The sequence below is a fragment of the Gracilibacillus dipsosauri genome, assembly GCF_003176895.1.
Lineage (GTDB): Bacteria > Bacillota > Bacilli > Bacillales > Amphibacillaceae > Gracilibacillus > Gracilibacillus dipsosauri.
The window spans coordinates 1-57,671 of record NZ_QGTD01000011.1; the positions used below are offsets into that span (position 1 = coordinate 1).

The 57,671-nt window shown below is 37.0% G+C and carries 54 protein-coding genes (1 of these 54 running past the window's edge); 45 read left to right on the plus strand and 9 right to left on the minus strand.

Features of this window, described 5'->3' with window-relative positions:
- The first annotated feature begins 306 nt into the window (after positions 1–306).
- From araD to DLJ74_RS12180, 7 genes are all read left to right on the plus strand, one after another.
- Positions 307–1,002, plus strand: a complete 696-nt coding sequence (araD, locus tag DLJ74_RS12150) for an L-ribulose-5-phosphate 4-epimerase (protein WP_109984671.1) — start codon at positions 307–309, stop codon at positions 1,000–1,002.
- Positions 1,003–1,065: 63 nt separating this feature from the next.
- Complete coding sequence (araA, locus tag DLJ74_RS12155) at positions 1,066–2,550, plus strand: L-arabinose isomerase (RefSeq protein WP_054788455.1); 1,485 nt, start codon at positions 1,066–1,068, stop codon at positions 2,548–2,550.
- A 234-nt stretch (positions 2,551–2,784) separates the two neighbouring features.
- Positions 2,785–3,906 (plus strand): GntR family transcriptional regulator, encoded by a 1,122-nt coding sequence (locus DLJ74_RS12160; protein ID WP_109984672.1) that lies wholly within the window; start codon positions 2,785–2,787, stop codon positions 3,904–3,906.
- Between the two features lie 330 nt (positions 3,907–4,236).
- Positions 4,237–5,364, plus strand: coding sequence for a GntR family transcriptional regulator (locus DLJ74_RS12165; RefSeq protein ID WP_109984673.1), 1,128 nt, complete (start codon positions 4,237–4,239; stop codon positions 5,362–5,364).
- Positions 5,365–5,763: 399 nt separating this feature from the next.
- Complete coding sequence (locus DLJ74_RS12170; RefSeq protein ID WP_109984674.1) at positions 5,764–7,377, plus strand: extracellular solute-binding protein; 1,614 nt, start codon at positions 5,764–5,766, stop codon at positions 7,375–7,377.
- A gap of 221 nt (positions 7,378–7,598) precedes the next feature.
- On the plus strand, positions 7,599–8,456 hold the full coding sequence (locus DLJ74_RS12175) for an ABC transporter permease (protein ID WP_245902338.1): 858 nt from the start codon (positions 7,599–7,601) through the stop codon (positions 8,454–8,456).
- A 29-nt stretch (positions 8,457–8,485) separates the two neighbouring features.
- Complete coding sequence (locus DLJ74_RS12180; protein ID WP_109984676.1) at positions 8,486–9,400, plus strand: carbohydrate ABC transporter permease; 915 nt, start codon at positions 8,486–8,488, stop codon at positions 9,398–9,400.
- Between the two features lie 76 nt (positions 9,401–9,476).
- Here DLJ74_RS12180 and DLJ74_RS12185 read toward each other — a convergent pair whose 3' ends face one another.
- Positions 9,477–10,088 carry a YesL family protein gene (locus tag DLJ74_RS12185; RefSeq protein WP_109984677.1) on the minus strand — a complete coding sequence of 204 codons (612 nt, stop codon included), beginning with the start codon at positions 10,086–10,088 and terminating at the stop codon, positions 9,477–9,479.
- A 582-nt stretch (positions 10,089–10,670) separates the two neighbouring features.
- On the opposite strand from DLJ74_RS12185, the gene DLJ74_RS12190 reads away from it, so the two are divergent.
- The 17 genes from DLJ74_RS12190 to DLJ74_RS12270 all read left to right on the plus strand — a co-directional run bounded on the left by DLJ74_RS12190 (position 10,671) and on the right by DLJ74_RS12270 (position 28,327).
- A complete protein-coding gene (locus tag DLJ74_RS12190; protein WP_054788457.1) occupies positions 10,671–11,927 on the plus strand; it encodes an extracellular solute-binding protein in 1,257 nt (418 codons plus the stop codon).
- Positions 11,928–11,993: 66 nt separating this feature from the next.
- Positions 11,994–12,872 (plus strand): carbohydrate ABC transporter permease, encoded by an 879-nt coding sequence (locus DLJ74_RS12195; RefSeq protein WP_109984678.1) that lies wholly within the window; start codon positions 11,994–11,996, stop codon positions 12,870–12,872.
- Between the two features lie 38 nt (positions 12,873–12,910).
- On the plus strand, positions 12,911–13,756 hold the full coding sequence (locus DLJ74_RS12200) for a carbohydrate ABC transporter permease (protein WP_054788458.1): 846 nt from the start codon (positions 12,911–12,913) through the stop codon (positions 13,754–13,756).
- A 95-nt stretch (positions 13,757–13,851) separates the two neighbouring features.
- A complete protein-coding gene (locus tag DLJ74_RS12205) occupies positions 13,852–14,271 on the plus strand; it encodes a DUF4064 domain-containing protein (protein ID WP_109984679.1) in 420 nt (139 codons plus the stop codon).
- A 276-nt stretch (positions 14,272–14,547) separates the two neighbouring features.
- A complete protein-coding gene (gene arfA / locus DLJ74_RS12210) occupies positions 14,548–16,065 on the plus strand; it encodes an arabinosylfuranosidase ArfA (RefSeq protein ID WP_109984680.1) in 1,518 nt (505 codons plus the stop codon).
- 48 nt (positions 16,066–16,113) lie between these two features.
- A complete protein-coding gene (locus DLJ74_RS12215; RefSeq protein WP_054788459.1) occupies positions 16,114–17,442 on the plus strand; it encodes a glycoside hydrolase family 27 protein in 1,329 nt (442 codons plus the stop codon).
- A 20-nt stretch (positions 17,443–17,462) separates the two neighbouring features.
- The gene (locus DLJ74_RS12220) at positions 17,463–18,944 is read left to right on the plus strand and encodes an alpha-N-arabinofuranosidase (RefSeq protein ID WP_109984681.1); all 1,482 of its coding nucleotides are present in this window, start codon (positions 17,463–17,465) and stop codon (positions 18,942–18,944) included.
- A gap of 86 nt (positions 18,945–19,030) precedes the next feature.
- Positions 19,031–20,236, plus strand: a complete 1,206-nt coding sequence (locus DLJ74_RS12225; protein WP_181397548.1) for a sn-glycerol-1-phosphate dehydrogenase — start codon at positions 19,031–19,033, stop codon at positions 20,234–20,236.
- 278 nt (positions 20,237–20,514) lie between these two features.
- Positions 20,515–21,447, plus strand: a complete 933-nt coding sequence (locus tag DLJ74_RS12230) for a carbohydrate ABC transporter permease (protein WP_109984683.1) — start codon at positions 20,515–20,517, stop codon at positions 21,445–21,447.
- Entirely contained in the window at positions 21,447–22,286 is an 840-nt protein-coding gene (locus DLJ74_RS12235) for a carbohydrate ABC transporter permease (RefSeq protein ID WP_109984684.1), read from the plus strand. The genes DLJ74_RS12230 and DLJ74_RS12235 overlap by 1 nt, the downstream gene beginning before the upstream one ends.
- 30 nt (positions 22,287–22,316) lie before the next feature.
- Positions 22,317–22,940 carry a YesL family protein gene (locus tag DLJ74_RS12240; RefSeq protein ID WP_109984685.1) on the plus strand — a complete coding sequence of 208 codons (624 nt, stop codon included), beginning with the start codon at positions 22,317–22,319 and terminating at the stop codon, positions 22,938–22,940.
- A gap of 273 nt (positions 22,941–23,213) precedes the next feature.
- Complete coding sequence (locus DLJ74_RS12245) at positions 23,214–24,551, plus strand: ABC transporter substrate-binding protein (RefSeq protein ID WP_054788464.1); 1,338 nt, start codon at positions 23,214–23,216, stop codon at positions 24,549–24,551.
- A gap of 144 nt (positions 24,552–24,695) precedes the next feature.
- Complete coding sequence (larC, locus tag DLJ74_RS12250; RefSeq protein ID WP_109984686.1) at positions 24,696–25,562, plus strand: nickel pincer cofactor biosynthesis protein LarC; 867 nt, start codon at positions 24,696–24,698, stop codon at positions 25,560–25,562.
- Positions 25,563–25,620: 58 nt separating this feature from the next.
- On the plus strand, positions 25,621–26,187 hold the full coding sequence (locus DLJ74_RS12255) for a DUF6609 family protein (protein ID WP_109984687.1): 567 nt from the start codon (positions 25,621–25,623) through the stop codon (positions 26,185–26,187).
- Between the two features lie 321 nt (positions 26,188–26,508).
- A complete protein-coding gene (locus DLJ74_RS12260; protein WP_245902330.1) occupies positions 26,509–26,823 on the plus strand; it encodes a PadR family transcriptional regulator in 315 nt (104 codons plus the stop codon).
- Between the two features lie 22 nt (positions 26,824–26,845).
- A complete protein-coding gene (locus DLJ74_RS12265) occupies positions 26,846–27,673 on the plus strand; it encodes an undecaprenyl-diphosphate phosphatase (RefSeq protein WP_054788466.1) in 828 nt (275 codons plus the stop codon).
- A 24-nt stretch (positions 27,674–27,697) separates the two neighbouring features.
- The gene (locus tag DLJ74_RS12270) at positions 27,698–28,327 is read left to right on the plus strand and encodes a hypothetical protein (RefSeq protein ID WP_054788467.1); all 630 of its coding nucleotides are present in this window, start codon (positions 27,698–27,700) and stop codon (positions 28,325–28,327) included.
- Between the two features lie 271 nt (positions 28,328–28,598).
- Here DLJ74_RS12270 and DLJ74_RS12275 read toward each other — a convergent pair whose 3' ends face one another.
- Together DLJ74_RS12275 and DLJ74_RS12280 are read right to left on the minus strand one after the other, a co-directional pair.
- Positions 28,599–30,890: a helix-turn-helix domain-containing protein gene (locus tag DLJ74_RS12275; RefSeq protein WP_109984688.1), complete on the minus strand. Its 2,292-nt coding sequence runs from the start codon at positions 30,888–30,890 to the stop codon at positions 28,599–28,601.
- 36 nt (positions 30,891–30,926) lie between these two features.
- Positions 30,927–31,580: a YesL family protein gene (locus tag DLJ74_RS12280; protein WP_109984689.1), complete on the minus strand. Its 654-nt coding sequence runs from the start codon at positions 31,578–31,580 to the stop codon at positions 30,927–30,929.
- A gap of 384 nt (positions 31,581–31,964) precedes the next feature.
- Here DLJ74_RS12280 and DLJ74_RS12285 point away from each other — a divergent pair, with 384 nt between their 5' ends.
- The 15 genes from DLJ74_RS12285 to DLJ74_RS12355 all read left to right on the plus strand — a co-directional run bounded on the left by DLJ74_RS12285 (position 31,965) and on the right by DLJ74_RS12355 (position 47,375).
- Positions 31,965–33,464 carry an extracellular solute-binding protein gene (locus DLJ74_RS12285; protein WP_109984843.1) on the plus strand — a complete coding sequence of 500 codons (1,500 nt, stop codon included), beginning with the start codon at positions 31,965–31,967 and terminating at the stop codon, positions 33,462–33,464.
- Positions 33,465–33,731: 267 nt separating this feature from the next.
- Positions 33,732–34,691, plus strand: coding sequence for an ABC transporter permease (locus DLJ74_RS12290; RefSeq protein WP_109984690.1), 960 nt, complete (start codon positions 33,732–33,734; stop codon positions 34,689–34,691).
- A 20-nt stretch (positions 34,692–34,711) separates the two neighbouring features.
- Positions 34,712–35,593 (plus strand): carbohydrate ABC transporter permease, encoded by an 882-nt coding sequence (locus DLJ74_RS12295; protein WP_109984691.1) that lies wholly within the window; start codon positions 34,712–34,714, stop codon positions 35,591–35,593.
- Positions 35,594–35,621: 28 nt separating this feature from the next.
- A complete protein-coding gene (locus DLJ74_RS12300) occupies positions 35,622–36,716 on the plus strand; it encodes a hypothetical protein (protein WP_109984692.1) in 1,095 nt (364 codons plus the stop codon).
- A 26-nt stretch (positions 36,717–36,742) separates the two neighbouring features.
- Positions 36,743–37,951 carry an MFS transporter gene (locus tag DLJ74_RS12305; protein WP_109984693.1) on the plus strand — a complete coding sequence of 403 codons (1,209 nt, stop codon included), beginning with the start codon at positions 36,743–36,745 and terminating at the stop codon, positions 37,949–37,951.
- Positions 37,951–38,268, plus strand: coding sequence for a cupin domain-containing protein (locus tag DLJ74_RS12310; RefSeq protein ID WP_109984694.1), 318 nt, complete (start codon positions 37,951–37,953; stop codon positions 38,266–38,268). The genes DLJ74_RS12305 and DLJ74_RS12310 overlap by 1 nt, the downstream gene beginning before the upstream one ends.
- Before the next feature lie 4 nt (positions 38,269–38,272).
- The gene (locus DLJ74_RS12315) at positions 38,273–39,790 is read left to right on the plus strand and encodes a glycoside hydrolase family 28 protein (RefSeq protein ID WP_109984695.1); all 1,518 of its coding nucleotides are present in this window, start codon (positions 38,273–38,275) and stop codon (positions 39,788–39,790) included.
- Positions 39,790–41,355, plus strand: a complete 1,566-nt coding sequence (locus tag DLJ74_RS12320) for a glycoside hydrolase family 43 protein (RefSeq protein ID WP_109984696.1) — start codon at positions 39,790–39,792, stop codon at positions 41,353–41,355. Before DLJ74_RS12315 ends, DLJ74_RS12320 begins: the two co-directional genes overlap by 1 nt.
- A gap of 19 nt (positions 41,356–41,374) precedes the next feature.
- Positions 41,375–42,472, plus strand: coding sequence for a glycoside hydrolase family 88/105 protein (locus tag DLJ74_RS12325; protein ID WP_109984697.1), 1,098 nt, complete (start codon positions 41,375–41,377; stop codon positions 42,470–42,472).
- A complete protein-coding gene (locus tag DLJ74_RS12330) occupies positions 42,469–43,164 on the plus strand; it encodes a rhamnogalacturonan acetylesterase (protein WP_109984698.1) in 696 nt (231 codons plus the stop codon). The genes DLJ74_RS12325 and DLJ74_RS12330 overlap by 4 nt, the downstream gene beginning before the upstream one ends.
- On the plus strand, positions 43,161–43,805 hold the full coding sequence (locus tag DLJ74_RS12335; RefSeq protein ID WP_054788473.1) for a bifunctional 2-keto-4-hydroxyglutarate aldolase/2-keto-3-deoxy-6-phosphogluconate aldolase: 645 nt from the start codon (positions 43,161–43,163) through the stop codon (positions 43,803–43,805). Before DLJ74_RS12330 ends, DLJ74_RS12335 begins: the two co-directional genes overlap by 4 nt.
- Entirely contained in the window at positions 43,802–44,812 is a 1,011-nt protein-coding gene (locus DLJ74_RS12340) for a sugar kinase (protein ID WP_109984699.1), read from the plus strand. The genes DLJ74_RS12335 and DLJ74_RS12340 overlap by 4 nt, the downstream gene beginning before the upstream one ends.
- Positions 44,813–44,832: 20 nt before the next feature.
- A complete protein-coding gene (gene kduI, locus DLJ74_RS12345) occupies positions 44,833–45,663 on the plus strand; it encodes a 5-dehydro-4-deoxy-D-glucuronate isomerase (RefSeq protein WP_054788474.1) in 831 nt (276 codons plus the stop codon).
- A 12-nt stretch (positions 45,664–45,675) separates the two neighbouring features.
- Positions 45,676–46,458, plus strand: a complete 783-nt coding sequence (gene kduD / locus DLJ74_RS12350; RefSeq protein ID WP_109984700.1) for a 2-dehydro-3-deoxy-D-gluconate 5-dehydrogenase KduD — start codon at positions 45,676–45,678, stop codon at positions 46,456–46,458.
- Between the two features lie 65 nt (positions 46,459–46,523).
- Positions 46,524–47,375 carry a sugar phosphate isomerase/epimerase family protein gene (locus DLJ74_RS12355; protein WP_109984701.1) on the plus strand — a complete coding sequence of 284 codons (852 nt, stop codon included), beginning with the start codon at positions 46,524–46,526 and terminating at the stop codon, positions 47,373–47,375.
- Positions 47,376–47,683: 308 nt separating this feature from the next.
- On the opposite strand, the gene DLJ74_RS12360 is transcribed toward DLJ74_RS12355, so the two are convergent.
- Entirely contained in the window at positions 47,684–48,226 is a 543-nt protein-coding gene (locus DLJ74_RS12360; protein ID WP_109984702.1) for a hypothetical protein, read from the minus strand.
- Between the two features lie 82 nt (positions 48,227–48,308).
- Here DLJ74_RS12360 and DLJ74_RS12365 point away from each other — a divergent pair, with 82 nt between their 5' ends.
- Both DLJ74_RS12365 and larC2 read left to right on the plus strand, forming a co-directional pair.
- Entirely contained in the window at positions 48,309–48,929 is a 621-nt protein-coding gene (locus tag DLJ74_RS12365; protein ID WP_109984703.1) for a TetR/AcrR family transcriptional regulator, read from the plus strand.
- Complete coding sequence (larC2, locus tag DLJ74_RS12370; RefSeq protein ID WP_054788477.1) at positions 48,910–49,374, plus strand: nickel pincer cofactor biosynthesis protein LarC2; 465 nt, start codon at positions 48,910–48,912, stop codon at positions 49,372–49,374. The genes DLJ74_RS12365 and larC2 overlap by 20 nt, the downstream gene beginning before the upstream one ends.
- Here larC2 and DLJ74_RS12375 read toward each other — a convergent pair.
- Together DLJ74_RS12375 and DLJ74_RS12380 are read right to left on the minus strand one after the other, a co-directional pair.
- Positions 49,366–49,803 (minus strand): PH domain-containing protein, encoded by a 438-nt coding sequence (locus DLJ74_RS12375; RefSeq protein ID WP_054788478.1) that lies wholly within the window; start codon positions 49,801–49,803, stop codon positions 49,366–49,368. The two genes, larC2 and DLJ74_RS12375, sit on opposite strands and share 9 nt — an antisense overlap.
- Before the next feature lie 50 nt (positions 49,804–49,853).
- Positions 49,854–50,846, minus strand: coding sequence for a LacI family DNA-binding transcriptional regulator (locus tag DLJ74_RS12380; RefSeq protein ID WP_109984704.1), 993 nt, complete (start codon positions 50,844–50,846; stop codon positions 49,854–49,856).
- Between the two features lie 148 nt (positions 50,847–50,994).
- Here DLJ74_RS12380 and DLJ74_RS12385 point away from each other — a divergent pair, with 148 nt between their 5' ends.
- Together DLJ74_RS12385 and uxaC are read left to right on the plus strand one after the other, a co-directional pair.
- Positions 50,995–52,467, plus strand: coding sequence for a tagaturonate epimerase family protein (locus DLJ74_RS12385; RefSeq protein ID WP_109984705.1), 1,473 nt, complete (start codon positions 50,995–50,997; stop codon positions 52,465–52,467).
- A gap of 21 nt (positions 52,468–52,488) precedes the next feature.
- Positions 52,489–53,889 carry a glucuronate isomerase gene (gene uxaC / locus DLJ74_RS12390; protein ID WP_109984706.1) on the plus strand — a complete coding sequence of 467 codons (1,401 nt, stop codon included), beginning with the start codon at positions 52,489–52,491 and terminating at the stop codon, positions 53,887–53,889.
- 79 nt (positions 53,890–53,968) lie between these two features.
- Here the strand turns inward: uxaC and DLJ74_RS12395 are convergent, their stop codons facing one another.
- Together DLJ74_RS12395 and DLJ74_RS12400 are read right to left on the minus strand one after the other, a co-directional pair.
- A complete protein-coding gene (locus DLJ74_RS12395) occupies positions 53,969–54,343 on the minus strand; it encodes a PH domain-containing protein (RefSeq protein WP_054860721.1) in 375 nt (124 codons plus the stop codon).
- A 118-nt stretch (positions 54,344–54,461) separates the two neighbouring features.
- Complete coding sequence (locus DLJ74_RS12400; RefSeq protein WP_109984707.1) at positions 54,462–54,863, minus strand: secondary thiamine-phosphate synthase enzyme YjbQ; 402 nt, start codon at positions 54,861–54,863, stop codon at positions 54,462–54,464.
- A 104-nt stretch (positions 54,864–54,967) separates the two neighbouring features.
- On the opposite strand from DLJ74_RS12400, the gene DLJ74_RS12405 reads away from it, so the two are divergent.
- Entirely contained in the window at positions 54,968–55,345 is a 378-nt protein-coding gene (locus DLJ74_RS12405; protein WP_109984708.1) for a RidA family protein, read from the plus strand.
- A 116-nt stretch (positions 55,346–55,461) separates the two neighbouring features.
- On the plus strand, positions 55,462–56,379 hold the full coding sequence (locus DLJ74_RS12410; RefSeq protein WP_109984709.1) for a DUF1002 domain-containing protein: 918 nt from the start codon (positions 55,462–55,464) through the stop codon (positions 56,377–56,379).
- A 677-nt stretch (positions 56,380–57,056) separates the two neighbouring features.
- On the opposite strand, the gene phnE is transcribed toward DLJ74_RS12410, so the two are convergent.
- A protein-coding gene (gene phnE, locus DLJ74_RS12415; RefSeq protein WP_109984710.1) for a phosphonate ABC transporter, permease protein PhnE crosses the window boundary here: on the minus strand, positions 57,057–57,671 show its 3' portion. Its footprint extends 195 nt past the window's final position; the window shows 615 of its 810 coding nt (coding positions 196–810); its start codon lies off the right edge, out of view — the gene reads right to left on this strand; the stop codon is at positions 57,057–57,059.

Sequence of the window (57,671 nt, forward strand, 5' to 3'; positions counted from 1 at the left end):
AAAAGCCATGCATGGAAACCATACATGGCACAAAATATTTTGTTTATTTACCTGTCTACTTGACAGGGGGCAGTTCAAATAGTGGTGACTGAAACCTTTATTTATTGTTATTGGAAACAAACGGTCTAGTGACAAAAGGTGGCGAAGAATTACAATCACACCAACTAATTTTATAATTTTTTTCTGAAATTCGTATTTCTTTATTGAATGTACGTACGAATTATATTATCATAAAGATAAACCTTTTCACACATACGTACAAGAAAGAGAAAAAAGGAATAGATCAGATAAGGAAGGTGAAGGAATTTGCTAGAAGAGCTGAAACAACAGGTTTTAGAAGCGAATAAGGATTTACCTAAATATGGACTTGTTACCTTTACTTGGGGTAATGTAAGCGGTTTCGACAAGGATTCCGGTCTTATGGTGATCAAGCCTAGTGGAGTTGACTATGATGAATTGAAAGCAAATGACCTTGTCGTATTGGACTTGGATGGGAATATTGTCGAAGGCGAGTTGAATCCTTCTTCTGATACACCTACTCATCGATTGCTGTATCAAAAGTTTTCTGGAATCGGAGGAGTAGTTCATACTCATTCACCTTGGGCGACTAGTTGGTCTCAAGCTGGAAAGGGTATTCCTGCGTTAGGAACAACACAGGCTGATTACTTTTATGGGGAAATTCCATGTACAAGACGAATGACAGAACAGGAAGTCACAGGAGAGTATGAATGGGAGACAGGTAAGGTGATTGCCGAAACCTTTGAGAATATCAATCCATTGCAGGTTCCTGGTGTACTTGTGCACAGCCATGCTCCTTTTAGTTGGGGGAAAGACCCTTATGAGGCCATTCATAATGCAGTTGTTCTCGAGGAAGTAGCCAAAATGGCACTACACACCTATCAGATTAACCCAAATATTAGAGACATGGATTCATTTCTTTTAGATAAACATTATTTAAGAAAGCATGGAGCAAACGCCTACTATGGCCAGGATAAAAAATAACAAACATCAGTGACCATTCAATGAGTTTAGCTAAAGCTATTCAACAATAAGGAGGAATTTATGATGTTAGAAATTAGACCATATACCTTTTGGTTTGTGACAGGAAGTCAGCATTTATATGGAGAAGACGCGATTAAAGAGGTAGAAACAAACTCACGCAAAGTCGTGAAGGGTTTAAATACGGAAGGCAACCTTCCATTTGAAATAGAATTTAAAGAAGTGCTTACAACAGCGAATGATATTCATGCACTAATGCTAAAAGCAAACACTGATGAGAATTGCGCTGGCGTTATTACATGGATGCATACGTTCTCCCCTGCTAAAATGTGGATTGCAGGTTTAAAAACATTGCAAAAACCATTATTACATCTTCATACGCAATTCAATCGTGATATCCCATGGGAAACCATCGATATGGATTTCATGAACTTGAACCAAGCAGCACATGGGGATAGAGAGTATGGATTTATCGGTACGAGAATGGACGTATCACGTAAAGTAGTCGTTGGTCATTGGCAAAGCAAAGAAGTAGCGACAAAAGTTGCAGATTGGATGAAAACCGCAGCTGCGGTTGCAGAAGGTACAAATATACGTGTCGCTCGCTTTGGTGATAATATGCGTAATGTTGCGGTTACGGATGGAGATAAGGTCGAAGCACAAATTAAATTTGGCTGGGTCGTGGATTATTACGGCATTGGTGATCTTGTGGAGGAAATGGAGAAGGTTACAGATCAAGAGCTTGACACACTGTTCCAAGAATACGAAGAGCTCTATGAATTGCCGGAAGAAGCGAAAGAACCAGGCGCCGTTCGTGACTCTATTTTAGAGCAAGGAAAAATTGAGCTAGCATTAAAGTCTTTCTTAGCAAAAGGTAATTACACCGCATTTACAACAAACTTCGAGGATTTACATGGTATGAAGCAGCTACCTGGACTTGCAGCTCAACGTTTAATGGCAGAAGGGTACGGCTTTGCTGGAGAAGGTGACTGGCGTACAGCAGCACTTACTCGTTTCATGAAAATTATTGCAGATAATAAAGGTACTTCTTTTATGGAAGATTACACTTATCACTTAGAGCCTGGCAATGAAATGATTTTAGGTTCTCATATGCTGGAGGTTTGCCCAACCGTTTCTGCTACAAAGCCTCGTATTGTGGTGAACCCACTAGGAATTGGCGGTAAAGAGGATCCTGCTCGTCTCGTATTTGATGGTCGTGGTGGAGATGCAGTGAATGCTTCCTTAGTTGAAATGGGTGGCCGCTACCGTTTAGTGATAAATGAAGTGAAGGCAGAACAACCACAGAAGGAAACACCGAACCTACCAGTTGCCAAGGTATTATGGAAGCCACAGCCGTCCTTAAGTGAAGCAACAGAAGCTTGGATTTATGCTGGTGGCGCACACCATACAGTGCTTTCATTTGAGGTAACGACAGATCAGCTGTACGATTTCGCTAACATGGCGAAGATTGAATGTGTCGTTATAGATAAAGACACGAACTTAAGACAATTCAGAAATGAACTGAAATGGAATGAAGCCATTTATCGTTAAGGTTCGAACAGTTAGAGATCTACATTTAAGTAGATCTCTTCTGTTTATCAACAAGAAATGCTTGACAGCGTATATGGTTAGTTTATGCTTGTATGTAGAGTGCTTTTTTCGAGCTTCTATGAGGAAAACATAATTTCCACTCAAAGCTCAAAACTAAAACCCGATTCTAGAAGGGTTAATTCCATAAAAAAACACGTAAACCGTAATAAAGACAGGTTCAATGAGGTGTAATTGATGCAAACAAAATATAATATTGTCAAGCAAGCTATTAAGTCTCAAATATTAGATGGTACCTATCAGCCACATCAAAAAATAAGCTCTGAAAGCGAATTAATGAAGCAATTCGGTGTAAGTCGTCATACGGTAAGACTAGCGATTGGGGATTTAGTCAACCAGGGATGGCTTTATCGAGAACAAGGTGCTGGAACTTTTTGTGCAGATCGTTCCAGAGAGGATGCCATTGGACGTAATCAACAAAAAAATATAGCTATTATAACTACCCATATTTCTGATTATATCTTTCCGTCTATTATTAGAGGAGCAGAATCCTATTTAAGTCAGCAGGGCTATCAAGTTAGTCTCTTTAGCACAAATAACAATCATGAAAACGAACGGAAGTTTTTGGAAAAAATATTAACCCAACATTTTGATGGGGTCATTATCGAGCCAACAAAGAGTGCTGTGACGAATCCGAATATAAATTATTACTTAAATCTAGAAAGACAAAATATTCCTTATTTAATGATTAATGCTTTTTATGACGAGCTAGAGCCTTTTCATATTGTCATGGATGATGAAAAGGGTGGGTTTTTACAAACAGAACATTTAATCGAATTAGGTCATGAGAATATCATTGGATTTTTCAAAAACGATGATACACAAGGCACAAAGAGAATGAAGGGTTATCTAAAAGCACATCGAAAGTACAATATTGAAATTTTACCAAATAATATTGTCACTTATAGCACGGAGGAAAAGTCGACAAAGCCAATGGAAGTACTGAAAAAGCTTCTGGAGGAAAAGGACGAAAAACGGCCAACTGCTATCGTGTGTTATAATGATGAGTTAGCTATTAAGCTACTAGATGTCATTAGAGAATCAGAGCTTCAAGTGCCAGAGGATATATCTTTAATCGGGTTTGATGACTCGTTTATGGCAGAAGTAACCGAGGTGAAGCTAACAACGATCGCACATCCTCAAAGTGAGATGGGTGAATTGGCTGCGAAGGTTATATTGGATATGGTGAAGCAATCGAAGGGGACAAAGAAGCAATCGACAACAGAAAATGACTTAATTCGTTTCGATCCAAGGCTAGTAATCAGGAATTCGACAGCACCGTTAAAAAAGAAAAAATAATGATAGAAGCATACAATTGGTATGCTTTTTTTATACTTTCTTAACGTATAAAATTTTTGCAGGAAGTAATGTGATGAAGCGAAAATCTTAAAGTCTAACGAAGAAGAAAAGCTGACGCATCGAGTTAAAGACGAGCGAATGCGAGTTTTTCTAATGTGCAAAAACTAGAAAAACAATCAAAAATATTACCAACGTATTGTATTAAAAACAATATTTGTTATACTAGTAGTACGTACAAATTTATCTTTATGCTTATGGAAACGCTATCAGTTATCTGTTACATTCTTAGTTAATTGATTGAATAAAGTAATAAGGTGAGGGGGCTTTTATGTGGAGGCGAAATATAAAAAAATAAAACGATCGATTAAATCAAAAATTTTGGAAGGGCTGATTATGCCTCATGAGAAGATCAGTTCAGAAAGTGAATTGATGCGTCAATTTAATGTGAGCAGACATACAGTGAGACTTGCATTAGGAGAGTTAGTAAGTGAGGGATGGCTATACAGGGAACAGGGTGCTGGTACGTTTTGTACGGATCGGACGAATCGGGATCAGTATCAATCACAGGAAAATCCAACGAAAAATATTGCGATAGTTACAACCTATATATCAGAATATATCTTTCCCTCCATCATAAGAGGTGCAGAGGCACATTTAAGTAAAGAAGGCTATCATGTTAGTATTTTTAATACAAATAATAAATATGACCAAGAGAAGCAAATTTTAAGTAAGATCTTAGCAGGGAACTATGATGGGATTATTATCGAGCCAACTAATAGTGCTTCTTCTAATCCAAATTTACGCTATTATTTGAATTTAGAAAGAGAGAATATACCATATGTTATGATTAATGCCAGCTATGAAGAACTAGAACCAGTAAGCTTTATGATGGATGATGTGAAAGGTGGCTATCTTCAAACAAAGCATTTAATCGAATTAGGTCATCAACATATTGCTTGTATTTACAAAACAGACGATGCGCAAGGACAAAAGCGTCTCAAGGGATATATCAAGGCACATCGGGATTTAGATATTTTATTAAACCCGAAAAATATAATAACTTATCAAACAGAAAATGAATTAAGTACCCCTATAGCAGGGTTGAAAAAACTGCTAAATAATAAACTTGATCGTCCAACTGCTGTCGTGTGCTATAATGACCAATTAGTGCTACGGTTGATGGATTATTTAAGAGAGGAAGGGCTAAAAATACCAGAGGACTTATCCTTTGTAGGCTATGATGACTCCTTACTCTCCGCGATATCTGAGGTTAAACTCACCTCTGTCATCCATCCTAAAAGTAGACTAGGTCTGGATGCTGCCAAAGCGATTATTAGTATGATAAAGAAGAATGATGGGATTCGTTCTAATAGGGGCATATCCAAATTGTACGAACCAGAGCTACAGATACGTCAATCGACGATCAGACTTAATAAAAATCTAGCAAAGGTAGAATAGTTCTTGAGTTACTATTGTCTTTTCCAAAAAAAGAAGGACTTATATTTATTAGCTATTTCAAATAGAACATGCACTCAAGCGATGAGTGCATGTTTTTATGTTGAAAACTATTAGTTACTTCTCATCAACAAAATGTAAACGCAAACAAAAAACAAAAAATAGGATATGAAATCTAAAAATAATTTATTCACACCAAAATCATATTATGGGAAAATGATTAATAAGTTAGGATGAGCGGATTCTTAACTTGTTCGTTCATATAGAGGTGAGTACACCCTACTTATTAGTAAGTGCTTCTTCAAAGAGAAAAGGGAAGGGGAGATTTGCCGAGGTCTAGTTATTTATAGATTTATTGAAAGCGCTATCTTTATTTTTATTCAGTAATGAGGGGGTAAAAGAATGAAAAAATTAATTAATGTATTTTTACTGAGTGCACTCATGATATTACTTCTTGCTGCGTGTAGTAATGACGAAGCATCCAAGGAAAAACAAGAGACAGAGGATGGGAAAGTAGTCTTATCTGGTCTTATTACAAAACATCCTTTGACTAAAGATTTGGCAGATATGGAGTGGTTACAGGAAGTAGAGGATAGAGCGGGAGTGGAAATCAAATGGGAGGAGGTCACTGCTGACTGGGATCAAAAGAAGGGGGCAATGTTAGCGGGTGGTGACATTCCAGATATACTAATAGGGCCGAATGTTATAACAGATGCCGATTTTGCTAAATTTACAGGTTTATTTGAGGATTTGGCTCCTTTAATCGAAGATCATGGCCCGAATATACAAGCAATGTTTGAACAGCAACCAGATACAAAGGTACTAGCAACACAGGATGATGGGGCGATTTTTGGTTTGCCAAAATATCAACGATTCTGGCCACAAACTGCGACTATGCAATTTATAAATAAACAATGGCTTGATAATTTAGGTTTAGAAGTCCCGACAAATTGGGATGAGCTATTCGAAGTCTTAATGGCATTCAAGGAAGAGGATGCAAATGGAAATGGTGATCCAAACGATGAAATACCAATGGACTTTTCTCCAGTAGGAACAGGTGGATTCGGATTCTTCCAACCAAGTGTATTATTGGGGAGCACTGGAATAACGATCACTGGAGGTGGTGGGCAAGGTTATTTTCTTGAGGATGGAGAAGTGAAAAACTTCTTTGTGGATGAACGCTATAAAGAGGTTGTCGCCTTTTTGAATAAATTATATTCCAATGGTTTAATCAATCAAGAAGTCTTCACACAAGATTATACGAAATATCAATCAGTTGCTCGAGGTAGTGGAAAAGATGCAACAGTCGGCTATACGTATGGCTGGGAAAGCATGGACAGATTCGGTCTGAATGTGTCCGATCAATATGTAAGCTTTGCTCCAATGAAAAAGTCCGCAGATTACAATGGTGAGATTTCTTGGTCATATGATTATAATAGCTTGAATTATGGTGTGAACATGGTAGCACTATCTTCAGGGGCAAGTGATAAAGAAGCTGCTATGAAATTTATTAATGAGCTATACAATCCGGAGGTAAGCTTACAAGTATTATTTGGTTCACTTGGACCTAATATTGAAAAGGCGGATGATGGCTCTTATAAGATTCTTCCACCAAAGGATGAGGAGATGGATCCAGGAACATGGAAATGGACATCTACCTGGGCAGATAATGGCCCGATGTTTATATCCGATGAGTTACAAGTGGAATTAGGAACAGATATGCAGGCAGTCGGTGCACAACAAGAGCCGTTTGATAAAGCTTTTGAGACATTGGATAAAGAAAATGATGTATTCCCTGGTATGTTCTTGAAATATTCAGATGCCGATAATAATCAGATGAGTCTCATCAACACAGACTTTATGAATCTAGCAATGGCAAAGTTCTCAGAATGGGTAACAGAAGGCGGAATTGAAGAACAATGGGGTGGCTATGTAAAGGAAGTAGAAGCTATTGGTCTGCAAACAAACCTAGATATTATTCAAGGCTATTATGATGATTATAAAAGTAACCACTAGATAATCATGCATCCAAATTAAGAGTCTGGGACATAACAAAATAGGAAGATGGAGATACTCATACTTTCCTACCCTATTGTCCCGGCTCTTTGCACTACGAGGGGGGAGAATAGATGGCTGTTTCAGAAATGAATAGTTCTTTATCAGAACAAAAATCCAAATCTACTTATAAAAAGCCGAATATTTTTAATACATTTAAGCGGGATCATCAGCTTTGGATTATGATACTACCTGCGATAATTTGTGTGATTATTTTTAACTATATTCCCATGTATGGCATTCAGTTAGCCTTTCGAGAGTATGATTTCACCGCTGGCCTAACTGGTGGGGAATGGGTAGGATTGCAGTACTTTGAACAATTTATTAAAAGTCATATGTTTACAGATCTCATTAGAAATACTTTAGTGATCAGTATTACTACGATTGTTGTAGGGTTTCCTGCTCCTATTATTCTTGCGTTATTAGTAAACCAAATTCGTTGGAAAAGAGGTAAACGAATATTACAAACAACCGTTTATCTTCCACATTTCATATCGATTGTTGTTTTAGTTGGTTTACTGAATGTCTTGCTTTCTCCTAATACTGGATTAATTGGTCTGCTCATCGCAAAAATGGGCTTTGAAGGTACTAATCTGCTAGCATCCACAACAGCATTTGTACCTGTATATGTTCTTTCAGATATTTGGCAGCATGTTGGTTGGAACAGTATTATCTATCTTGCGGCATTATCGAGTGTGGATCCACAGCTGTACGATGCTGCTAAGATTGATGGGGCTAATCGGTGGCAGATCATTCGAAATGTGGAAATACCTGCGATTATTCCAACCATCATCATTTTATTAATTTTAAATATGGGAACCGTTATTAGTACAGGCTTTGAAAAAATATTCCTTATGCAAAATTCATTAAATTTACCAATTTCTGAAGTGATTGAAACATATGTGTACAAAATCGGGATTATTTCTAATCAGTTTAGTTATGCAGCAGCCATTGGATTGTTTAATACATTAATAAACTTTACCCTATTAGTTATTGTCAACTCCATTGCAAAACGCGTAGCTAAAATTAGCCTTTGGTAACGGAAAACATATTAGGAGGAGGAAATGCCATGACATCGATTACGATGAATCGTATTAAAAATAAAAAAGCCTCAGATCTCATCTTTGATGCATTTGTTTTCGGGTTATGTATCATCATATTTTTTGTTATTGCTTATCCTTTATATTTTATTGTGATCGCATCAGTAAGTGACCCGACCTTAGTATCAACTGGAAAAGTATTTCTCTTCCCGCAAGGATTTAGCTTTTTTGGATATGAAGAGATATTTAAGGATGCAAGGATATGGATTGGTTACCGAAATACATTGTTTTATGCTGTTGTAGGTACCTTTATTAATCTATTATTTACACTTCCTGCAGCCTATGTCTTATCTCGTCAAGAATTTCGCGCTAGAAGATTTCTTATGTTTTTCTTTGTCTTTACGATGTTTTTCAATGGTGGGTTAATCCCAACATATTTACTCATGAAGGATTTAAGTTTAATAGATACACCCTGGGTCTTCATATTTAATCCACTTACGGTTAATGTTTTTAATCTCATCATTACACGTACCTTTTTTGAAAGTAACATTCCGAATGAGATGTACGAAGCTGCAACGATTGATGGCTGCTCCCATTTCAAGTTTTTTAGCAAAATTGTATTACCACTATCTAAGGCCGTTATCTCGGTTATCGGTTTATATTACTTAGTATGGCACTGGAACGACTTCTTTACTGGCTTAATTTATATTCGTAACTATGATTTACAGCCACTACAGATTGTTTTGCGAGATATATTATTATCAAATCAAGTGTTTGCGGAAGGTGCAGGAAGTGGTGGTACAGGTGGAGGATATGCACAGAGGTATGCCGATCAAATTAAATATGGAGTGATCATTGTCTCCTCCTTACCAATTCTTATCCTCTATCCATTCATTCAAAAATACTTTGAAAAAGGTGTTTTAATAGGCTCTGTAAAAGGATAGAAGCAATTAAGAAGGACCTGACTAACGATAGTCAGGTCCTTTTTAAATGGGATAAGGACATATATGGATCGATTCCTTATGCTTCTTTTTGTGTGGTGAAAAATGTAAGAGAATATTTCATGATTGGGTATGCAATACTGCTTACACCTAGAAAAGGTAATAAAACCGGAAATCGATAGAATATATAGAAAATTACAAGTATACAGACAACAAGTGCAATGGTTTGTAATGGTTTACCAATTAATAAAATGAAAGCATATTTTACATAGGTAATAGGCTTTAACTGAAAATGAACATACACGGGTAAAAAATACATAGCCACAAGTAGAAATAGAATCAGTAATCCATAGGTTAAGATCATGAGTACGGAATTAAGTAATGATGTTTCTAGTTGCCCAATTATCCGTATATTGAGAAACAGAATGCTACCTATTAATGTCATCCCATAACCATACAGATTTGCTTTGACCAATTCTTTCTTGAAGTAATAGAAAAAGGTCTGGAATAATTTTATATCACCGGAAGCTTGAAAGTCCTTTCGAAATGTTGCATAAATCGCAACAGTTGCTGGAAATACCCCTAAAAAGATAAACCCCGATAAAGAAAGAAGTATCCAACATATATTGAGGATAAATAATTTATACATCCACTCACCGAAAGAAAAATACCACGTGCTTAAATGAGACATTATTTCACCAACCTTTCATTAGGATCAAACCTTGTTACACAAAAAGGTAACCGTTTGCAATGGATTTCTTAACTAATATATTACACAAAAGTAAAAGACACGTAAATAACTTTTCCAATAATAGAAAAAAAGGATATACAATCAAAAGGAAAGATAGATAACTATTTTTATATAGTTTACTAGCTGTTGTTCGTCGTTTAATAAATACGAGATATAATTAAGTCTGTCAATCAAGATTATACGCATCGAATGATTAACATATTTGTTAATCATATCTAAAAGTTGTTGCAAAAATTAATAAAAATATATTGAAATCGAAATAGAAGTTGTATATAATTAGTGTACGTTATCTCATACGTACAAATTTTACGTTTTATAAAAGTTGTTCGTATTAAGTGTGTTTTATGATATACCAATTATAAATATAATTAGCAAGAAGGAGATGATTTACAAAGAACTGTAAGCGTTTTTTATTTGTCGTTTAAACAGGATAAAAGTCAGTAGTGAAAATACTGAAAACGGTAGAGGCCAATTAGTGATTTACTTTGAAACTAAAAATAAAATTATTTGGGGGTTTAATTAATGAAAAAGTTCCTATCAGCAATGTTACTTTTGTTAGTGTTTACATTAGTAGGATGTAGTAGTGATAAAAATACCATCCAATTTTGGACACCATTAACTGGTGAAGATGGTGCTTATATGGATGAATTAGTAGATAAGTATAATGAAACAGATCCAGAGTTTAAAGTAGAGCATGTCGTTACTTCGGATATGTACACGAAAATGTACACTGTATTGAATTCTGGAAACGGTATCCCTGACTTGTCCATTATTCACGCAGATAGAGTACCTAGCTTTGTCAAGCAGGACTTATTGGAACCGATGACAAAGGTCATGGAAGCGCAACCAGAAATTAAGGCAGAGAATTTCTTAGAAGAAGCTTGGAACGCAGGGAATGTGGAAGGTACTCAATATACGGTTCCATTAGATATCCATTCTAATGCGATGTATTTTAATAAGGATTTAATGAAGAAATATGGTGTGGAAAATTGGTTAGATGATAATGTTGTCACATTTGATGAAATGCTTTCCTTACAAGGTAAGCTAGAGGAAGGCGACTATGTTCTAAATGATGCTTTAATTAGCTGGGTAATCCTAGCTCAGATCCAAAACTTGGGTGGCTCCATTGAAGAAGGTGGAAAACCAGCTGTCAATACTCCAGAAATGAAACAAGCAATTGAAGCGGTGAAGCAACTATCAGATGCAGGCTTAATGACACCTTACGGGGAAGATGGTTATTTAATGTTCCAATCTGGTAATGTACTATTCTCTACAGATGGTACTTGGAGCTCAACTGGACATGCGCAAGTAGAAGGATTAAATTTTGGTGTAACCAATATTTATGCTTTCGAACCAAGCACTTTCCATAACCGTGCATCTTCTCATTTATTCTCTATGCTAACAAATGAAGAGAGAACAGATGAAAAAGAACAAGGTATCGCTGATTTCTTGGAATTTATTCGTCAAAATTCTATTAAATGGGCAGAGGCTGGCCAAATCGTAGCAAGTAAAGAAGTAGTAGAGAGTCCAGAATATGATGAATATATGCAGTCATTCTTCACATCTACTCCGGAAGAAGAGGAATCACTATATATTTATACGTATGAGCACTATCCATACATTCAAGAAGCGTTAGATACCTATGTGGCAGATATGATCCATGGTGAAATAGATGTAGATACAGGATTAGCGGAGATGCAAAAATTCGTGGAAGATAAGGTTTCAGAAGGTTCATTAGATATTGAAAATGCTGAGACCGAGGAAGCAACGGAAGAGTAATGATTTGTAAGAAGCAATGTGCCATGTCTCATTGGCACATTGCTTTTGAACAAGGAGGTAGTACGGTTGAACAATAAAAGAAACTTCGCACCGATATTTTTTGTGGGCCCACATATTATCTTATTTATTGTGTTCATATTGATCCCTTCTATTTATGGTATATATGCGTCATTTACCAATTGGAATTTAATCAGTGATCCTGTATGGGTAGGTTTAGATAATTATAAAACCATTTTAACAGACGCAGATTCTACCTTTTATGCTCAATTTTTTAATGGCTTAGTAAATACATTGCTTTTTGTCGTGTTTACCGTTCCGTTGATGATCATTATCCCGTTGATGATCGCCGTTGCCTTAGAACATAAAGAAGTAAAATTCACGAGTTTATTTCAAACACTACTTTATGTGCCTGGTTTAATATCCATTTCTGCAGCAGCCTTAATCTGGTCACTTATTTTCAATAAGCAGCTAGGTGTTGTGAACAATTTATTTGGTTCAGAGCATGTGTGGGCAGCCACTCAGCCTTATGCTTGGCTAACGATCATTGTCATCACTGTATGGGCAGGTATTGGTGGTAATATGATTATTTATCGTGCAGGTATTAATGGTGTATCAAAGGACTTATATGAATCAGCGGAAATAGATGGGGCAGGTCCAGTAAGGAAATTCTTTAGTATCACACTTCCGTCTATTAAGTTTCCATTAATTTATACAATGGTCATGACAACAGCAGGGGCGTTTAACGTTTTTGCACAGCCTTTAATGATGACAAGTGGTGGACCGAAGCAAGGAACGACAGTACTCATGATGTATATACGCGATTTAGCTTTTAGTCATGGTGAATCCATTGCCGGGATCGCATCAGCGATGGCGGTATTACTAGGTTTAGTCATTCTCGTGATATCTGCTATCCAATATTACGTAATGAGTCGCAATGCTGCCTAATAGCATCATATTGAAATGACAAGAGTAGAGGTGAAAAAATGCTTAAAAAAATTAAACTATCAAAATATTTATCATACCTGTTTTTAATCGTTGTCAGTGCAATATGGGTGATTCCTGTTCTCTTCGGTATTGTTACATCTTTTCGTTCTCAAACAGAGGTTGTAAATGAAGGATTTAGGTTATTACCTGTCAATTGGATTGTAGAGAATTATGTTGCTATTTTAGAAAACACCTCTTCTGCACCAATTTTACAATGGTTGTGGAATTCGGTTTTTATTGCAACATTACACACACTCTTAGTTGTTGTAGTGATTTCTATAACAGGTTATGGTTATTCGCGGATGAAATTTAAAGGAAGGGATTTCTTATTCTTCACATTACTAGGTATCTCTTTCTTCCCAAATGTAGTAAACTTAATTCCATCGTATAAAATTATTGATATTCTAGGATGGGTGAACACACCTTGGGCGATGATCGTTCCTGGTCTTGCTGGGATGGGGAATATCTTCCTTGTAAGGCAATTTATGAAGGGAATACCGATGGAGCTAGATGAGTCGGCTCGAGTAGATGGTGCAAGTGATTTCACGATTTACTCAAAAATTATTCTTCCACTAATTAGACCGGTATTAATTGTTTGTGCATTGTTCTCGTTTACGGGATCATGGAATGATTTTCTCTGGCCAGTTATTGTTTATACAGATGTAGATAAGATGCCAGTCACAGCAGGGCTATTGCTATTACAAGACATTTATGGAAACTACCGAATGATAGGTCAGTTAATGGGATCAGCTATTCTGGCGATTATTCCAACATTACTCCTATTCTTCTTTGCACAAAAATACTTTGTTTCTGCGATTAATTTAAACTCAGGAATTAAAGGATAATCGTTATTGTCATGATGTTTGTGAAATCAACTATATAAGAGACTAGATAAAGACGGACGAATCAAAGCTTTTCTAGCGGAAGTGGGGGAGCGTAAATGAAAAGAGGCTTTGAAAGAAAACTTATTATGATAGGTGCCTTATGGAATTTAGTAACTTCGCTTTTAACAATTTTCAGTTATAATTCCTGGTTTACGTCACAAGGTGAAAAACAGCTACAAAACCTAGATACCAATACCATGATGGCGGGATCGCAAATGGTGAACAATGTTTCCAAGATTATATTTATATTTGGTCTATTTGTCTTAATTGGAGCAATCGTAAACTTTCTAGTTGCTACGAAAATAAAAGATAATGAAATCCAATATAAACTGATAATTTGGATTGGAGTTTGGGCGATTTTACAAATATTGTCTATGGATGTCATAGGATTTGTTCTATACATGCTAGCATTTGTCTTGTATATGGCAAAAAATAAAGCGATCAAGCTATCAGCACAGAAGCTTCAAAACGCATAAATAATTCAGGTAGAGATAATGAGTATCTCTACTCTTTTTTTGTTATTCATGATAAGAAATAACTGGAGAAGAAGAATAGAAAAAATGTTTTTCAATTGGGTTATTTCTCTTGACATATTTCAGTTTTTTTCTTAGTCTTAATATACGTACCATTTTATTATTTTTTAGAATTTAAAGCAAACCCATACGTTCAAGTTAATCCAATGGAAGCAATGATTAATTTTTTTGTAGTTTTGTGAAAGCGTTATAAATCATTATGGTGAGAGGATGGATAATATGGCAACAGAATCAGTAAAAGCAAAAATGGTTGTAGACAAAGAGTTTCAAATCTCTGAAATTGACCCTCGTGTTTATGGATCATTTATTGAGCATCTAGGGCGAGCGGTGTACGGCGGCATTTATGAGCCAGAGCACCCTACTGCTAATCAGCATGGATTTAGACAGGATGTTTTAGATTTAGTCAAAGAACTTCAGGTCCCTATCGTTCGTTATCCAGGAGGAAACATGGTCTCTGCTTATAATTGGGAGGATGGTGTAGGACCGAAAGGAGATCGCCCTAAACGTCTAGAGCTTGCTTGGCGAGTAATAGAAACCAATCAGGTTGGAACAAATGAATTCGTTGACTGGGCAAAGGCAGCGAATACAGATGTGATGATGGCCGTTAACCTCGGAACTAGGGGTGTAGATGCCGCGAGAAACCTATTAGAATATTGTAATCATCCCGGAGGTACTTACTGGAGTGATTTAAGAAAATCGCACGGTTATGAAAACCCTCACAATATTAAAGTGTGGTGCCTAGGTAACGAAATGGATGGCCCATGGCAGGTTGGACAAAAAACCGCACAAGAATACGGAAGGCTTGCTTATGAGACCGCTAAAGCCATGAGACTGGTGGATCCATCTATTGAGCTTGTAACATGTGGAAGCTCAAATTCTAACATGCCTACATTCCCTTCATGGGAAGCAGAAACACTGGAACATACGTATGACGTAGCCGACTATATTTCACTTCACCAATATTATGGTAATAGAAGTGGCGATACAGCTAACTTTTTAGCGAAATCGATGGATATGGAAAACTTTATTCAAACGGTTATTTCAACCTGTGATTACATTAAAGCAAAGAAACGTAGCAAGAAAAAAATGTATTTAAGCTTTGATGAATGGAATGTTTGGTTCCACTCTAATCAACAAGACAAGGAAATAGAGCCATGGACAGTTGCCCCTCCTCAATTAGAGGATGTGTATACATTTGAGGATGCTCTATTAGTAGGTAGTATGCTAAATACTATGCTTCGCCACTCTGATCGTGTGAAAATTGCTTGTATGGCGCAGCTTGTTAATGTGATTGCACCAATCATGACAGAAAATGGTGGTGCAGCATGGAAGCAAACAATCTTTTATCCATATTTTTATACTTCTGTCTTTGGACGCGGAGTCGCTTTGAATCCTGTTGTTAGTTCACCGAAATATGATAGTAAGGACTTCACAGATGTTCCATATTTAGATCCATCTGTTGTATATAATGAAGAAAAAGAAGAGTTGGTAATTTTTGCTACAAACCGTCACCTAGAAAAAGACTTAGAAGTAGACATTGATGTTCGTTCATTTGAAGGCTATAGCGTAATCGAGCATGTAGTATTGGAAAATGAAAACGCAAAAGCAATTAATACAGCAACAGAAGAAAATGTAAAACCACATACAAATGGTGAATCCTATTTGGATGATGGGAAATTAGTAGGTATTTTCCCTAAATTCTCATGGAATATGGTGCGTTTACAAAAGAAAAATTAGTTCGTTCGTTTGTCAATCAGTATGGATACTAGGGAGGATGTAATTTTAATGAAACATCATCATGAAGCCCTAACACCTCCAATGGGCTGGAATAGCTGGGATTGTTATGGTGCTACAGTAACCGAAGAGGAAGTAAAAGGAAACGCTGATTATATGGCCGAACATCTAAAGGATTATGGATGGGAATATATAGTCGTAGATATTCAATGGTCAGAGCCTGGGGCTGTTTCTTCTGCCTATCGGCCATTTGTTCCATTAGAGATGGATGCGTATTCTCGTCTCATCCCTGCTGTCAATCGATTTCCTTCAGCCAGAAATGGCAAAGGCTTTCAGTCTCTTGCCAGTTATGTGCACCAGCTTGGATTGAAATTTGGTATCCATATTATGAGAGGGATTCCAAGACAAGCCGTTCATCAGAATACTAAAATATTGGGGACAGATGTTAGAGCCCGAGATATTGCGAAGCCGAATTCTATCTGTCCTTGGAATACGGATATGTATGGTGTAGACCATACAAAAGATGGGGCCAGGCAGTATTATGATTCTCTCTTTCAGCTTTATGCGGAATGGGGAGTCGATTTTGTCAAGGTAGATGACATTGCAGATTCCAAGCTTTATGGCATTCATGTAGAAGAAATTAAGATGATTCGTAGAGCGATTGATAACTGTGGTAGACCGATGGTGTTAAGCTTATCACCAGGTCCAGCTCCTTTGGAATATGCTAGTCTGCTAGAAGAAAATGCCAATATGTGGCGGATGACTGATGACTTTTGGGATTTATGGCCATTGCTTTATGACATGTTCGATCGCTGTTATAAATGGAGTAAAAACGTCGGACCAGGCTATTGGCCTGATGCCGACATGCTTCCTTTAGGACATATTGGTATACGTTCTGTTGATGGTGGTGCAAGTGATCGTTATACCAGATTTACGAAAGACGAGCAATTGACCATGATGACATTGTGGTCGATCTTCAAATCACCACTAATGTTTGGTGGTGAATTAAGGGACAATGATGATTGGACCTTATCGTTAATTACTAACGAGGAAGTGTTAGATGTACATCGAAATGGTGTAGGTGCTCGTCAAGTTTATCGAGATCTTGATAAAGTCGTATGGACATCCTATGGGGATGATCATACCATCTATGTTGCTTTGTTTAATCTTAATGATCAGAGGGAGCGAGTAACCGTAACCTTTGAGCAGTTAGGTATAGGTGGCGATAAAGTAGAAATGCGTGACCTTTGGGAGAAAGCAGATTTAGGTTTGGCTACAGACATAATAGACTTTGAACTTCCGCCACACGGTACAAAGTTTATTCAATTAACTAATGTATCTGTACAATATTGCCAGCGTGTAACAAAATTGAACTTATAATAAATAATGAGGTGAATATTATGGGGAATAAAGCAGTCATTAATGCAGATGTAGGTCAAGGTACGATTAATAAAAATATCTATGGTCATTTTGCAGAACATTTAGGTCGTTGTATCTATGAAGGAATTTGGGTAGGAGAAGATTCTTCCATACCAAATACAAATGGCATTCGAAAGGATGTGGTAGAGGCATTAAAGAATATTAAAATTCCTGTACTACGTTGGCCAGGAGGATGCTTTGCAGATGAATATCATTGGAAGGATGGAATTGGTCCACGCGAAAATCGTAAACGTATGGTGAACACACACTGGGGCGGAGTAATTGAGAATAACCACTTTGGTACTCATGAGTTTATGATGTTGTGTGACATGCTGGAGACAGAGCCATACATTTGTGGAAATGTAGGGAGTGGAACAGTTCAAGAAATGTCCGAATGGGTGGAATACATGACATTTGACGGCGAGTCCCCAATGGCCAATCTTCGTAAAGAAAACGGAAAAGACGAGCCGTGGCCACTTAAATATTTTGGTGTTGGAAATGAAAACTGGGGTTGTGGAGGTAATATGCGTCCACAATACTATGCAGATCTTTACCGTCGTTTTCAAACCTATGTAAGAAATTATGGGGACAATAAGATTTATCGTATTGCAGGTGGTCCGAACGTCGATGACTACAATTGGACAGAGGTACTCATGCGTGAAGCGGCAAATATGATGGATGGACTTAGCCTACACTACTATACGATGCCAGGTGAATTTTGGACGGGTAAAGGTTCTGCAACCAACTTCCCTGAAGCGGAGTGGGACATTACATTACAAAGAGCGTACCATATAAAAGAATTGATTGAAAAACATAGTACCATTATGGATAAATATGATCCAGAGAAACGAGTTGGGTTAATTATTGATGAATGGGGAGCTTGGTATGATGTAGAAGAAGGTACGAATCCAGGATTCCTTTATCAACAAAATACGATCCGTGACGCCCTTGTTGCAGGGATTTCATTAAATATATTTAATGATCACAATGATCGTGTCCAAATGACTAATATTGCCCAAACGATTAACGTATTGCAAGCAATGATTTTAACAGATAAGGAAAAAATGATTCTTACACCTACTTATCATGTGTTTGAAATGTATAAAGTTCACCAGGATGCAGAGAAATTGGCTTTAGCTATCCAAACAGATGTGAAAAAAGTCGATGACAAAGACTTGCCGCAAATTACTGCATCTGCTTCCAGAGCTAAAGATGGAACAATTAATATTACGTTATGTAATGTAGACAAAGATAAGGAGACAGATCTTGAAATAGATTTAAGGGGTGTAGATGTTCAAAATGTCTCCGGACGTGTGTTAACAGCAAATGAATTAGATGCCCATAACACCTTCGACAATCCGGATAACGTAAAACCGGTTGAATTTACAGATTTTCAAGTGAACGGCACTGTCTTAACGGTAAAACTACCTTCCAAATCTGTTACCGCAATATCTGTTAAGTAAGGAAAGAAAGAGGAAAAGGTCGATAAGTAAAACTTGTCGGCTTTTTTTAATCGAAAGATATAAAAATGTACAGGGATGTGAGCCAATTGCATTTTCAAGATGAGTTAAATAAGTTAATAAAAGAGCTGGAATGTAATGACATAAATCTTCCGGCTATTTATATAGAAAAAGAAGTGATAAAGCGAATTCCAGAATTTGCAAACAAACATCAATTTAGACATATTGTTATTGTGACAGACGATAACACGAAAAAGGTGGTAGGAGATGAATTAACACTTTTTTTGGAAAAGGAAGGTCTCATTACTCAACTAGTTATTCTAACGCCAACAGAACATAATCAAGTGATCGCAAATGAAGAGACGCTTGTAGAGCTAATGCTAGCCACTTCTCCAGAAACCACATTACTAATCGCCGCAGGATCTGGCACTATTCACGATATTGTTCGTTTTGTTGGCCATAAAATGGATATTCCGTTTATTTCTGTACCAACAGCTGCTTCTGTTGATGGATTCACTTCCAAAGGAGCACCATTAATCTTAAGAGGAAAAAAACAAACCATTCAAACGGCCTCTCCCATTGCGGTTTTTGCGGATATAAATATATTAGTACGGGCCCCTAGGGAGCTGACTGCTGCAGGGTTTGGCGATATTTTAGGTAAGTATACCTCCCTAGTCGATTGGGAAATCTCTCGTCTAATCGCAAATGAACCATATCAAGCACGGGCGGCAGCAATGACGCGATATGCTCTAGATACTTGTATCAATAATATAGAAAAAATAGCTCAACGTGACGAGGAAGGTATAAAAATAATAATACAAGCATTGATTGAATCAGGACTGGTGATGCTTGTATTAGATTACTCGAGACCAGCATCAGGTGGAGAGCATCATCTGTCTCATTTTTTAGAAATGGATATGCTACAAAAAAATCAAAAACAACATTTGCATGGAGCAAAGGTTGGAGTAACAACAGCTATTATTGCTGAGCTATACAAGAAGTTTGTAACAGAATCCTCCTTAGAAGATATAAAAAATGGAACAGTGAAAAAGCATTGGAGGACTATAAAAGAATTGATCCTATCGATACCTGAAGCCGAGCAATTAAGAAGCTATTTAAGAAAAGTCGGTGGACCTGATTCAATACAAGCATTAAAAATAGAGGATAAGGTTGTCCGTGCTAGCTTAAATCAAGCGCATAACTTGAGAGATCGATGTACTGGCCTGCTTTTAATCAATCAAATCAAAAAAACAGAATTGCCTTATCCATTTAATTCAAGTCCTTTGCCAATGTGAAATAAAAACAAATAAGAAGTATCCTTTCCTATTTGAAAAGGATACTTCTTAAAGAAAAGGTTATTCATTAAAGATTTCTAAAAAACCATTGAAAAAAGTTATCCAGTTATATATAATAGAAACAACTCATACTTATACGTACCATTTAAAAGAGTTATGAGTGATTATGGAGATTTGTATCAAAAATGATATAGAAATTATTTATTCGCTAAATGGAAGCGCATACAAATCTTAGGTGATTTTGGTTGAAGCAGTTATATAGAATTGGAGGGGTAAATATGGCAATTAGTCAAACGTCCAACACGGTCGAAAGGAAACAGAGTTCATTTATGAAGTTTCTCAATTCCAAGAAGGTAGTACCATATATTTTTGTGTCACCATTTCTAATTTCGTTTTTAATTTTAACTGTCTATCCAGCAATTCAAGGTATTATTATGAGCTTCCAAAGCGTTTTGCCTGGTCAAGTGAACTTTATCGGCTTAGCTAATTATGAAAGGGTATTCAACCCTACATTTTATAGGGCTCTAACCAATACAACCATCTATGTTGTTTTAACCGTCACTATTTTAACCATACTTCCCATTATTTTAGCAATTATTTTGGATTCAAAATTTATTAAGTTAAAGACATTATTTCGAGCATCCTTGTTTATGCCAGCCTTGGCATCTACCATTGTTGCTGGTATGATCTTTCGCTTAATGTTCGGGGAAACAGATTCCGGTGCGGCGAATCAAATTCTAAATTGGCTAGGCTTTGACTCCGTAGATTGGATGTTTAATGCATGGTCAGGAATGATGCTAATGGTGATGTTATGTGTGTGGAAGTGGCTAGGGGTTAATATTTTATACTTCTTGGCAGCCTTACAAAATGTCCCGGAGGAATTATATGAAGCGTCAGAAATTGATGGTGCGACGATTATGCAAAAATTCTGGTATGTCACCTTACCATTTTTGAAACCGGTTACTATTTTTGTTGTCACCATTTCTATTATCAATGGTTTTAGAATGTTTGAAGAAAGTTATGTATTCTGGCCAGCAGGATCGCCTGGAAATATTGGTTTAACCGTTGTTAGCTATATTTATCAACAAGGTATTCAACAAAATGATATGGGATTTGGTGCTGCGATAGGGGTTATTTTAATGATCATTATCTTTATCGTTAGTTTTATTCAATTAATTCTTACTGGCGCATTTAAGCGAGGTGATGAGTAATGAATAATGCAAAAAGCAGAACATTTAAATGGATTGCAAATGTGGGGATGGGAATTATTTGTTTCATCGCTTTGTTCCCAGTATTAATCTTGCTCCTATCGTCTTTTCGGCCATCATCTGAGTTAATGCGTTCAGGTATTAGTCTCACATTTGATTGGAGTAAGCTAAACATTGATAACTATTTATATATTTTTACGCAAGCGGATGGCTACTGGCAATGGTATATAAATAGTTTAATCATTTCAGTTATTACGATTGTTTTATCCTTATTTTTCTCGTCCATGGTTGGTTATGCGCTCGCTGTTTATGATTTTAAAGGGAAAAATTTATTCTTTGGTTTTGTTGTATTCATTTTAATGGTGCCATTTGAAATCTTAATGTTACCGCTATTCCAGATGATGATAACTTCGGGACTTGTGAATACGTATGCAGGTGTTGTTCTACCAATGATTGTAGCACCTATTGCTGTTTTCTTTTTTAGGCAGTATGCATTGGGATTACCGTTGCAATTGATGGATGCTGCAAGAATCGATGGATCCACGGAATACGGAATCTTCTTTAAAATTATGCTACCATTAATGACTCCATCCTTAGGTGCTATGGCTATTTTACAAGGACTAGGTAGTTGGAATAATTTCTTATGGCCATTAATTGTTTTAAGATCTAATGATATGTTTACATTGCCAATAGGATTAGCGACACTGTTAACTCCTTATGGAAATAATTATGATGTGCTAATAGCGGGATCTGTAATGACAGTAATTCCAATTATCATATTATTTATATTCTTCCAGAGATACTTCGTGGCAGGGCTAACAGTTGGTGGAGTAAAGGGTTAATCATTTTAGAGAGTTGGGGAGTGATGAAAGATGTTTGGACAACAAATAGTGAGTTCATTAGATAAATTTCTAAAAGGTATCCTGAACATTGCTTGGTTAAATCTACTATGGATCTTTTCCTCCCTACTTGGCTTATTCATTGCCGGGGTATTCCCGGCAACTGTTGCTAGTTTAGCAGTTGCAAGAAAATGGGTGCGAAAAGAAGAGATGACCTCGGTTTTACAATATTTTAGAAAGGTATATAAAGAAGAATTTGTGAGATCAAATATTATTGGCTGGATATTGATGGCTATTGGACTTATTCTCTTTGTCAATTACCGTGCTATGATAGAATTAGGAAATCAAATACCGATTTTTGTTGTCTTTGCTTATTATTTAGTCCTTTTCTTTTATAGTTTAGTATTAGTATGGATTTTCCCGTTAATTACACACTACCATACAACAATTAAGCAGTATTTTAAAAATGCATTTATTATTGGAATGTCCAAATTACCTTTTTCTCTTGCTATTTTCGCCGTAATATTTCTAATTTGTTATGTATCATTAGAGCTTCCATCCATGTTTGTATTTATTACCTTTGGCCTCACCGCAATTACGATGATGTTCTTCGTGATGCAGGTGTTCAATAAGATTGACGAGCATAGTTATCGTTAGATTATACGGTTGAATAATCAAATTGTTGAAAATAAAACAGACAACTAAATGTATGAATCGAAAAACTTATTGACAATTTATAAGTTGGATGTTAAGATCAAAAGTAATAGAATGGAAGTTACACGAATCTATTTCATGAGTTTGATGTTCAATAAAGTTACGTACAAGTCGAACAAAACTTTGATTAATAAGATTCGTTTTTTTAACAACCATTTTGTAAGCGGTTTCTATTAATGGTAGAACCAAAATATAATATTCATTGGGGGTTGGAAAATGAAAAGCAGAAGAAGTTTGCTCATATTACTTTTTGGATTTGTTGCCATGCTTTTAGTCGCTTGTGGTGGTGGAGATAGCTCAGAGGAAGCTACCGAAACAGTAACAGCTGGTGATGATATCGAAGATGCCACAGAATTAAAGCTTTGGACCTTTGTAGAGTTGCATAACGATTTTTATATGGATGCTGCTGAAAGATGGAATGAGGAAAATCCAGATAGACCAATTAAACTGACAGCTGAGACCTATCCGTACGATAATATGCATAACAATCTCTTGCTTTCATTACAATCAGGAAAAGGAGCACCAGACATAGCAGATATTGAAATTGGTCGTTTTCCTAACTTCCTAGAGGGTGAACCACAATTATTAGCCATGAACGATTATGTAGAACCAGAAATAGATAACTTTGTCAAATCTCGCTTTGAGATCTATGCAAAGGATGGTAACTATTATGGAATGCCAACACACGTAGGGGCATCTGTTATGTACTACAATACTGAGATATTAGAAGCTGCAGGAGTTAACGCAGATGATATCAAAACATGGGATGACTTTGTAGAAGCGGGTAAAAAGGTTGTAGAAAATACAGATGCAATGATGTTTAATACATTCACAGGCGATTATCTTCCATACTTCCAAATGGTATCACAACAAGACTCTGATTTCATTGATGAAAACGGAAACATTACCATTAATAGAGAAGAAAATATACGAGCACTAGAATTATTGAAGCAAATGCAGGATGAAGGAATTGCGGAAGTGGGACCAGGCGGTGAACCACATGCAGAGGAATTTTATGCTTATATGAATGATGGAGGAGCAGCTGCGATTAGTATGCCAATCTGGTATATGGGTCGTTTCACAGATTATATGACAGATTTAGAAGGAAAAATGGTAGTCCGTCCAATGCCGGCATTCGAAGAAGGTGGCAAGCGGTCTGCCGGTATGGGTGGAACGGGTACTGTTGTAACGAATCAAACAGAACATCCAGAGTTAGCGAAGGAATTCCTTGCTTATGCAAAACTTTCCAAAGAGGCGAATATCAAGTTATGGACAGTACTAGGCTTCGATCCTCCACGTCATGATGTGTGGGATGATCCAGCTATCCTAGAAGATAATAAGTTCTTCCAATTCTTTGGTGATGATATCTTTGACACATTGAATGATATAAAAGATGAAATTAATGCATTGAATATTACGGAAGATACACCAACAATTGCAACAGAGCTAAATACAAATACGTTAAATAGTGTATTAAGGGACGGATCGCAAACCGCTGAAGAAGCACTTAATAAGGCACAAGAAGCCGTTGAATCGCAAACAGGCAGTGAATAAGAAAAATGGGGCTATTCCATATTGTATGGGATAGCCCTTGCTATTTAATGTAAACCAAAATTGTTCCACGGAAGGTTAGTAAAACATGATTGAAAAAGCTTACAAACAAGTCTATGATAATATAGTAGAAAGAGGTGATTGGAAATGAGAACATTATATATCGATTGCTTTTCAGGGATAAGTGGTGACATGACAATCGGTGCATTATTGGATACTGGAATTTCGATAAAATTTTTAGAGGAAGAATTATTCAAGCTAGGTATACACCAAGAATATGAGCTGAAGACAGAACGAGTGAATAAAAATGGAATCTCAAGCTTGAAGTTTGATGTGTTATTTGATGATCATCATGAGCATGGGCACCATCATCACCATCACGATCATAATCATGTTCAAGAACACGATCATGATCATGGGCATCATCATAAGCATGGCCATCATCATGAGCACGAGCATAACCACCAACATGACCATCATCACATCCATGATCACCACCATCATCGTACATATAAAGATATCGTCGAATTAATTGCCAATTCTGAGTTAAGTGATTCTGTCAAAGAAATATCCCAAAAGATATTTCGCGTAATTGGCGAGGCAGAAGCGAAGATACATGGGATGGATTTAGAGAAAGTACATTTCCATGAAGTCGGAGCAATTGATTCGATTATTGATATTGTTGGAACAGCAATTCTTATCGATAAGTTAGCGGTGAATCAAATTATTGCATCACCCGTTCCAACCGGCTCAGGAAGAATTAAGATTGATCACGGTATTTATCCAGTCCCGGCACCAGCTACACTTGAGATTTTAAAAAATGTCCCACTTCAAAATATCGATGTAACAGCAGAGTTAACAACTCCTACCGGTGCAGCCATCATAAAGGTGTTAGTTGACGAATTCAGTCAATCGGTACCAAGTATGAAGATCAACCAAACCGGATATGGTGCCGGTACGAAGACCTTTAGAGAACATCCAAATGTTCTTCGAGTAATGCTAGGTGATTTCTAGTTGTTTATATTAAACTGTAAGATATTAAAGTTGACATAACAAAAAGAGGAGGGAGAAAATGGGGGGAGAAGGAAGCGAAAGAGAATATAATACTCAAAGAACGGTAGGGGTATGGTTAGTTTATGTTGGAGTTATTATTATTGTTTCGGCGATAATGGGTGGAGACTTATTTATTCATCCGTTTATTATGGGGTTTGGTTATTTTATTGGTTTTTTCTTAATTCTTGTTCTTCCTTTTCTTAATAACAAGCTATCATATGGTAAGAATTCTAAGTTTCAAGATAGAATGGACAATATTTCGGTTGTTGTAACTATTGTTCTCTGTACGATTTGTGGGTTAATTATTGGCTCTGATGATTTAAGATTGCTTTGGCTATGTATTTTTACCATTATAGGTATTCATTTCTTTGGTTTTTATTTTTCTCAAGGTAAAATAATTCTCTTGTTAGGGGTATTGACGACAGTGAACTCAATAATGGGAATCCTTTTAGTTAGTGTTCCTTTTCTTTTGTTCGCAATGATTGACGGTATTTTAAAAGTAATTTATGGGTTCAAAATGCTCCTTATGAAACGTCAAACGAAAAATTCAAATATGGGTGATGAAGCATTAAACAACTTCAACTAAAGGGAGCGCTAGTTCAATAAGGGAAGAAAATAGGAGTAAAAACGCGCAAATTTGAATTGCACCCCAATTGTTGGACACAATCTAACAATTGGAGGTGCAGTTTTTGTATGCTAATTGTAATGTTACTCGTTTGGAATTGAAATGCTAAATGGACTGTTATTTTGTTTGTTAATTAACATTTTCCTTCCCAAGACCTGTACCCGTTACTTTATGAAGTGGGTTTTTTTTTCTTTACATATTTTTTGTTAAAATACCTTGCATTATTAAGTAATTTATATTAGAATACTTAATGTTATTAAGTAATATAGGGAGGTAAACAGATTGAATAAGGAAATGCTGAAAGGTACAATTGATCTTCTAATACTATCCCTATTATTAAATGAAGATAGCTACGGCTACCAGATATCTAGAAAAATAAAAGAAAGAACGAGCGGCTCATTCGAACTACAGGAAGCCACCTTATACTTATCACTTAAACGCCTAGAGAAAAATGAGGCCATTACTTCTTATTGGGGCAAGGAAAGTCAAGGTGGAAGGAGGAAATATTACAGAATAACCGATATTGGCAAAAAGCAGTACATACAATATAGTGAAGATTGGAAACAGATGGTCCAGATGATGAACGCTTTTATATAAGACAAGAAAAGGAGAAGAGAATATGGATTTTAGTGCAGAGCTTCTAACATTAATTAAGTATTTTATATTAGGTCTTGTCCAAGGGATTACAGAACCAATCCCCATTTCCTCAAGTGGACATTTAATTATTTTTAGAGAACTATTTGGAGTGAAGGCAAACGGATTGTCCTTTGAGATTTTTGTCAATTTTGCTTCTTTACTTGCTGTTTTAGTCATTTATCGAAACGATATTATTCGATTAGTGACAAATGGTACAAGGTATATCGTGAAAAAAGAAAAGGAAGAGTCTGATCGCAAGGACTTTCAATTTATTATCTATCTAATTATTGCTACCATTCCAGTTGGGGTTTTTGGTGTGCTATTTGGTGATGCTATTGGCGATGCATTGAGTAACACTAAGATTGTAGGGTTTACGTTACTTATTACAGCTGTGGCTCTATGGCTTATTCGTAACTTAAGAGGTCGTAAGAATGATGGAGATTTAACAACAAAGGATGCTATTATTGTGGGTCTTGCCCAAATGGTTGCCCTAACGCCTGGAATTAGCCGATCAGGAGCTACCATCGTTGGATCAATGCTAGTTGGAATGAAACAAGAAACAGCACTTCGTTTTGCTTTTCTACTTTATATTCCAGTAAGTTTAGGTACAGGGATATTAGAAATACCGGAAATTCTGAAGGACCCAAATATAAATTCTCTACTAATCCCATATATTATTGCCTTTATTACCACCTTTATTGCAACCTATTTCGCTTTAAAATGGTTTATGGATATTATGGCAAAAGGAAATTTAAAATATTTCTCTTACTATTGTGTAATTGTAGGGATTCTCGTAATTTTGTTCCTATAATTTTCTGAAATGGAGGTATAAGCTATGCGCAATTGGATAATCAAGATTACTAGTTTCAATGATTTGAAAAACAAATGGTTATTATGCCTCTCTGTGATCATTTTTGCTACCACACTTTATATAGATTATAAGGATCATCCTAGCTATACTCCTTTTGCTATACTCCTTTGCTATGGCTTTGCTATTGTTATAGCTGGGATGTGGTCGATAATTAATTACATTAATCATATAAAAATCCACGCTATGTATAGAAAAGATCATGATCTTGCCTCTTTTGTTGAAAGACTAGCAATGGATAAGGATGAAAAGGCAGAATTACTAGCATACATGGAGGATTTTAAAGCAGACTTAATTGAACAGGGGAAATCATCAGAGGAGGCAGCTAAAATTGCCCTTCATCATTTCACCATGCAGGAATTCGAAAAACTAGCCAAGGATTCTACCATTTTTAAGCTTCCTGCCCATTATTATTTGTGGGGTTATACGGCATTATTAGCTGTTGTGTTTATCTTCACACTAATTCTCGTGAATCTCTGGACGAGTCCTGTGATCATGGTGGTCATCGAAGCCACTTCCTTTGCTTATGCATTTGGGTTTGCTACTGTCTTTTTCATGTATAAAGTAATTGATATGATGATATATAAAAAGCTATAAAAAATAGGACGACTCCACTCGTAGATTGAGTGGAGTTTATTTATACGTGGGACGTAAAAACATATAAGATAAAAGAATATATCTTGTTGAAAGGGATTGGAGCAGTTGAGATCACCAAGATAAAAGAATATATCTTCTCAAAAACGATTAGAGGAATCAAGATAACCAAGATAAAGGATATATCTTGGGGAAAACGACTAGACGAGACAAGATTACCAAGATAAAAAATAAGCCCTCCAGAAAACTAGGAGGACTTTACTCAGCCAAAAACCTAAGCTTCTTTGCTTTTATAGCGTAAGCGGTATTTCCCTGGAGTAATACCTTCCATTTTACGGAAGGATCTAATGAAGTTTTGTGAATTATTGTATTGTAATTCCTCGGCAATGTCTTTTACAGATTTATCCGTTGTGGTTAACCAATCCTTCGCTTTATTCAAGCGGTAGCGGAGTAAATACTCACTAAAAGAGAATTTCGTTTCTTTTTGAAAAATACTGCTCAAATAGTTTGGATTATAGTGTAGTTCCGCTGCAATAATATCAAGAGAGATATCTTTATTAAAGTTTTCGTGTATAATGCGAATCATCTTGTCAGAGATTCTTTTGTTTTTACTTTCATCCTTTGCATCTAAATTCGTAATAAGTGGCTGAACGATTCGATGGACAACCCATTCTTTCATTTCTTCTAATGAATGTAGATTTTGATAATGAGTAATCATTTCCGTCGAATCAAAATCCTCTACACTGATTCCGAGCAATTCCTTTAATTCAAATAATTCATAGAAAAATCTTGATAAAATAATTTCTAATTGCTGATGATGAATATCATGCTGATCGATATAGTCAAAAAACTTATCGATCTCCTCTGTTGCCTGACCTTTCTCACTCAATTTTATCGCATCAAAAATCTGGTTTTTGATAGCAACAGGATATGGGGCGATGCTCGAATATCTTCGGTTTAAGTTTTTATAATAAATAATGGAGGATTCACCCATTTTTAAACGATATTTTAATGCTTCCTTACTCTCCTTAAATGCTTTATTAGAATCACAAAGATTAACATAACGTAAACTAATTCCGATACTGACACTTAAATGAAGGAGCTCTTTCACCTTTTGTTGAATTAACTCGACTTGCTGGTTAATGAGGTGAGTATAATCAGAATCCTTCTCACAGTCAGTTATTAAAATGGTTGTTTGAGTATCATTAAGTACAACTGGTGTAAACCGTTGTTCACTAGGAATGATATCCTCCATTAAATTATTAATAGCAAATAATATTAGGTCTTGGTCATTTTTATTAAACTTATTTTGGTCGATGGCATCTACCTTCAATGAAAAGACAGTCAACCAGGACCAGCTTTCTACGTAATGAAAATTCTTTATTTTAGTGTGTAACTCACTTTCACTTACCTTGCCTTGTAATAAACGCATCATAAATAATTGCTTTAATTGGGTAACTTGGTTCTGGACACGTTGTTCTAGCTGATTATTCTGACTTAATAGACTTTCAATATGTGTTTCTATCAATTCAAACTCATTTCGATTACTACTAGCAGCTGTTGTTGGATTGATAGCATTTTTCAATCGTTTAATCGGTTTGTACAAGACCTTACTACCAATAACAGCGAAAATAACCGAGATAATTAATAAAATACTAATAATTAATAAGGTAATCCAACCAATCGAAGATGATTTGACATGCAAATCACTTAGTTTTACAAAGGATAAATAAGTCCAATTATTATAAAGGGATGTTTCGTAGCTTATCTTAAATTCGGTACCATTAAAAGTGTAATTAAATTGGCCCTTCGTTGCTTCTCGGTCAATTTTGTTAAAGAGAGAGGTAGGAATATACCCATCCTCGCCAATATAGCTCGGATTACTTTGGGAGATCGTTTGATTATTTTCATCTAATATTAAAAAAGATTCACTATCATTACTTTCCGCCATAATTTCTGTTAATTCACAGGCAGGAATCAAAACACTGATAATTCCTGTTGGATCACTGGATAAAATCGGTAGCTTTTTAACTAAATTGATGTAATGGGAACAACTATTCTTGGTTGCGTTTGGAAACTGAATATCACTTGATTTTTCTAGGATCCAAGAGGTTTTTTTTGGTGTATTCATATAGCCTTCATGTATTTGCTCATTGGTCTTTGCATCAAGGTTGACAAGACCATTATTATTGATCAGCCAATCTTCCTTAAAACTAACAAAAACAATATCCTCAATCCCTGTTTCGAGTGTTTGTAAATGATTCAAATCTCTTCTTAATTTGTGAAAATCTTCAAAAGCAAGCGCATTCATATTTTCGTTTAAAAATTGCTTTGTCTGTGTAGAACGAACAAAATAAGTAGTAGAAAGATCTACATACCTTAGAGCCTGTTCGATATTTGTCTTAATTTGAAAAATATTTTGCTTTTTTTCATCATTGGAGTAATCAATGATGGCTTTGGAAGATTGCCAATAAGAAAGACTACCAGTAATAATAACAGGGACGGTACTTAATATAATAAGGAAAGCAATTAACTTAAAGTAATGCTTGGTAGATAATTTTTTCATAGGCATAACTTCCTTATCAAAAATTTATTTCTCACGTTAATTTGTCGTAACAGAATGATCGATTTGCTCTTGTTGAACTTGGAGTAATTGCTGAAAACCTAGATGTGCAAAAAACATAATGATGTAGGCACTAAAGCTAAAACTAAAAAATAGTCCAACACCTGGAAATTTAAAGGATAAAAAATACACTCCAGCTAATATCGTTACCATACATATAGAGTAGTGTAATTTAATAGCTCCGATCGTTACAGCATATCGAATATACTGCCAAAAGGATAATTCAAAATGGACATATACCGGCACGACATATAACACTAACATGAGATAAAAGAAAGTAGCCATAACAAAAATACCTAATAAAACGGAGTGAAAGCTAGTATCACTCATTAAGCCAGCATATTTTAGGAAAACAGACAAGAAATATCCTAATCCATAAAGGACAACGCCGAATAAATTCGCTTTCCAAAAATGAGATTTAAAAGCGTCGACAAAGGTTGATAGAATAGGTGTATCTGTTTCTTTTTGAATCCACTTTCTTACAATAGTAAACATGGCGATCGTAGCAGGCATTAATCCAAATAAGATAAGGCCAATTAAAGTGCCGAGTAACCAAATTAAATTTAACCAGGCAAATCTTGTTACCCATGTGCATACCTTATAGAGACTTGCCCAAATACCTGTTAATTCCATCATAAACTCACCTAATTTCACTTTCATTATTACTATATAGAATACATATAAATCAAGAAGAAGTAAACCAGAAAAATGAAACGCTTACATTCGATAATCATTATATGAGATAGTTCTAATCCTTATGACATAACGATTGTAATGATTTTGTAACATAAAATAATCATTATTTCATCACTTCATAATCAATAAGGAAAAATGATTATTTCAGAAAAAAATCTCTAATTAAAAGCTTTTTGTAGTAAACGTTTTCATCGGCTGTGAAAAAGTGATTATATACAAGGTGGTATCTATTGCTTACTATGGTAGATGTACAACGATTCAGTTGTAACAAATTAAATAGATATTTGGAGGGTGGTTAATTTGAGTAACTGGAAAAAGATAATGGGGTTAATGCTACTTGCCGTCTTATTACTCGTGACAGCTGCTTGTAGTGACAGTTCTTCAGAAAGCAGTGGAGATAATGAAGGATCTGAAGAAGGATCAGATGGAACTTTTTCTTTTTCAATGATGGCAAACTTACACACACCAGAGGTTCCTGATGAAAAGGTATTAAATAAGATAGAAGAAGTAACAAACACAGATATTGAGATTCAATGGGTACCAGATAACAACTATGAAGACAGATTAAATACAGCTTTTGCAACAAACTCATTACCAGATGCTGTTTTCTTAAAAAACCAAGCTACCTTTATACAATTCCGTGAAGCAATACAGGATGGTCAGTTTTGGGAAGTTGGACAGTATTTAGACGAGTTCGAGAACTTATCTAAATTGAAACAGAACGTATTAGACAATACGAAGGTTGATGGGAAATTATATACTTTATACCAAGGTCGCCCATTATCACGTCAAGGTATTATCTATCGTACAGACTGGGCAGAGAATTTAGGCTTAGAAGCACCTACGACAACCGATGAGTTTATGGAAATGGTACGAGCTTTCACAGAGGATGACCCAGATGGAAATGGAAAAGATGATACTTTCGGCTTAACAGATCGAAGTGATTTAATCTATGGAGCATTTAAAACGGTTTCCTCTTGGTTTGGAACACCTAACTATTGGGGAGAAAAGGATGGTCAGCTATTACCAGAATTTATGTTTGATGAATACGTACAAACAATGGACTTCTTTAAAGAAATGCATGAGAACGGATACATTAATCAAGACTTTCCTGTAACAAGTAAACCGGATCAACAAGAATTTATTAAAAACGGTACAGCAGGTGTTTATGTAGGTGCGATGAGTGATGTAGGTAGCTTACGCGATGATGCAATTGCGATCAATCCTGACGCACAATTTGATGTACACAATCATGTAGAAGGACCAAATGGTGAGTTTGGCATATGGTCGATTCCGGGCTATGGTAACTTAGTAATGTTCCCTAAGAGCTCTGTTGAATCCGAAGAGGAATTGAAGAAAATCTTAGGCTTCTTTGACCAAATGATGTCTCCAGAAGTAGCTAATTACGCTTACTGGGGCTTTGAAGGAGAGCATTATGAATTAGTAGATGGAGCTGCTAAAGTATTAGATTCCGATATAAATGAACGCGAGGTAAAACCATATCAAGCAATTGAAATTGGAGAGCCTGAAACAAATGGTCGTTACTTAGGCTATTTTGATTATGAACCAAAGGCAAAATCGGAGGAATTATTCCTTGAAAATGAAGAACACCTTATTAATGATCCAACAGTGCCACTTTATTCGGAAACATACGTAAAAGAAGGTGGTACACTGCAACAGATCATTACAGACGCTACGTATAATTACATTCTAGGTCAAATCGACAAAGATGGATTTGATAAAGCCATTGAAGAATGGAAGTCACAAGGTGGAGATAAGATTATAGAAGAATATAATGCATCCTACGAAGAATCAAAATAAAAATTATGCTCAGGGCTCTTAGATCACTTAAGAGCCCTGAAATTTAACTGAACTACTATTGTCTGTTGCTTAGAAGTTCCTATAATGAGGAGATGATCATTATGTTATGTTAGTTACTTTTATGAACAACAATTCTTAAGAATAAGCTTATGGCAGTAGTGAAAGGTAACTCGTAAGATAATGATTATTTACGTTATATGAATTCTCACGTACGATTTGGATAAGCAGATGCATAGGTAGTGATACTCAGAGGAAAGGAAAATGTCTATGGAAACAACAATTTCTCCGAAACAAGAAAAAAGAAATTACAAAAAAATGAGGAAATCAGAGTTATGGAAAAGAATTAAAAAGAATAAATTGATTTATTTAATGATTCTGCCGGGTCTTCTCTATTTTTTCATTTACAAGTATTTACCGATGTATGGGTTAATTATTTCATTTCAAGAGTATAAGCCTTACTTAGGTATTTCGGGAAGTGAATGGGTAGGATTGGAGCATTTTAAACGATTGTTTGCAAGTCCTGATTTTTGGATGATCTTTAAAAATACGTTAATATTGTTCGGTTTGCAAATATTTGTTTATTTCCCGATTCCGATTATTCTATCGTTAATGTTAAATGAAGTGCGACATAGCTTTTTTAAAAAGGGTGTTCAAACACTTGTGTATATTCCGCATTTTATGTCATGGGTAGTTATTGTATCTATTTCATATGTCATGCTAACACTTGATGGTGGTATTGTAAACGCAATCATAGAGTCGCTAGGATTTGAGAAGATTAATTTCTTGCTGAATGAAGATTGGTTCCGACCGATGTACATTTTACAAGTTATTTGGCGAGAGGCCGGCTGGGGTACAATTATCTTCTTAGCAGCCATTACTGCAGTAGATCCTCAATTATATGAAGCAGCAAGAATGGATGGAGCAGGTCGATTTCGCCAAATGTGGCATATAACCCTACCTGCGATTCGAAATGTAATCATCGTTTTATTAATTTTAAAAATTGGGGATGTATTGGAGCTAGGTTTTGAACATGTGTACTTATTATTAAATTCCTCTAACCGTAATGTTGCCGAAATATTTGATACGTATGTTTACGTAGCTGGTTTACAGCAAGGGCAATTCAGCTATAGTACGGCTGTTGGCTTCTTCAAGGGTGCCGTTGGATTGATTATGGTTGTCTTTGCGAACTGGCTAGCGAAGAAATTCAATGAAGAAGGAATCTACTAAGATTAGGCGAGGTGAAGATAATGGCCAAAAAGAAAAGAATAACAATGGGGAGCAGAATGTTTGATTTCTTTAATTACTTTTTGCTTGCATTGATTGCGCTAATTACCGTTTTACCATTTATCCACGTTGTAGGTAGTTCATTTGCTACAAGTGCAGAGGTGGCGAATACGAAATTTTTACTCTTTCCAACTAAATTCACGCTAGATGCATATGAGTACATCTTTTCCACAGATACGATTTTTAAAGGCTTAGGTGTTTCCGTTATTGTGACACTAGGTGGTACGTTATGGAGTATGTTTTTTTCTACCTTAACTGCTTATGGATTAGCAAGAAAAGATTTGGTCGGTCGTCGTGTGATCAATTTCTTGATTGTTTTTACATTACTATTTAATGGAGGAATGATCCCTACCTTCTTAGTTGTTCAACAGACTGGATTACTAAACTCCTTATGGGCCTTAATCATTCCAGTAACTATTAATGCTTTTAATATGATCATCCTCAGAAGCTTTTTCGTTAATATTCCGGAAAGCCTAGAGGAATCAGCTAAGATCGATGGTGCCAATGACTTTAGTATACTCTTTAGAATTGTACTTCCGATTTCATTGCCAGCTATTGCGACGATTTCCTTGTTCTATGCGGTTACTTATTGGAATACGTACATGCATGCCATCCTTTATTTAAGTGATGCAGGCAAATGGCCAATCCAAGTTCTACTGCGACAAATCGTTGTTCTTGCCAGTGGTTTGACATATGATGGGGCAGCCTATACGGATGTTCCACCACCAGAAACAACGATAAAGATGGCAACGATTGTTGTAGCTACAGTACCAATTCTATTAGTCTATCCGTTTTTGCAAAAATACTTTGCGAAAGGTGCTTTACTAGGCTCTGTAAAAGGTTAAGACAATTAATGAGAGGAAGCATAACACAATGGACTGGCGGGAAGAGAAATTACAGCAATTAGATCAATTATACGAGGGAATGTTCGACTGGTTAATGAAACAATATGACCCTGAAACAGGTGGCTTCTATTATGCAAGAAGCTCGGTAGAAAACGAAGACTTCACTCCAGATATAGAATCTAGTGCACAAGCATTGAATATACTAATTCGGCATCATCTATTAGAACAGATGCCGAATCCCATAAAAGGAAAAATGGTACAATTCTTTCAATCGAAGCAAGACGTAAAAACTGGATACTTCTATGATCCACATCCAAGAATGAAAGAGGATGAAGTAATGGTTCACCGAGCGCTGAATTATTCACTAAACTCCTTAAAAAGGTTAGGGGCATCGAATCGATATCCTCTTCCTCTTTCTTTACGAGAAGCTCCTGCTTATACTACTTCTGTAGAAGCATATCGCGAGAAATGGGAGAGTATTGATTTGAGAAATAGTTGGAGAGGCTGCGATTTATTAGCCTCCTCTACCGTTTATATAAGAGAGATGCCAAAGGAAACGCAAAGAAAATTTGTCGATGCCTTTGCAGCCTATTTAGCAGGTCTTCAAGATAGGCAAACGGGTTTGTGGGGAGAAGGATCTGTTTATGAAAGAATATCTGGAACTTTTAAGTTGCACACCTTTTACCGAAGCTATCAGATTCCAATGCCTAATAAGGAAAGAATTTATCAAAGTATTCTTAGATGTCTACGGCAGGAAGAGGCTATCGATATGTGTTATATCCGAAATCCTATTGATCTCTTATCCTATTTAGCCTTAGATATTCCAGAGGAAGAGCTTAAGGAGATTACATCAATTACGATCGAGAATATGTCAAGGCTTAAGAGAGCAGATGGTGCTTTTTCAAGAGAACTTGCCCATTCACCAAAGGCGCCGAATGTGGCTCAAGTGAAAGAGGGAGATTACTATCCTAACATGCCAGAACCTGTCCAGCTCGGAATGGGATTAGTGGAGGGTGATATGAATGCTACTACCCAAGCAACTCTTATACGTATCCAACTTCATAAATTGTTAGGAGTAGATTCAAAAGCCATCATAGCTAACAGTGAATTTTGGAATAATTAAAATAGTGGAAAGAAGTGTTACCGTTCATGCAACAAGACAGAATCGAGAAGGAAAAGCATTTATCTAAGCATGCTATTAATATTCTCATCAACCATGCGATCTTTCAGTTTGGTGGTTCCCTTTCCATTATTTTTGTCAATTTATATTTATGGCGATTGACGAATAGCTTATGGGTGAATGGAATCTATAATTTAGTAGCCATTTTATCACAGGCTGGAACTACTTTTTTTATAGGCAAAATGTCAAAAAGAAAAGGCAGAACAACTATTTATCGCTATGGCATCGTGATGACTGCCTTATTTTATTTATTCATTGTTATTGTCCAAGAGCAAATTGTCACTTATTATTATTGGTTTGCTTTGTTGAGAGGGATCGCACAAGGCTTGTATTGGGTTGCGTACTTTACGATCGTTCATGAGGTATCCTCTGATCATAATCGACATCGATATTTAGGCTGGAATCAAATGGTCATGGGAACAACGAATTTGATAGCGCCAGCATTAGCCGGATTTGTGATTGAATTATTTACAGGCTTGACTGGATATGTGATCATCTTTTCGATTGCATTTTTGATGTTTTTTATTGTGACATTAAGAAGCTTCCAAATGGTAAGAGAATCCATACGCCATCGCAATTATTATATGAAATATTTAGGACTTATCGTAAAACGAGAGCGGAGGTTTATAAGTGCCTTAGCAGGATGGTTGGTCATCGGTTTTCCACAAGGGATATTGATGTACATGACACCAATCTTGATTTATAGCATTTTTGAAGATGAAGCGGTAGTTGGATATTTAAATGCAGGATTTCTAGCAGTGTCTATTTTCGTAAGTTTTATCTTTTCTCGTTTTGCTAATATTCAAGATACGAAGCGTTATCTTTGGATAGCAGCGATAGGCTTTTTATTAGCTGGAAGCTTTTTAACCTGGGAAATCGCGATGTGGAGTGTGATCTTCTTTATGATTACGCAAAATATGGTGAAGCCCATTCAAGCAAATGCTTATGCAGCTTATTATTTTCATTGGATCAATAGAATTCCATTGAAAACAGAGTTTCGAGTGGAGTCGATAGTATTAAGAGAAACTATCATTAATCTAGGTCGTGGATTGGGTATTATCCTATTTATGATCTTTTCCAGTGGCATAGATACAAAGACTGTTGCCTTTGTCATTATTGGCTCAATGGCCATTCAATTATTTTTACCAATGTTAATCACAGATAAGGAGGATGCATAATGAGTGTCATTAATCAATGGGAGCAAGCGGAACCAGGGGTGAAGCGAAAAATTCATCGTCCTGGAAACAAGGTGATGATGATGGAGGTTGTCTTTGAAAAAGGTGCGGAAGGTTCTAGTCATCATCATCCACATGAGCAATTAACCTATTGCCTTGAAGGGAAATTAGCTTTTCAAGTGGATGAAAAGGAAATAGTTATTGAAAAAGGTGAAACCATACATATACCGTCCAATGCGGCCCATGGAGTGAAGGCATTAGAACCTAGTAAGCTATTAGATGTATTTACCCCATTAAGAGAAGATTTACTGAAGGAGTGATGACATGGGTTTTTATGATATTACAGAATTCGGTGCATTGCCTGATGGTAGTGACGTTAGTACGAATGCTATCCATCAAGCAATTCAAGCATGTACAAAAGCGGGTGGAGGAACGGTTTATGTTCCAGCAGGTAAGTTCATAACAGGACCAATCCAATTAGTGAGCAATCTAACCTTATATTTAGATGCAGGTGCAGTCCTGTCCTTTATCGATGATTTCGATCAATTTCCAGTGGTGAAAACGAGATGGTCTGGCTATGTATGTCATGGGTTTATGCCGCTTGTTTTTGCACAAAATGCGGAAAATGTAACGATTAAGGGTGAGGGTGTGTTGGATGGAAATGGGCAAGCCTGGTGGGAGATCAATGGCAAGCTGAGAAAAGGAGAGCATTATGAATCGCTAAAAACAAAGGAAATTGCAAAAGCGAATGCCCTCTTTACAGAGCCAGCAGATACAAATCTTGTAGAATGGCCATCACAATTCTTGCGACCGCCATTGATTCAATTTTATCAGGTGAAAAATGCAAGCATCAGTGGAATTACGGTTACTAACTCTCCTTTTTGGAATACACATCTTGTCTTCTGTCAAAACATATCGGTGCATAATGTTCATTTCTTAAACCCTTCTGATACACCGAATGGAGATGGATTGGATATTGAATCATGTCTTAATGTACGAGTTTCTGACTGTCATTTTGATGTTGGCGATGATTGCGTTGTACTCAAATCAGGTATTAATGAAGATGGTCGCCAATACAATGTACCGACGAAAAATGTAACCGTAACGAATTGTACGATGCACCATGGCCATGGTGGGGTGGTGTTTGGTAGTGAAAATTCAGGTGGTATCGAAAATGTAGCGATATCTAATTGTGTATTTAATGGAACAGATCGTGGAATACGAATGAAAACGAATCGAGAGCGTGGTGGTTTTATTCGTAATGTTTTAGTGAATAACGTCTTGATGGAAGATGTATTGTGTCCTTTCACGATTAACTCCTTCTATCGTCACGGAGTAAATAGAAGTAACCCAGAATTATTGGATGCTAAAGCTATTCCAATCAGTGAAAAAACGCCTATAGTAGAGCAGGTTCGAATTAGCCATGTGACAGCGAAAAATTGTCGAGCAGCAGCGGGATTCCTTTATGGGCTTCCAGAAATGCCGGTAAAGGAAGTGAGCCTAGAGCATGTCACCATTGAGATGACTCAGGATTACCATGTTCCTGGAGGAGAACCAGATATGGTTAGAGAGGTTATCGAAATGGCTGGGGAAGGTATGTTTGCGAAATATATTAACGACCTTCAGCTTCACCATGTTCGAATTCTAACAAGAAAAGGTCCTGGGCTAGTAATAGAGGAATCAAATGATATTATGCTTGAACAGTTTGCTTTAAAAAATAAAGAGATGGGTACTCCAGTGGTTGTATCTAAGAACACAGAGAGTATTCATGTAAACGGAATACAAAGAGATCAGCTAGGCGATGATTATTTGAAAAGAGTGGAAAGTGAGGTTACTCCATAATGAAAACCTACCAAAATCCGATTATTCCCGGTTTTTATCCAGATCCATCCATTTGTCGAGTAGGAGAAGACTATTACCTTGTGACATCAAGCTTTGAATATTTCCCAGGTGTGCCAATATTCCATAGTAAGGATTTAGTCAATTGGCGTCAGATTGGTCATGTATTAGATCGACCGGAACAATTGAATTTAGATCAGACTCCTAATTCTAGAGGGATTTATGCACCGACGATTCGTTATCATGATGGCATTTTTTATATGATTACAACATTTGTCGTTAGTCAAACAGGTGCTAGACGTAATTTTTACGTAACGGCAACAGATCCCGCTGGTCCGTGGTCTAAGCCTAATTGGCTTGAGGATGCACCAGGAATTGATCCCTCCTTATTATTTGATGATGATGGAAAGGTCTACTATACAGGTAATCGCAAGCCACCATCAGGTCCGAAATATAAAAAACACAATGAGATTTGGCTTCAGGAATTAGATCTAGAGAAAAAGCAATTAGTCGGACCTAAATATAGTCTGTGGGATGGTGCGCTAAAGAATGCTCATGCGCAAGAAGCTCCGCACTTATATAAAATAAATGGTTGGTATTATTTAATGATTGCAGAAGGTGGAACAGGACATACACACGCTGTGACCATTGCACGTAGTAAAAATGTAACGGGACCATATGAAATGACGGAGACGAATCCTATTCTTACACATCGACATTTAGGAAAAAATCACCCAATCGTCAATATCGGTCATGCCGACATTGTGGAGACACAGGATGGTGACTGGTGGATGGTTTGTCTAGGATCACGTCCATATGGAGGCTATTATCGAAATTTAGGACGAGAAACCTTTTTAGTACCGTTTATTTGGGAGGACGGCTGGCCCATTGTTAATCCGGGAAAAGGCTTTGTAGAAGAAGAGATGCCTTTTCCGAAGTTATCGGAGCACAAATGGCCTGCTTTACCACAAGCTGATTCATTTGATGCAGATACACTAGATGATCAATGGAATTTCTTAAGGACACCACGTGGAGATTTTTGGTCATTGTCAGAAAGGTCCGGATTTTTAAGATTAAAAGCGAAAAAAGAAACCATTATGGAAGAGGAAAATCCTTCTTTTGTAGGAAGAAGGCAACAGCATATCGACTTTTTCGCACAAACTGTAATGGAATTTAGTCCAACACAGGATAATGAAACAGCTGGTATTGTCTTATTGCAGAATCAGGACTTTCAATTCCGAATGGAGGTAGTGCTTGAAAAAGGCGAGCGTAATATTCAATTAATAAGAAGAGAAGCAGGTGTGGATAAGCAAGTAGCTAAAAAGCCGATTAATAGTAGCAAATTATATTTGAAAGTAGAGGCTAATGGCCAAAGCTATCAGTTCTATTTTGCGGAAAAAGCTCTAGATTGGGTAGCATTGGCATGTGACGTGGATGGCACGATATTAAGTACAGATAAAGCGGGTGGCTTTGTTGGTGCTTATATCGGGATGTATTGTTCAGCAAATGGGGAAGACAGCAGCAATTATGCAGATTTTGATTTGTTTGAATATCACGGAATTTCTTAAATAGAGAGGGGTCAATGAAATGGTAGTAAAACAAAAAACAGCACTAGATTGGGCAAGGCTTGCTTGTGATACTTTAATGAATCAATACGAGCCCGTCAAACTTCCTCCAGCAGATCGCTGGCATTATCATCAAGGTGTCTTTTTGTGTGGAATGTATGACGTATGGAAATTAACGGGTGAACCAAGATATTTTCATTATTTTAAGGAATATGTAGATAAGTTGATCGATGAAGAAGGGAACTTCTATTTCGCTAGAAGTGAGCTTGATGCGATTCAACCAGGTTTATTATTACTACCTCTTTATCAGGAGACAAAGGAGAATCGTTACAAGGTCGCTGCAGCTAAGCTACGCCATTTATTAGATACATTGAACCAAACAAAAGAAGGTGGTTTCTGGCATAAGGACAAATATCCTTATCAAATGTGGCTAGATGGCTTATATATGGCGGGACCTTTTACAATTCAATATGGCCAAATGTTTGATGAACCAGAGCTTATCGATCTAGTAATGGAACAAGAAAGACTAATGCGAAAGAACACCAAAAAGGAAAATGGCTTATATTACCACGGTTATGATGAAAGCAAAAAAACCCCATGGTCCACAGCAAAAGGCCACGCTCCAGAGGTGTGGGGACGAGCGCTTGGCTGGTATAGCATGGTGACAGCAAACTTTATCGAGATGCTTCCAGAAGGTCATCAGAAACGAGCGGAATTAAAGCACGTCGTGAAGGAATTAATCGATGCACTGATCGAATTTCAGGATGAAAAGACCGGATTATGGTATCAAGTGGTGGATAAAGCGGACGAACAGGATAACTATTTAGAAAGCTCCTGCTCCTGTTTGTTTACTTATGCGATTGCAAAAGCAGTCAACAAAGGCTATATTGACCGTAGTTATTGGGCTAATGCGGAAAAGGCATATCAAGGACTTCTGGAGAACAAAGTACAATTGGATGAGCAAGGAAACTTTCTTTTACATGATATTTGCATAGGAACATCGATTGGCACGTATGATTATTATGTACACCGTGATACAAGTACGAATGATCTACATGGAGTAGGTGCATTTATTTTAGCGAGTATTCAATTAGCTATTGGGAATGAGCAAGGCCAATGAAAAAGATACAGCTATTTATAGCCGGAGACTCAACGATGGCGGATTATGAGGATAGTCACTATCCACAGATGGGATGGGGACAAGTATTGCCTTATTTTTTTACCGATGAAATAAAGGTGCAAAATCATGCCGCTTCTGGAAGAAGTACAAAATCATTCCTCTCTGAAAATAGATGGACTGAAATGGAACGACAATTTCAATCAGGGGATTATGTGCTTATTCAATTTGGACATAATGATCAAAAATTAGATAAAGAACGAGCCACAGATCCTTTTACTACTTATCAAGAGAATTTGCGTATTATGATAGCAAGTGCTAGAGACCATGGAGTAACCCCGATTCTACTAACCTCAATCGCTAGAAGACATTTTGATGAAAAAGGCTTCTTAAAAGACACCCATGGTCATTATCCAGATGCAGTTCGCCAGCTCGCACTTTTAGAAAAGGTGGTTTGTATCGATATGCTCCAAAAAACGTCAGAGGCGATAGAAAGGTTAGGGCTCAATGAATCAAAGAAGTGGTTTATGTGGCTTGAAACAAACCAATTTTCTTCATATCCTGATGGGGCGAAGGATGATACTCATTTACGGGAAGAAGGAGCAATGGCTCATGCAGGAATCTTTATACAGGAGTTAATAGAAAGGAGTCATCCTTTAAGTAGATATGTCAAAAAGATAGAGGTGACCGAATGAACAAATTACGTGTATTATCCAATATTGAAGTCCAAAAAGTAGTAGCGGTGATTCGTACAGATACGGAAGAGCAAGCTTTAAAGGTCGTGGATGCCTGTATAGAAGGTGGAATAAAAGCGGTGGAGCTAACTTATTCGATTCCCCATGTAGAGAACGTTATCGAGCAGTTAGTAGAAAAATATCGAGGGGGGAAGGAGATAACGATCGGCGTAGGTACCGTATTAGATGCCTATACAGCAAGACAGGCGATCTTTGCTGGCGCTACCTTTATTGTCAGCCCATCATTTGATGCAGCTACAGCAAAACTTTGTAATTTGTATCAAACCCCATATATGCCGGGTTGCCTAACTGTTACAGAGATTAAGGAAGCAATGGAAAGTGGAGCGGATGTAGTAAAAGTATTCCCTGGCAGTAATGTGAGTCCTGGATTTCTAAAGGCTGTACATGCCCCAATCCCTCAAGCGAACATGATGCCCACAGGGGGAGTGAATCTAGACAATATAAAGGATTGGCTGGAGGCAGGTGCCATTGCTGTGGGGATAGGAGGAAATCTCGTAGCCCCAGCTAAAATGGGTGATTATACAAAAATTACAGAGCTTGCAAGGCAATATGTAGCAAAAGTAAAAGAGGCGAGTGTATGAGGGTAGTTACGTTTGGCGAAATGCTAATGCGTCTCACCACAGATCCTACAGCTAGACTTCAGCAAACGAATCAGTTCAGTTTTTATTATGGGGGAAAAGAGGCTAATGTTGCCGTTTCACTTGCCAATTTTGGAGTGAATACGAGTTATATTAGTCGCGTTCCACTTAATCTTATTGGTGACACTTGTGAAAGATATTTACGTGGTTGTAGTGTGGATACGTCTTTCTTATTAAAGGGTGGTGATCGCTTAGGACTGTATTTTGTCGAATCAGGAATTGGCAACCGTCCTGGTCAGGTCATCTATGATCGGAAGTTTTCTAGTTTTTCGCAAATAAAGAAGGAAAACATAGAATGGGATCGAATATTAGAAGGTGTAGAACTTTTTCATACGACAGGTATTACGTTAGCGCTCTCAGAGGAGCTCCAAGAGATCACGATAGAAGGAATGAAACGAGCGAAGGAACAAGGAATAAAGGTTAGCTTTGACTTCAACTATCGTGCAAAGCTCTGGAGTCAACAAGAAGCAAGTATTGTCATCCAAAAGGCTTTGCCATATGTCGATATAGCCTTTTGTAATCATATGGATGCTATTTATCTATTAAATATCGAACCAGTCGAAGAAGAGCTAACGCATAAAGAGAAACTACAGTATTATTATGATAATATCCGAGAGTTATATCCAAATATCGAGCTATTCGCTTCGACGAAAAGGGATGTAAAATCGTCATCTGTTCATTTTTTACAAGGTTATCTATATAGGGAAGGGATGCTCGAGCAAACAGCTACTTATACCATTGAACCAATTATTGATCGTATTGGTGGGGGGGATGCTTATGCAGCAGGAATTCTATACGGGATTCTCCATAGATGGAACCCGATAGATATGGTACGTTTCGCAACAGGTGCAAGTGTATTGAAGCACACTGTCAAAGGAGATGGCAATGCCTTTTCCGTACCTGAGGTGGAGCAATTTATCCAAAGTATAAATCAAGAGATTAATCGATAATTTTCAAGGAGGAATTATTCATGGAAGTACGTTATGCCAACCATCCAGAGGAGATTAAAAGATATAACACAGACGAGCTGAGAGAAAAATTTCTAGTAGAAAAACTATTCGAAGCAGGGAAGGTTCATTTAACCTATACACATGTTGACCGTATGATCTTTGGTGGTGTGACACCTTCATCTGAAGAATTAACGATTAAATTAGATAAACAACTAGGGGTTAGCTATTTTTTAGAGCGAAGAGAGCTTGGGATCATTAATATTGGTAATGATGGCTATGTCCTACTAGATGGGGAACGTTATGAAATGAAACGACATGACGGTCTATATGTAAGTAGAGGAACAAAAGAAGTATGGTTCGGCTCCAATGATCCGGCAGCACCTGCGAAATTCTATATTAATTCAGCACCAGCACACCATACTTATCCAACCGTGAAGATCGATATTAAAGATATTAAGCCACTGGAATTAGGAGAGCCAGGTACGTTGAATGAACGAAAAATTCACCAATATATTCATCCAAATGTGTGTGAAAGCTGTCAATTACAAATGGGCTTAACGATGCTTATGCCAGGAAGTGTTTGGAACACGATGCCTGCACATACTCATGACCGTCGAAGTGAAGTCTACTTATATTTTGATATGGAGGAAAATACGCGTGCCTTCCACTTTATGGGCGAGCCAGAAGAAACAAGGCATCTTGTTCTGAAAAATGAACAAGCCGTTATCTCACCAAGTTGGTCCATCCATTGTGGTACAGCAACTAGTAACTATACATTCATTTGGGGAATGTGTGGCGAAAACATTACTTATGATGATATGGATCATATAAGTATGGATCAGTTACGATAAGGAGGTAGTGTTATGAGTGCAGGAATCCAAGATTTTTCACTAAATTATTTTTCATTAAAAGGAAAAACAGCGATCATTACTGGTGGTAACACGGGTCTTGGTCAAGCGTATACCGTTGCACTGGCAGCAGCTGGAGCGGATGTGTTCGTTGTGACACATGGAACGAATTGGGATGACACAAAAGCATTATTAGAAGGAAAAGAAGGGAAAGCACAATTCTATCAGGCTGATTTAATGGATCGTGAGCAACTATCCAATGTGGTTCCTGCTTGTCAAAAGGAGTTTGGCACAGTAGATATATTAGTCAACAATGCTGGGACAATTCGCCGTAATCCTTTATTAGAGTATAAGGATGAGGATTGGGATGATGTGATGGCACTAAATTTGGATGCTGTCTATTTTCTAAGCCAAGCGGCAGCAAAGGCTATGGTCGCACAAGGTTCAGGCAAAATCATTAATATCGCCTCCATGCTCACATTCCAAGGAGGAAAATTTATACCGCCATATACAGCAAGCAAGCATGCGGTAGCGGGCTTGACTAAATCGTTTGCCAACGAATTAGCAGAGCATGGGATCCAAGTGAACGCAATCGCACCTGGATATTTTGCAACCAAAAATACAGCGCCCATCCGTGCCGATGAAAAACGAAATGCAGAGATTTTATCAAGAATTCCTGCGGGCTATTGGGCAGAGCCAAGTGATTTAATGGGTACAGTAGTCTACCTCGCAAGCCGAGCATCTGATTATATGAATGGTCATGTATTAGCCGTAGATGGTGGCTGGTTAGCAAGATAATAAAAGAGTGACTAGCTGTTTGGTTAGTCACTCTTTTCATTTTTTGATGATGAGGAGGGTCCATATTGGAACTTAATCTAGGAATACGAGCACACGATATCACCTATCAAGATCCAGAGCAGATCGCAGAAGAGGTATCTTCCAAAGGATTAGGCTCTGTTCAATTAGCATTGGCCAAATCCTTCCCAAATCTCCCGACCCAAACAGGAGCCTTAAGTCCAGGCTTTGGCAAATATATGTACCAAGCTTTTTCCAAAAAGAAGGTAAATATCGCCATACTAGGTTGCTATATTAATATGATTCATCCAAATGTAGAAAAACGTAAGCAGCTTTTGGCAAGATTCAAGGAACATATTCGATTTGCGAAAGACTTTGGATGTAGTATCGTCGGCTCTGAAACAGGCAATATTCGTGAACAAATGGGTTATACAGAGGATAATTTTACAGAAGAAGCATTCCAAAAGGTAGTAAAAAGTATTCGTAAATTGGTAGAAGAAGCTAAAAAGTGGGGCATTATTGTTGGGATAGAAGGGGGCATTAATCACCCGATCCATACGCCTCAGTTGATGAGACGCTTATTGGATGAGGTTCCGTCTAGCCAGCTACAAGTTATCTTTGATCCTGCCAACTTTATGTCAATGGAAAATTATCAGAATCAGGCAAAAGTGTTTCAAGAATCATTTGAGCTCTTTGGTGAAAGAATTGTAGCGATTCACGCAAAGGATTTTATTATTGAAGACAACTGGATTAAAATGGTGCCCGTTGGACAGGGAATGCTGCGCTATGATTATTTATTTTCTTGGATCAAAAAGCATAAGCCCTTTGTGGAAGTCTTGTTGGAAAATACGAAAGAGCCGTATATTGATGAAAGTATAAAGTATCTGCATAAAAAGTTTGCGGAAGTAGATGGGGCATAGACGTTTCACAATATTGCCAAGTGTAGACTGATGAAATTGGGAAATATAACTAACCCAAGCGAGAGCTCAAGTGTAGGTGTCTGAATTAATCTGTATATCGGACATCTCAGTTGAGAGATCAGGCTGAAATGTCTAATAAAACCAGATATCGGACAATTTAAACGAGAGGTCAAGCGGAGTTGTCTGGTAAAACCAGATATCAGACAATCCAAGGGAGAGCTCAAGACAAAACTGTCCAATAAAACTAGATATCGATCAATCTAAGCGAGAGCTCCAGCCAAACTATCCGATAAAACGAAGATCATCACTTAAAATGTGCCTTTTTGTTGACGAGGAAATACCGTATAACTAAAACTAATCAGGAAATCTATTATTAAAATAATAGACCAGAGACGAAAGATATGGAAAAGCTGTTCCGTCTGAGGATTATTATCAATATAATAAATAATTGCGAAAATAATGCCACTACCAATAACCCAGGATAATAAATGGCGGAACCAGCCTTCTCTTTCAATTTTTGCATATTCACTTCCATATTTTCTCTTCTTATCTGGCTTCGGCCCATTGCGAAAATAATAGGCAAAGCGAACATCCGCCCATGCAATCATGCGATGGCCAAAGGCTATACTTACCCCGATATAAATAGCTGCAATCCCGTGAACCGTCGTTGCTACTGCGCCGTTCTTTAAATCTATTACTGTTGCCACGAGTAATAACAAGTCTACAATTGGGGTGCAAATTAATAAAAGGTTTCCTAACTTTCGTTGATTGAACACATATCTAGCGATTAGACCAGCCAATACAAAAATCCAAAAGCCTACCTCACATGCAATAATAATCCACGCAATCAAAATTTTCTTCACTCCTTTTTAGTACAACTGTATTAAATCATATCACATTTCTTAAATAATACAAGTGTGTTAAAATAAAAATATGCCAAAATTCGTGGATCATGAAAAAAGAAAAATAAAAATTGCAGAAGCAACCTGGAAGTTAATCGTCGAGCAAGGAATTGAGCAAGCTACGGTTAGAAAAATAGCACAAGAATCAGGCTTATCGGTTGGGGCCTTACGACATTATTTTACAACACAGTCTGAATTATTAAAATTTTCAATGGAGCTAGTCGTACAGCGGGTAATGGATCGTACGCATTCGACTAATTACAAAGGCTCCCCCTTTGAAATAGCAATGGATGCTATTAGCGAAGTACTACCAATTGACTCTGATCGTAGGGTAGAAATGGAGGTGTGGTTTGTTTTTTCAGCCAAAACCCTTGTCGATCAAAGCCTTCGTTCTGTTGGAGAAAAAACGTATCAAAATATGCATCAAGGATTGTATCGGGTTTTAGAATTCCTATACTCCCAACATTTATTAAAAAAGGACATTGACCTAGAAATGGAGGCAAATCGCTTGCACCCATTAGTAGATGGAATGGCTTCCCACCATCTACTCTATCCGTCTATTTATACGTATGAAAAAATGATAGCAACATTGAGGTACCATTTAAAAACATTATGGAATGGAGATGATCTAAATGAGTCTACATCCTCCTAATCATGAGCACACAGATGAACAGATGCTAAAGGTAGAAGTCAACTTAGATGATACACCTGGCGAATGGCTAGGATATGTGATGGATCAATTATTTGAAATGGGCGCAAATGATGTATATTATACACCCATTTATATGAAAAAAAATCGTCCAGCTGTACAACTCCAAGTCCTTTGTAAAAAGAATATTTTAGAGAATATTAAGCAGATTATACTTACCGAAACGACAACACTTGGTATTCGCTACTATCCTCTTACCGTTTATCGAATGGAAAGGCAAATGCGAACAATCGATACGAAGTGGGGAAAAGTAACGATAAAAGAGGGGATTTGGGAAGGGAAAGTAATCCAAGCATCCCCTGAATATGAAGATTGTCGTAAGCTAGCAGAGCTGCATCAAGTTCCATTAAAGGATATCTATGCAGCAGTTTGGCAACAGCTAAAATAATGAAAGATGGGGGCACCTTTTATGTAGCTCGTGTAAAAATGTTTCCTTCTTGCAAGGTGAAATTTTCACACTACCTAACATTCCTTTTTTATAGTAAATTTCAACGCCATCCTTAGACGACATAATGCGGTAGCCTGTTAACATATCGTTAGTTGAAGTGATTTTAGTAATATCGCCATATGGAATTTTACTTCTGAATGGCCCGCCTTTTACATAAAGATAATCGTTTGTAAGCACATACCTTATGCCGATAAATGGCCAAATGATGATTCCGATTAACAATAGAAGAATGGATAATAAAATTGCTACATCTAATCGTGTAATATGAGGATCTAAAAACAACGGTAATAGAGTAACTGATGTGATAATCATCATAGCGATACCAATCAATAAGGCAAAAGAACGGTCTAGTTTTGAATAAAATACCATGAAATTACCTCCTACGACTGATTACGGAATAGGAGGTAAAATGGTTTCGTTTATTTTTTCTTTGGAGCAGGACCTGAGCTTTCCCTTTCTGTTAGTATGGGGGATAGTTTTTTCACTAAATTCTTCTCTTCCTTTGATTCAATTTGTTCAATAATGGCATGGACGATTTCCTCTGCTAATAAATCTACAGGTACACCGATACACGTCATGGGTACCTCTAATGTTTCCATTTGTGGGATATTGTCATAGCTAATCAAGGAAATATCCTTTGGAATCTCCAGATTTTTCTCCTGAAGGGCTCTTAGAATACCTCCACTAATATCATAGCTTCCACCAATAATTGCTGTTGGTTGCTGTTGTTGATGAAAGATCTCTTTTACAGCACTATATCCATCAAACCAATTTAATCCTCCAGCATCAATAATTTGAGTATGCCTCGTTAAACCATGCTGCTTCATCGCCTTTGTGTATCCTTCAACTTTTTCTAATTGAAGCACATCGTCTGTTTCATGGAGACCAATGTAGGCAATATTCCGATGTCCAAGCTCGTACAAATATTGGACTGCATGCTGCATGGCTTTTTCGTGATTAGCGTCAATAATCGGATAGGAGGAGGTTCTTTTTTCCGACACACCATAGGCTACCATTGGTATATTCTCTTGGGTGATCGGTGAACTGGTCGATTCCTCAAACACAATCATGCCATCTACTTGAAATTTTTTAAAGGTTTCAATGGCTGTTTCTGGTTGATCAACTGATAAAATCATCGAGTATGGAGTTGCTTCAAAGGCTTTGCTTATATTCGTAACTAAAGTGGCTAGTACAATTCGTTCAATAGTTGGCCAAAGTAGTCCAATTACTTCCGTTTTTTTGCGAACGAGCTGCTTAGCTGCTAAGTTTGGTTCATAGCCCATTTCTTCAGCGACTTGAATGATTTTTCTTTTGGTTACTTCCTTTACTAGCGGGCTATTGTTCAATGCTTTTGATACCGTCGAATAGCTAACACCAGCCACTTTAGCAATATCTTTAATGGTTATTGACATAACATCACCTATAACTTTCTTAGAAAATATTTATTTATTGGTTGTGTTCTATTTTTAAATAGTATATCATAAAAATAACAACGTTGTTATTTATTTTTTGAAAATAACTGAAACCGTTAACATGTAATTTAAAAGGAGTGGAGACATAGTGGAACAATTTACAGATGTAGTGCAGGCATTAGCGCAAGGTAAGCAACCAGCCTCTAATAATCATATCTCGGTTTATGAAAGCTCATTTGAACAAAAAGATGGAACAAATGTGATAATGGCAAAAGCAGGAACAGAAAAATATTTAGTTGCTGCAGGGCAAGGAGAACTATTCAATAGCCTGACAGGTGACACCGTGGCAGGTGGAAAAGTATGTGGGTTAACACATGAAAACCGTATAGTCCTAAATAAATTTTTTGCTTACACGGTACCTCAAGCATTTGGTACAGAAATAGCGACAATGGGACTTGGAGATCGATTGGGTGTGGCATCCCCTGGCCATATTGAAACAACACGAAATCGCAAGGTAAAACCAATTTTGGCACAACAAAGTATTCGAGAACTAACCCTATTAAATCGAACAATGACAGATATATTAGATGCAGCAAGCTTTGCTGTGTTCCAGGAAGGCTATAAGGATGGATATGGTGCCGATGCAGATCATATCAAACTAGAAAAGGACATAGAATATGCTCTAGAATTGGGCTTTAGTTTTATTACATTAGATTGCTCAGAGCAGATCCGAAATGACGTTGAGGATGCTCAAAAGGAATTTGCTGGATTACCTGTCGATCGAAAAGAATATTATAACCATTATTTGAACAAAACATTTGAAGTGCAAGGCTTGAATATTACATTTGACGATGAAAGCTTAGCGAAAAACGTTTTAGTATATGGAGAAGCAATAGATTTTATGGAGCATGTCTATAATGAGTATATTTCAAAGGCGGAAAAAGCAATAGATTTTGAGATTTCCATTGATGAAACAGAAACTGTAACAGCACCAGAGGCTCATTTCTTTGTGGCAGAGGAGTTAAGAAGAAGAGGAGTTACAGTACAAAGCTTAGCACCAAGATTTTGCGGTGAATTCCAAAAGGGAATTGATTATATCGGTGATCTGGAGCAATTTGAAAAGGAATTGCATGAACATGCAGAGATTGCTAAATACTTCGGTTATAAGCTAAGCATCCACTCAGGTAGTGATAAGTTCAGTGTATTCCCGATAATTGGTAAGTATACAGAAGGGTTATTGCACATCAAAACAGCAGGAACGAACTGGTTAGAGGCTGTTCGTGTTATTGCTGTAGAGAATCCGGATCTGTATCGTCGTATGCATGTATATGCAGAGGATCATTTTGAAGAAACATTAAAATATTATCATGTAACACCTGATTTAGAGAGTGTTGCTCCATTAAATGAAACGGCTGACGCTGATCTACCAACATATATGGATCATGATGCAGCTCGTCAATTATTCCATGTCACTTATGGAATTTTATTAACAGCAAAAAATGAAGCAGGTGAGGATTTATTCCGCAAAGAATTTTTTGATACCCTATTGAATAATGAAGATACGTATCGTCAAGGCTTAGTGAAGCATATTGGTCGTCACTTAGACTTATTAGGACTTTAATCAAGAGAAAGTAGGGATAAAATGAAAGCATTTATGGACGAGAATTTTGTCTTAACCAATGAAACTGCTAAAAAACTTTATCACAATTATGCGAAGGATCTACCAATTATTGATTACCATTGTCACCTAAGTCCTCAGGAAATCTATGAGAATACGAAATTTGAAAATATTACGAAGGTATGGCTATATGGAGATCACTATAAATGGCGTGCAATGCGTGCAAATGGTGTGGAGGAAAAGTACGTAACTGGTGATGGCAGTGATTATGAGAAATTTCTAGCATGGGCAAAAACTGTCCCAATGCTAATAGGTAATCCACTGTACCATTGGACACATCTCGAGCTAAAAAGATATTTCGGTATAGAAGAGCCTTTAAATGAAGATACTGCACCAGCGATTTGGAATAAAGTAAATGATCTATTAAATAGTGGTGAATGGAATGTTCGTGATTTTATTGTGAAATCAGGTGTGGAGGTGGTCTGTACAACAGATGATCCAACAGATTCCCTTGAATATCATGAAAAAATTAAGGCAGATGCTGAATTTGATGTCAAGGTATTACCAAGCTTCCGCCCAGACAAAGGACTAGAAATTAATCGTGAAACCTTCCTTCCATGGGTACAAAAGCTAGCAGAAGCATCTAGTATTTCCATTGATTCCTATGATGCTTTCTTGAAGGCACTTGCTAATCGTATCCATTTCTTCCATGAAATCGGTGGGCGTGTTTCGGATCATGCATTGGATGTGATGATGTATGAAGAAGCGTCTGAAGAAGAGGTTGCTAGTATTTTTGAAAAGGCATTAGCAGGCAATAAAGTTAGTTTAGAAGAAGAAAAAAAATATAAATCCTATACCCTTACCTTCTTAGGAATGCAATATCACCAAAAGGGCTGGGCGATGCAATACCACATTAATGCCCATCGAAATAACAATACGAGAATGTTTAATGAATTAGGACCAGATACTGGGTATGATTCGATGAATGATGATCTTTTAGCAAAGCCTTTACAGAAACTATTAGATTCATTAGATCAAGCGGATGCTTTACCGAAAACGATTCTTTATTCATTGAACCCGCGTGATAATGTGACGATTGCGACACTTATTGGTAGCTTCCAAGGTGGCGGGATTCCTGGGAAAATGCAATTCGGAACCGCATGGTGGTTTAATGATACGAAGCTTGGCATGATTAACCAAATGGAAACATTAGCAGATATCGGTGTATTCAGTCGCTTTATTGGTATGCTAACAGATTCGCGAAGCTTTTTATCTTATACACGTCATGAATATTTCCGCCGCATCATGTGTAATTTGATTGGTGAATGGGTGGAAAATGGGGAATATCCTAATGATGAAGAAACATTAGCAAAAATCGTCCAAAATATTTCTTATTATAATGCAAAAGAGTATTTTGGTTTTTAATGGAGTGCTTTGCTCTGATGGTTTTTATTCGGCCCTTACATGCATTCGTGGATGAATGCATGTAAGGGCTGTTTTGCCTCTATAAAACATAACTAGCTAATACACTCTGAACCTCATAAATATTCAAGCTTTTATTAAACTGTTTTTGAAATGGAGTAGAGCTTCCAGAAACCCATATTTTTAATTCAGCGTCTAAATCAAAGCTCCCAGCAGTCTCAATACTAAAGTAGGTAATATTTTTATACGGAAGTGAAAGGATTTCTGTTTTCTTTCCAGTGACGCCTTGCTTATCCACTAAAATCAATCGTTTATTGGTGAAAATAAACAGATCACGAATCAATTTGTAGGCTTTTTCCACTTGTTCGCCTTGTGCTAAAGTGGTGGAGAATTCCTTTTCGATATCACTCACTTTCATTTCAGAAGCATTTCCCATTAGTCCATCTAAAAATCCCATCTTTAAAACCTTCCTTCATTGTTTATCCTTTGCCTTATTATATAATCAAGAACGATTTATCATGCACTTTCTTTATTGCGAAAAGTGGAATAATAGCATAGATGTAGTAAATGATATGCTATCCTTCGATCAGCTTCACATGAAATTTCCGATGTCTAGGTCCGTCGAATTCACAAAAATATACGCCTTGCCATGTTCCAAGCACTAGTTCTCCATCTGAGATCACTAATGTTTGATTATGCCCAACTGTACTCACTTTTAAATGGGCAGCCGTATTTCCTTCCATATGCAAATCCTTCTGGTGCTCCCAAGGGTAAACCTCATCTAAACGGCGTAGGAAGTCTGTTTTAACATCAGGATCAGCATTTTCATTTACCGTAATTCCAGCAGTCGTGTGTAACGATGAAACAATGATAATTCCATTTACAACATTATTTTCCTGGATGAATTGCTGAACATGTGACGTAATATCAATCATCTCATCATGTTTGCTCGTTTTTAATGGGAATAGCTTTTCCATTTGTTCTCAACCCTTTCTAAAAATGTCTCTATAAATATTCTACTAAAAATCGTTTCTATGTTAAAATTTCAAGTGAAGGAAATGATAGAAAGGATGCGATTCATTTGGTAAAAGCACTACATACAAATAAAGCCCCACAAGCAATAGGGCCATACTCACAAGCAATAGATATTGGAGATTTAGTTTTCGTATCTGGTCAAATTCCATTAGATCCAGAAACAATGGAAGTAGTGGAAGGAGATATTGCGGCACAAACAGAGCAGGTGATGAAAAATCTTCAAGAAATTCTTTCTGAAGCAGGACTAACGTTTGCGAATGTAGCAAAGTTTACTATTTATATTACAGATATGGATAACTTTGCGACAATTAATGAAACTTATTCAATGTTTTTACAAGAGCCATACCCTGCTCGTGCGACGGTAGAAGTGAGTAAACTACCAAAAGGAGTAGGCGTAGAGATGGATGTTATCGCCAAAAAGTAATGTAGATAGTCTTCTTTCTAGTAGCTTTGTTAGAAAGAAGATTTATCTTTTTTCTTCCCATATTTTCATAAATCCTGCATAATATAAGTGTAAGTCTAAGAAAAAGGAGAAAATCTATGAAAAAGTTAATTTGGATGCTTGTATTAACAGCTTTGATAGGACTAGCTATCGTGCCAGTAGCTTTTGCTAGTGAAGGTAATACCAATACGGATGATGTAGGAATAGATGAGCGTAACGGAAAACCAAAGGTCGTACTCGGTGAGGCTCTGTCTGAGGAACAAAAGGACAAGGTTCGAAGCTTACTAAAAGCAACCGATCCAGACCAAGTGGAGGAATATATCGTTACAGCTGAGGACCTAGTGAATTTTATTGGTGGCGACCCAAGCTCCAACATGTATTCTTCTGCCAAAATTACACGTAAAAATGAGGGTTATGGTGTTGTTGTTAATATTGTAAACCCAGAAAATATTACCCAAGTAACTAATGAGATGTATGCCAATGCTTTACTGACAGCTGGAGTAGAAAACGCGCTAATTGAAGTGGCATCTCCTTTAAAGGTAAGTGGCCATTCTGCTTTAACAGGAATTTACAAAGCCTTTAATGTTGATGGGGAGCAGTTAGATCAAGAACGAATGGAAGTAGCGAACGAGGAATTAGATGTCGCAACAGACCTTACTGAGCAATCTGGCATTGAAAAAGAAAAGGTTAGTCAACTTTTAACAGAGATTAAGCAGGAAATAGCAGACCAAAATCCTGCAACTAAAGAAGATGTCGAAAGAATTGTTAGTGAACAATTAGAGAAATTAAATATAGAGTTGAGTCCAGAAGATAGAGAAATGCTAACAAACCTATTTGAAAAAATGCGTAATATCAATATTGATTTCGGTAAAGTGACCGATCAGTTAGATAGTATTGTCAGTGATTTAAAAGGAAAATTAGATGAAGTGACCGGTGGAGATACAGAAGGATTCTGGCAATCAGTCAAGGATTTTTTCAAAAATATCGTTGATGGAATTAGAGGATTGTTTAATTGATGGATCTGACTTAGCTTGGTGAAAGCACTGCGCATGTTTAGGCAGTGCTTTCTTTGTTCAATTTTTATATTCTTGCGTGCATTGAAGCATTTGATAAACAAGAACGAATACTACCATAATAAAACGTATTATAAACGGAGCCCCTTGCCGAGGTAATGATTAAAGATCGTATAAAACGCATTATAAGCGAAGCCCCTTTGCGAAGTGATGATTAAAGATCGTATAAAACGCATTATAAGCGAAGCGCCTTGCTGAAGTGATGATTATAGCCCGGATAAAACGCATTTCAATCGAAGCCTCTCACCGAAGTGATGATTATAGCCTGTATAAAACGCATTATAAGCGGAGCCTCTCGCCGAAGTGATGATTAAAGATCGTATAAAACGCGTTATAATCTAAGCGCCTTGCTGAAGTGATGATTAAAAGATCGTATAAAACGCATTATAAGCGAAGCTTCTTGTCGAAATGATGGTTAAAGATCGGATAAAACGCATTTCAATCGAAGCCTCTCGCCGAAGTGATGATTATAGCCTGTATAAAAACGCATTATAAGCGGAGCCTCTCGCCGAAGTAATGATTAAAACCCTAATAAAATACATTTTAACAAATACTCCCGCCATAAGGATGTCCACATAGCTTCAAGCAAGAACACAGACGTATTACAATTGAACATCCACCTATACTAATCTTTTCCGGATAAACCCAGAAATCTGGTCAATGATCGTGACAGTGATAATAATAACTAAAAGGATCATTCCGACCTCTTCCCAGTTCCGATTCATATAAGCAAACGTAATGAGTGTTCCGATACCTCCTGCCCCTACAATACCAAGAACAGAGGATGCGCGAACATCGATTTCAAACCGATAAATAGCATAGGATAAAAACTCGGGCAAGACCTGTGGTAAAATCCCATAAAAAAGGATTTGTAATTTATTCGCACCGCTTGCTTCCAATGCTTCCATAATATCCATATCGATCGACTCTATTACTTCCGCATACAATTTTCCTAACATTCCAGTTGAACCAATCGCAATGGCAAGTACTCCGGCAAAAGCATTTGGGCCAACAGCCGCAACAAAAATAATCGCCAAAATAATTTCAGGAAAAGCTCGAACTGCCCCGAGAATCCACATTCCGATATTATTTAAAAATTTATTTCGTACAATATTGGTGGCACATAAAAAGGCAAGTGGAACCGCAAGAACAGCAGCAGCTAATGAGCCAGTATAGGCAATAAAAATTGTCTCGAACATCTTACCGAAAATAGAAGAGGTTTCCTGCCATGCAGG

What these genes read in the sequence shown, in the direction of transcription:
- DLJ74_RS12265 (WP_054788466.1), top strand. Translation starts at nt 26,846, where the DNA reads ATGGATTTTAGTGCAGAGCTTCTAACATTAATTAAGTATTTTATATTA.
- DLJ74_RS12375 (WP_054788478.1), bottom strand. Translation starts at nt 49,803, where the DNA reads ATGGTATTTTATTCAAAACTAGACCGTTCTTTTGCCTTATTGATTGGT.
- DLJ74_RS12320 (WP_109984696.1), top strand. Translation starts at nt 39,790, where the DNA reads ATGAAAACCTACCAAAATCCGATTATTCCCGGTTTTTATCCAGATCCA.
- DLJ74_RS12215 (WP_054788459.1), top strand. Translation starts at nt 16,114, where the DNA reads ATGAAACATCATCATGAAGCCCTAACACCTCCAATGGGCTGGAATAGC.
- DLJ74_RS12235 (WP_109984684.1), top strand. Translation starts at nt 21,447, where the DNA reads ATGAATAATGCAAAAAGCAGAACATTTAAATGGATTGCAAATGTGGGG.
- DLJ74_RS12300 (WP_109984692.1), top strand. Translation starts at nt 35,622, where the DNA reads ATGGACTGGCGGGAAGAGAAATTACAGCAATTAGATCAATTATACGAG.
- DLJ74_RS12310 (WP_109984694.1), top strand. Translation starts at nt 37,951, where the DNA reads ATGAGTGTCATTAATCAATGGGAGCAAGCGGAACCAGGGGTGAAGCGA.
- DLJ74_RS12380 (WP_109984704.1), bottom strand. Translation starts at nt 50,846, where the DNA reads ATGTCAATAACCATTAAAGATATTGCTAAAGTGGCTGGTGTTAGCTAT.
- DLJ74_RS12200 (WP_054788458.1), top strand. Translation starts at nt 12,911, where the DNA reads ATGCTTAAAAAAATTAAACTATCAAAATATTTATCATACCTGTTTTTA.
- kduI (WP_054788474.1), top strand. Translation starts at nt 44,833, where the DNA reads ATGGAAGTACGTTATGCCAACCATCCAGAGGAGATTAAAAGATATAAC.
- DLJ74_RS12205 (WP_109984679.1), top strand. Translation starts at nt 13,852, where the DNA reads ATGAAAAGAGGCTTTGAAAGAAAACTTATTATGATAGGTGCCTTATGG.
- DLJ74_RS12275 (WP_109984688.1), bottom strand. Translation starts at nt 30,890, where the DNA reads ATGAAAAAATTATCTACCAAGCATTACTTTAAGTTAATTGCTTTCCTT.
- arfA (WP_109984680.1), top strand. Translation starts at nt 14,548, where the DNA reads ATGGCAACAGAATCAGTAAAAGCAAAAATGGTTGTAGACAAAGAGTTT.
- DLJ74_RS12175 (WP_245902338.1), top strand. Translation starts at nt 7,599, where the DNA reads ATGATACTACCTGCGATAATTTGTGTGATTATTTTTAACTATATTCCC.
- DLJ74_RS12315 (WP_109984695.1), top strand. Translation starts at nt 38,273, where the DNA reads ATGGGTTTTTATGATATTACAGAATTCGGTGCATTGCCTGATGGTAGT.
- DLJ74_RS12340 (WP_109984699.1), top strand. Translation starts at nt 43,802, where the DNA reads ATGAGGGTAGTTACGTTTGGCGAAATGCTAATGCGTCTCACCACAGAT.
- DLJ74_RS12190 (WP_054788457.1), top strand. Translation starts at nt 10,671, where the DNA reads ATGAAAAAGTTCCTATCAGCAATGTTACTTTTGTTAGTGTTTACATTA.
- uxaC (WP_109984706.1), top strand. Translation starts at nt 52,489, where the DNA reads ATGAAAGCATTTATGGACGAGAATTTTGTCTTAACCAATGAAACTGCT.
- DLJ74_RS12230 (WP_109984683.1), top strand. Translation starts at nt 20,515, where the DNA reads ATGGCAATTAGTCAAACGTCCAACACGGTCGAAAGGAAACAGAGTTCA.
- DLJ74_RS12330 (WP_109984698.1), top strand. Translation starts at nt 42,469, where the DNA reads ATGAAAAAGATACAGCTATTTATAGCCGGAGACTCAACGATGGCGGAT.
- DLJ74_RS12305 (WP_109984693.1), top strand. Translation starts at nt 36,743, where the DNA reads ATGCAACAAGACAGAATCGAGAAGGAAAAGCATTTATCTAAGCATGCT.
- DLJ74_RS12240 (WP_109984685.1), top strand. Translation starts at nt 22,317, where the DNA reads ATGTTTGGACAACAAATAGTGAGTTCATTAGATAAATTTCTAAAAGGT.
- DLJ74_RS12410 (WP_109984709.1), top strand. Translation starts at nt 55,462, where the DNA reads ATGAAAAAGTTAATTTGGATGCTTGTATTAACAGCTTTGATAGGACTA.
- DLJ74_RS12395 (WP_054860721.1), bottom strand. Translation starts at nt 54,343, where the DNA reads ATGGGATTTTTAGATGGACTAATGGGAAATGCTTCTGAAATGAAAGTG.
- DLJ74_RS12290 (WP_109984690.1), top strand. Translation starts at nt 33,732, where the DNA reads ATGGAAACAACAATTTCTCCGAAACAAGAAAAAAGAAATTACAAAAAA.
- larC (WP_109984686.1), top strand. Translation starts at nt 24,696, where the DNA reads ATGAGAACATTATATATCGATTGCTTTTCAGGGATAAGTGGTGACATG.
- larC2 (WP_054788477.1), top strand. Translation starts at nt 48,910, where the DNA reads ATGAGTCTACATCCTCCTAATCATGAGCACACAGATGAACAGATGCTA.
- DLJ74_RS12255 (WP_109984687.1), top strand. Translation starts at nt 25,621, where the DNA reads ATGGGGGGAGAAGGAAGCGAAAGAGAATATAATACTCAAAGAACGGTA.
- DLJ74_RS12285 (WP_109984843.1), top strand. Translation starts at nt 31,965, where the DNA reads ATGGGGTTAATGCTACTTGCCGTCTTATTACTCGTGACAGCTGCTTGT.
- DLJ74_RS12365 (WP_109984703.1), top strand. Translation starts at nt 48,309, where the DNA reads ATGCCAAAATTCGTGGATCATGAAAAAAGAAAAATAAAAATTGCAGAA.
- kduD (WP_109984700.1), top strand. Translation starts at nt 45,676, where the DNA reads ATGAGTGCAGGAATCCAAGATTTTTCACTAAATTATTTTTCATTAAAA.
- DLJ74_RS12160 (WP_109984672.1), top strand. Translation starts at nt 2,785, where the DNA reads ATGCAAACAAAATATAATATTGTCAAGCAAGCTATTAAGTCTCAAATA.
- DLJ74_RS12185 (WP_109984677.1), bottom strand. Translation starts at nt 10,088, where the DNA reads ATGTCTCATTTAAGCACGTGGTATTTTTCTTTCGGTGAGTGGATGTAT.
- araA (WP_054788455.1), top strand. Translation starts at nt 1,066, where the DNA reads ATGTTAGAAATTAGACCATATACCTTTTGGTTTGTGACAGGAAGTCAG.
- DLJ74_RS12220 (WP_109984681.1), top strand. Translation starts at nt 17,463, where the DNA reads ATGGGGAATAAAGCAGTCATTAATGCAGATGTAGGTCAAGGTACGATT.
- DLJ74_RS12180 (WP_109984676.1), top strand. Translation starts at nt 8,486, where the DNA reads ATGACATCGATTACGATGAATCGTATTAAAAATAAAAAAGCCTCAGAT.
- DLJ74_RS12245 (WP_054788464.1), top strand. Translation starts at nt 23,214, where the DNA reads ATGAAAAGCAGAAGAAGTTTGCTCATATTACTTTTTGGATTTGTTGCC.
- DLJ74_RS12170 (WP_109984674.1), top strand. Translation starts at nt 5,764, where the DNA reads ATGAAAAAATTAATTAATGTATTTTTACTGAGTGCACTCATGATATTA.
- DLJ74_RS12280 (WP_109984689.1), bottom strand. Translation starts at nt 31,580, where the DNA reads ATGGAATTAACAGGTATTTGGGCAAGTCTCTATAAGGTATGCACATGG.
- DLJ74_RS12270 (WP_054788467.1), top strand. Translation starts at nt 27,698, where the DNA reads ATGCGCAATTGGATAATCAAGATTACTAGTTTCAATGATTTGAAAAAC.
- DLJ74_RS12335 (WP_054788473.1), top strand. Translation starts at nt 43,161, where the DNA reads ATGAACAAATTACGTGTATTATCCAATATTGAAGTCCAAAAAGTAGTA.
- DLJ74_RS12295 (WP_109984691.1), top strand. Translation starts at nt 34,712, where the DNA reads ATGGCCAAAAAGAAAAGAATAACAATGGGGAGCAGAATGTTTGATTTC.
- DLJ74_RS12325 (WP_109984697.1), top strand. Translation starts at nt 41,375, where the DNA reads ATGGTAGTAAAACAAAAAACAGCACTAGATTGGGCAAGGCTTGCTTGT.
- DLJ74_RS12400 (WP_109984707.1), bottom strand. Translation starts at nt 54,863, where the DNA reads ATGGAAAAGCTATTCCCATTAAAAACGAGCAAACATGATGAGATGATT.